Source organism: Nostoc sp. ChiVER01, from assembly GCF_034531155.1.
Taxonomy (GTDB): domain Bacteria; phylum Cyanobacteriota; class Cyanobacteriia; order Cyanobacteriales; family Nostocaceae; genus Nostoc.
Map to the genome: position 1 here is coordinate 304,019 of NZ_JAVRBS010000004.1, position 57,671 is coordinate 361,689.

53 protein-coding genes, 1 tRNA gene and 1 pseudogene (2 of these 55 running past the window's edge) are annotated in these 57,671 nt (G+C 42.3%); 23 read left to right on the forward strand and 32 right to left on the reverse strand.

Annotated features, from left to right (window positions below; all coding sequences use genetic code 11):
* Nucleotides 1-42, forward strand: the 3' portion of a protein-coding gene (locus RMY00_RS08120; RefSeq protein ID WP_322647047.1) for a sulfite oxidase-like oxidoreductase. The gene continues 564 nt to the left of window position 1, outside the view; the window shows 42 of its 606 coding nt (coding positions 565-606); the start codon falls outside the window, past its left edge; it ends in the stop codon at nucleotides 40-42.
* A 46-nt stretch (nucleotides 43-88) separates the two neighbouring features.
* On the opposite strand, the gene RMY00_RS08125 is transcribed toward RMY00_RS08120, so the two are convergent.
* The 8 genes from RMY00_RS08125 to RMY00_RS08160 form a co-directional block, all read right to left on the reverse strand.
* Complete coding sequence (locus tag RMY00_RS08125; RefSeq protein WP_322647048.1) at nucleotides 89-1,471, reverse strand: aldehyde dehydrogenase; 1,383 nt, start codon at nucleotides 1,469-1,471, stop codon at nucleotides 89-91.
* A 190-nt stretch (nucleotides 1,472-1,661) separates the two neighbouring features.
* Nucleotides 1,662-2,807 carry a hybrid sensor histidine kinase/response regulator gene (locus tag RMY00_RS08130; protein WP_322647049.1) on the reverse strand — a complete coding sequence of 382 codons (1,146 nt, stop codon included), beginning with the start codon at nucleotides 2,805-2,807 and terminating at the stop codon, nucleotides 1,662-1,664.
* Between the two features lie 411 nt (nucleotides 2,808-3,218).
* Nucleotides 3,219-4,172, reverse strand: coding sequence for a transposase (locus RMY00_RS08135; RefSeq protein WP_322647050.1), 954 nt, complete (start codon nucleotides 4,170-4,172; stop codon nucleotides 3,219-3,221).
* 3 nt (nucleotides 4,173-4,175) lie between these two features.
* Nucleotides 4,176-5,891, reverse strand: coding sequence for an urease subunit alpha (gene ureC, locus RMY00_RS08140; protein WP_322647051.1), 1,716 nt, complete (start codon nucleotides 5,889-5,891; stop codon nucleotides 4,176-4,178).
* 63 nt (nucleotides 5,892-5,954) lie between these two features.
* Nucleotides 5,955-6,260: an urease subunit beta gene (locus RMY00_RS08145; RefSeq protein WP_322647052.1), complete on the reverse strand. Its 306-nt coding sequence runs from the start codon at nucleotides 6,258-6,260 to the stop codon at nucleotides 5,955-5,957.
* A 14-nt stretch (nucleotides 6,261-6,274) separates the two neighbouring features.
* On the reverse strand, nucleotides 6,275-6,577 hold the full coding sequence (gene ureA / locus RMY00_RS08150; RefSeq protein ID WP_322647053.1) for an urease subunit gamma: 303 nt from the start codon (nucleotides 6,575-6,577) through the stop codon (nucleotides 6,275-6,277).
* Nucleotides 6,578-6,619: 42 nt separating this feature from the next.
* Entirely contained in the window at nucleotides 6,620-7,456 is an 837-nt protein-coding gene (locus RMY00_RS08155; RefSeq protein ID WP_322647054.1) for an urease accessory protein UreD, read from the reverse strand.
* A 16-nt stretch (nucleotides 7,457-7,472) separates the two neighbouring features.
* Nucleotides 7,473-8,252: a class I SAM-dependent methyltransferase gene (locus RMY00_RS08160; RefSeq protein ID WP_322647055.1), complete on the reverse strand. Its 780-nt coding sequence runs from the start codon at nucleotides 8,250-8,252 to the stop codon at nucleotides 7,473-7,475.
* A 118-nt stretch (nucleotides 8,253-8,370) separates the two neighbouring features.
* On the opposite strand from RMY00_RS08160, the gene RMY00_RS08165 reads away from it, so the two are divergent.
* Together RMY00_RS08165 and RMY00_RS08170 are read left to right on the forward strand one after the other, a co-directional pair.
* Nucleotides 8,371-8,601 (forward strand): DUF1902 domain-containing protein, encoded by a 231-nt coding sequence (locus RMY00_RS08165; protein ID WP_322647056.1) that lies wholly within the window; start codon nucleotides 8,371-8,373, stop codon nucleotides 8,599-8,601.
* A 7-nt stretch (nucleotides 8,602-8,608) separates the two neighbouring features.
* Entirely contained in the window at nucleotides 8,609-8,836 is a 228-nt protein-coding gene (locus RMY00_RS08170; RefSeq protein WP_322647057.1) for a type II toxin-antitoxin system HicA family toxin, read from the forward strand.
* A 43-nt stretch (nucleotides 8,837-8,879) separates the two neighbouring features.
* Here RMY00_RS08170 and RMY00_RS08175 read toward each other — a convergent pair.
* The 4 genes and pseudogenes from RMY00_RS08175 to groES form a co-directional block, all read right to left on the reverse strand.
* Nucleotides 8,880-9,188, reverse strand: a pseudogene (locus RMY00_RS08175) (DUF4351 domain-containing protein); the annotation flags it as partial.
* 220 nt (nucleotides 9,189-9,408) lie between these two features.
* Nucleotides 9,409-9,723 carry a hypothetical protein gene (locus RMY00_RS08180; protein ID WP_322647059.1) on the reverse strand — a complete coding sequence of 105 codons (315 nt, stop codon included), beginning with the start codon at nucleotides 9,721-9,723 and terminating at the stop codon, nucleotides 9,409-9,411.
* Between the two features lie 186 nt (nucleotides 9,724-9,909).
* On the reverse strand, nucleotides 9,910-11,544 hold the full coding sequence (groL, locus tag RMY00_RS08185; protein ID WP_322647060.1) for a chaperonin GroEL: 1,635 nt from the start codon (nucleotides 11,542-11,544) through the stop codon (nucleotides 9,910-9,912).
* A gap of 109 nt (nucleotides 11,545-11,653) precedes the next feature.
* Entirely contained in the window at nucleotides 11,654-11,965 is a 312-nt protein-coding gene (gene groES / locus RMY00_RS08190; RefSeq protein ID WP_100898362.1) for a co-chaperone GroES, read from the reverse strand.
* 887 nt (nucleotides 11,966-12,852) lie between these two features.
* Here groES and RMY00_RS08195 point away from each other — a divergent pair.
* Nucleotides 12,853-13,530 carry a response regulator transcription factor gene (locus RMY00_RS08195; protein WP_012407592.1) on the forward strand — a complete coding sequence of 226 codons (678 nt, stop codon included), beginning with the start codon at nucleotides 12,853-12,855 and terminating at the stop codon, nucleotides 13,528-13,530.
* Nucleotides 13,531-13,607: 77 nt separating this feature from the next.
* On the opposite strand, the gene RMY00_RS08200 is transcribed toward RMY00_RS08195, so the two are convergent.
* Entirely contained in the window at nucleotides 13,608-13,916 is a 309-nt protein-coding gene (locus RMY00_RS08200) for an NIL domain-containing protein (protein ID WP_322647061.1), read from the reverse strand.
* 189 nt (nucleotides 13,917-14,105) lie between these two features.
* Here RMY00_RS08200 and RMY00_RS36110 point away from each other — a divergent pair, with 189 nt between their 5' ends.
* The gene (locus tag RMY00_RS36110) at nucleotides 14,106-14,231 is read left to right on the forward strand and encodes a hypothetical protein (protein ID WP_416212051.1); all 126 of its coding nucleotides are present in this window, start codon (nucleotides 14,106-14,108) and stop codon (nucleotides 14,229-14,231) included.
* A gap of 148 nt (nucleotides 14,232-14,379) precedes the next feature.
* Here the strand turns inward: RMY00_RS36110 and RMY00_RS08205 are convergent, their stop codons facing one another.
* Nucleotides 14,380-15,498: an aliphatic sulfonate ABC transporter substrate-binding protein gene (locus tag RMY00_RS08205; RefSeq protein WP_322647062.1), complete on the reverse strand. Its 1,119-nt coding sequence runs from the start codon at nucleotides 15,496-15,498 to the stop codon at nucleotides 14,380-14,382.
* A gap of 357 nt (nucleotides 15,499-15,855) precedes the next feature.
* On the opposite strand from RMY00_RS08205, the gene RMY00_RS08210 reads away from it, so the two are divergent.
* Nucleotides 15,856-16,524, forward strand: coding sequence for a cadmium resistance transporter (locus RMY00_RS08210; protein ID WP_322647063.1), 669 nt, complete (start codon nucleotides 15,856-15,858; stop codon nucleotides 16,522-16,524).
* Between the two features lie 240 nt (nucleotides 16,525-16,764).
* On the opposite strand, the gene asnS is transcribed toward RMY00_RS08210, so the two are convergent.
* Both asnS and RMY00_RS08220 read right to left on the reverse strand, forming a co-directional pair.
* Nucleotides 16,765-18,156, reverse strand: a complete 1,392-nt coding sequence (gene asnS, locus RMY00_RS08215) for an asparagine--tRNA ligase (protein ID WP_322647064.1) — start codon at nucleotides 18,154-18,156, stop codon at nucleotides 16,765-16,767.
* Between the two features lie 87 nt (nucleotides 18,157-18,243).
* Nucleotides 18,244-18,606, reverse strand: coding sequence for a hypothetical protein (locus RMY00_RS08220; RefSeq protein WP_322647065.1), 363 nt, complete (start codon nucleotides 18,604-18,606; stop codon nucleotides 18,244-18,246).
* 44 nt (nucleotides 18,607-18,650) lie between these two features.
* On the opposite strand from RMY00_RS08220, the gene RMY00_RS08225 reads away from it, so the two are divergent.
* Complete coding sequence (locus RMY00_RS08225) at nucleotides 18,651-18,926, forward strand: DUF6439 family protein (RefSeq protein ID WP_041565907.1); 276 nt, start codon at nucleotides 18,651-18,653, stop codon at nucleotides 18,924-18,926.
* Nucleotides 18,927-19,004: 78 nt separating this feature from the next.
* Here RMY00_RS08225 and RMY00_RS08230 read toward each other — a convergent pair whose 3' ends face one another.
* Both RMY00_RS08230 and rlmD read right to left on the reverse strand, forming a co-directional pair.
* Entirely contained in the window at nucleotides 19,005-19,454 is a 450-nt protein-coding gene (locus RMY00_RS08230) for an anti-sigma regulatory factor (protein ID WP_322647066.1), read from the reverse strand.
* Nucleotides 19,455-19,844: 390 nt separating this feature from the next.
* On the reverse strand, nucleotides 19,845-21,251 hold the full coding sequence (gene rlmD, locus RMY00_RS08235) for a 23S rRNA (uracil(1939)-C(5))-methyltransferase RlmD (protein ID WP_322647067.1): 1,407 nt from the start codon (nucleotides 21,249-21,251) through the stop codon (nucleotides 19,845-19,847).
* A gap of 252 nt (nucleotides 21,252-21,503) precedes the next feature.
* On the opposite strand from rlmD, the gene RMY00_RS08240 reads away from it, so the two are divergent.
* The gene (locus tag RMY00_RS08240) at nucleotides 21,504-21,989 is read left to right on the forward strand and encodes an allophycocyanin subunit alpha-B (RefSeq protein WP_322647068.1); all 486 of its coding nucleotides are present in this window, start codon (nucleotides 21,504-21,506) and stop codon (nucleotides 21,987-21,989) included.
* A gap of 554 nt (nucleotides 21,990-22,543) precedes the next feature.
* On the opposite strand, the gene RMY00_RS08245 is transcribed toward RMY00_RS08240, so the two are convergent.
* Nucleotides 22,544-22,681, reverse strand: coding sequence for a hypothetical protein (locus RMY00_RS08245; protein WP_322647069.1), 138 nt, complete (start codon nucleotides 22,679-22,681; stop codon nucleotides 22,544-22,546).
* Between the two features lie 370 nt (nucleotides 22,682-23,051).
* Here RMY00_RS08245 and RMY00_RS08250 point away from each other — a divergent pair, with 370 nt between their 5' ends.
* The gene (locus RMY00_RS08250; RefSeq protein WP_322647070.1) at nucleotides 23,052-23,366 is read left to right on the forward strand and encodes a hypothetical protein; all 315 of its coding nucleotides are present in this window, start codon (nucleotides 23,052-23,054) and stop codon (nucleotides 23,364-23,366) included.
* A gap of 84 nt (nucleotides 23,367-23,450) precedes the next feature.
* Nucleotides 23,451-23,744 carry a type II toxin-antitoxin system death-on-curing family toxin gene (locus RMY00_RS08255; protein WP_322647071.1) on the forward strand — a complete coding sequence of 98 codons (294 nt, stop codon included), beginning with the start codon at nucleotides 23,451-23,453 and terminating at the stop codon, nucleotides 23,742-23,744.
* Between the two features lie 135 nt (nucleotides 23,745-23,879).
* Here RMY00_RS08255 and RMY00_RS08260 read toward each other — a convergent pair whose 3' ends face one another.
* Nucleotides 23,880-25,877 (reverse strand): hypothetical protein, encoded by a 1,998-nt coding sequence (locus RMY00_RS08260; protein WP_322647072.1) that lies wholly within the window; start codon nucleotides 25,875-25,877, stop codon nucleotides 23,880-23,882.
* A 381-nt stretch (nucleotides 25,878-26,258) separates the two neighbouring features.
* Between RMY00_RS08260 and purL the strand changes: the two genes are divergently transcribed.
* The 3 genes from purL to RMY00_RS08275 all read left to right on the forward strand — a co-directional run bounded on the left by purL (nucleotide 26,259) and on the right by RMY00_RS08275 (nucleotide 31,047).
* Nucleotides 26,259-28,628 carry a phosphoribosylformylglycinamidine synthase subunit PurL gene (gene purL, locus RMY00_RS08265; RefSeq protein ID WP_322647073.1) on the forward strand — a complete coding sequence of 790 codons (2,370 nt, stop codon included), beginning with the start codon at nucleotides 26,259-26,261 and terminating at the stop codon, nucleotides 28,626-28,628.
* A 209-nt stretch (nucleotides 28,629-28,837) separates the two neighbouring features.
* Nucleotides 28,838-30,337 (forward strand): amidophosphoribosyltransferase, encoded by a 1,500-nt coding sequence (purF, locus tag RMY00_RS08270; protein WP_322647074.1) that lies wholly within the window; start codon nucleotides 28,838-28,840, stop codon nucleotides 30,335-30,337.
* A 143-nt stretch (nucleotides 30,338-30,480) separates the two neighbouring features.
* On the forward strand, nucleotides 30,481-31,047 hold the full coding sequence (locus tag RMY00_RS08275) for a Uma2 family endonuclease (RefSeq protein WP_322647075.1): 567 nt from the start codon (nucleotides 30,481-30,483) through the stop codon (nucleotides 31,045-31,047).
* A 20-nt stretch (nucleotides 31,048-31,067) separates the two neighbouring features.
* On the opposite strand, the gene RMY00_RS08280 is transcribed toward RMY00_RS08275, so the two are convergent.
* The 3 genes from RMY00_RS08280 to RMY00_RS08290 form a co-directional block, all read right to left on the reverse strand.
* Entirely contained in the window at nucleotides 31,068-31,349 is a 282-nt protein-coding gene (locus RMY00_RS08280; RefSeq protein ID WP_322647076.1) for a hypothetical protein, read from the reverse strand.
* Between the two features lie 72 nt (nucleotides 31,350-31,421).
* A complete protein-coding gene (locus tag RMY00_RS08285) occupies nucleotides 31,422-32,468 on the reverse strand; it encodes an ABC transporter permease (RefSeq protein WP_322647077.1) in 1,047 nt (348 codons plus the stop codon).
* A gap of 66 nt (nucleotides 32,469-32,534) precedes the next feature.
* On the reverse strand, nucleotides 32,535-33,053 hold the full coding sequence (locus RMY00_RS08290; RefSeq protein WP_322647078.1) for an adenine phosphoribosyltransferase: 519 nt from the start codon (nucleotides 33,051-33,053) through the stop codon (nucleotides 32,535-32,537).
* 440 nt (nucleotides 33,054-33,493) lie between these two features.
* On the opposite strand from RMY00_RS08290, the gene RMY00_RS08295 reads away from it, so the two are divergent.
* Together RMY00_RS08295 and RMY00_RS08300 are read left to right on the forward strand one after the other, a co-directional pair.
* On the forward strand, nucleotides 33,494-34,120 hold the full coding sequence (locus RMY00_RS08295; protein ID WP_322647079.1) for a DUF3038 domain-containing protein: 627 nt from the start codon (nucleotides 33,494-33,496) through the stop codon (nucleotides 34,118-34,120).
* Entirely contained in the window at nucleotides 34,117-35,526 is a 1,410-nt protein-coding gene (locus RMY00_RS08300; RefSeq protein ID WP_322647080.1) for a DUF4335 domain-containing protein, read from the forward strand. Before RMY00_RS08295 ends, RMY00_RS08300 begins: the two co-directional genes overlap by 4 nt.
* 41 nt (nucleotides 35,527-35,567) lie before the next feature.
* Here the strand turns inward: RMY00_RS08300 and RMY00_RS08305 are convergent, their stop codons facing one another.
* The gene (locus RMY00_RS08305; protein WP_322647081.1) at nucleotides 35,568-37,838 is read right to left on the reverse strand and encodes a transglycosylase domain-containing protein; all 2,271 of its coding nucleotides are present in this window, start codon (nucleotides 37,836-37,838) and stop codon (nucleotides 35,568-35,570) included.
* Nucleotides 37,839-38,272: 434 nt separating this feature from the next.
* Between RMY00_RS08305 and RMY00_RS08310 the strand changes: the two genes are divergently transcribed.
* On the forward strand, nucleotides 38,273-39,010 hold the full coding sequence (locus RMY00_RS08310) for a hypothetical protein (RefSeq protein ID WP_322647082.1): 738 nt from the start codon (nucleotides 38,273-38,275) through the stop codon (nucleotides 39,008-39,010).
* 189 nt (nucleotides 39,011-39,199) lie between these two features.
* Here the strand turns inward: RMY00_RS08310 and lspA are convergent, their stop codons facing one another.
* Entirely contained in the window at nucleotides 39,200-39,676 is a 477-nt protein-coding gene (lspA, locus tag RMY00_RS08315; protein WP_322647083.1) for a signal peptidase II, read from the reverse strand.
* 92 nt (nucleotides 39,677-39,768) lie between these two features.
* On the reverse strand, nucleotides 39,769-40,356 hold the full coding sequence (locus RMY00_RS08320) for a biotin transporter BioY (RefSeq protein ID WP_322647084.1): 588 nt from the start codon (nucleotides 40,354-40,356) through the stop codon (nucleotides 39,769-39,771).
* 887 nt (nucleotides 40,357-41,243) lie between these two features.
* On the opposite strand from RMY00_RS08320, the gene pstS reads away from it, so the two are divergent.
* The 4 genes from pstS to pstB all read left to right on the forward strand — a co-directional run bounded on the left by pstS (nucleotide 41,244) and on the right by pstB (nucleotide 45,321).
* Nucleotides 41,244-42,425, forward strand: a complete 1,182-nt coding sequence (pstS, locus tag RMY00_RS08325; protein WP_322647085.1) for a phosphate ABC transporter substrate-binding protein PstS — start codon at nucleotides 41,244-41,246, stop codon at nucleotides 42,423-42,425.
* Nucleotides 42,426-42,609: 184 nt separating this feature from the next.
* Nucleotides 42,610-43,560, forward strand: coding sequence for a phosphate ABC transporter permease subunit PstC (pstC, locus tag RMY00_RS08330; protein WP_322647086.1), 951 nt, complete (start codon nucleotides 42,610-42,612; stop codon nucleotides 43,558-43,560).
* A gap of 19 nt (nucleotides 43,561-43,579) precedes the next feature.
* On the forward strand, nucleotides 43,580-44,461 hold the full coding sequence (pstA, locus tag RMY00_RS08335) for a phosphate ABC transporter permease PstA (protein WP_322647087.1): 882 nt from the start codon (nucleotides 43,580-43,582) through the stop codon (nucleotides 44,459-44,461).
* Nucleotides 44,462-44,514: 53 nt separating this feature from the next.
* Complete coding sequence (gene pstB / locus RMY00_RS08340) at nucleotides 44,515-45,321, forward strand: phosphate ABC transporter ATP-binding protein PstB (RefSeq protein WP_322647088.1); 807 nt, start codon at nucleotides 44,515-44,517, stop codon at nucleotides 45,319-45,321.
* Between the two features lie 327 nt (nucleotides 45,322-45,648).
* Here pstB and RMY00_RS08345 read toward each other — a convergent pair.
* From RMY00_RS08345 to RMY00_RS08355, 3 genes are all read right to left on the reverse strand, one after another.
* Nucleotides 45,649-45,719 (reverse strand) — tRNA-Gly (locus tag RMY00_RS08345).
* Between the two features lie 50 nt (nucleotides 45,720-45,769).
* Complete coding sequence (locus RMY00_RS08350) at nucleotides 45,770-47,014, reverse strand: hypothetical protein (RefSeq protein ID WP_322647089.1); 1,245 nt, start codon at nucleotides 47,012-47,014, stop codon at nucleotides 45,770-45,772.
* Between the two features lie 68 nt (nucleotides 47,015-47,082).
* A complete protein-coding gene (locus tag RMY00_RS08355; RefSeq protein WP_322647090.1) occupies nucleotides 47,083-50,607 on the reverse strand; it encodes a response regulator in 3,525 nt (1,174 codons plus the stop codon).
* Nucleotides 50,608-51,907: 1,300 nt separating this feature from the next.
* On the opposite strand from RMY00_RS08355, the gene RMY00_RS08360 reads away from it, so the two are divergent.
* Together RMY00_RS08360 and RMY00_RS08365 are read left to right on the forward strand one after the other, a co-directional pair.
* Nucleotides 51,908-52,540 (forward strand): GNAT family N-acetyltransferase, encoded by a 633-nt coding sequence (locus tag RMY00_RS08360; RefSeq protein ID WP_416212048.1) that lies wholly within the window; start codon nucleotides 51,908-51,910, stop codon nucleotides 52,538-52,540.
* Between the two features lie 841 nt (nucleotides 52,541-53,381).
* Nucleotides 53,382-53,936 carry a hypothetical protein gene (locus RMY00_RS08365; protein WP_229492762.1) on the forward strand — a complete coding sequence of 185 codons (555 nt, stop codon included), beginning with the start codon at nucleotides 53,382-53,384 and terminating at the stop codon, nucleotides 53,934-53,936.
* 8 nt (nucleotides 53,937-53,944) lie between these two features.
* On the opposite strand, the gene RMY00_RS08370 is transcribed toward RMY00_RS08365, so the two are convergent.
* From RMY00_RS08370 to gor, 3 genes are all read right to left on the reverse strand, one after another.
* Nucleotides 53,945-55,090, reverse strand: a complete 1,146-nt coding sequence (locus tag RMY00_RS08370; protein WP_322647091.1) for a histidinol-phosphate transaminase — start codon at nucleotides 55,088-55,090, stop codon at nucleotides 53,945-53,947.
* 113 nt (nucleotides 55,091-55,203) lie between these two features.
* The gene (locus RMY00_RS08375) at nucleotides 55,204-55,839 is read right to left on the reverse strand and encodes a YqiA/YcfP family alpha/beta fold hydrolase (protein WP_322647092.1); all 636 of its coding nucleotides are present in this window, start codon (nucleotides 55,837-55,839) and stop codon (nucleotides 55,204-55,206) included.
* A gap of 94 nt (nucleotides 55,840-55,933) precedes the next feature.
* On the reverse strand, nucleotides 55,934-57,310 hold the full coding sequence (gene gor, locus RMY00_RS08380; protein ID WP_322647093.1) for a glutathione-disulfide reductase: 1,377 nt from the start codon (nucleotides 57,308-57,310) through the stop codon (nucleotides 55,934-55,936).
* 199 nt (nucleotides 57,311-57,509) lie between these two features.
* Here gor and RMY00_RS08385 point away from each other — a divergent pair, with 199 nt between their 5' ends.
* On the forward strand, nucleotides 57,510-57,671 hold the 5' portion of the coding sequence (locus RMY00_RS08385) for a hypothetical protein (RefSeq protein ID WP_322647094.1). It continues 147 nt past the right edge of the window; 162 of the gene's 309 nt are visible here — the first part of the coding sequence; the start codon lies at nucleotides 57,510-57,512; its stop codon lies beyond the right edge, outside the window.

Below are 57,671 nucleotides of genomic sequence, written 5' to 3' on the forward strand. Positions count from 1 at the left end.
CCCTGGGCTGAGGAGCGTTACAGCAACGCTTTTGGGTTTTAATAGTTAGGAGAGACGCGATTAATCGCGTCTGTACAAGTCATAACTTTTAACCCAGAAGTTTTTTGATTAAAGGCAATTTGCCCTGATATGGCGCGTATCGCCATTTTAAATCAAGCCAGAAAGAGTTTTGCAATACACTTTTGTTATGGGAAAAGGTGTCAAAACTTGCTTTGCCGTGATAATTGCCAATACCGCTATCTCCCACCCCACCAAATGGTAAAGACGAGACACCAACCTGCATCACTGTGTCATTAATACAAACTCCACCAGAGGAAGTTTCCTGCAAAACTCGATTTTGTAGATTTTTGTTTTGAGAAAATAAGTATAACGCCAAGGGTTTAGATTTAGAGTTAATCAAGGCGATCGCTTCTGCAATGTCGGTATATTCAATAATGGGTAGAATGGGGCCAAAAATTTCTTCCTGCATTATAGAATCTTCTAACGAGACATTATCAATTACTGTGGGGGCTATATAACACTCTGAAGGTTGAGTTTCTCCACCAACGATAATTTCACCATCTTTGAGAAAGTTAACCAATCTATCAAAGTGTTTTTGACTAATAATCCTGGCATAATCAGGACTGTTTACAGGATTATCACCATAAAATTCCCTTACACATTTTTCCAGCCCATCTATTAAATCTTTTTTGATTTTTTTATTAATTAAAAGATAGTCAGGGGCGACACAAGTTTGTCCAGCATTCATAAATTTGCCCCAAGTAATTCGTCTAACAGTGTGTTCAAGATTAATATCAGTATCTACTATACAAGGGCTTTTACCACCCAATTCTAAAGTAACTGGTGTGAGATGTTTTGCTGCTGCTGCCATAACGATTTTGCCGATGGCTGTACCACCAGTAAAAAAGATATGGTCAAACTTTTCTGCCAGTAGTTTTTGACTTACTTCCACGTCTCCTTCAACTACTGCAATATAAGCAGGATCGAAATGTTTAGCAATAATCTTAGCAATGACATCAGACGTATGAGAAGCAATTTCTGAAGGTTTGATAATTGTACAATTTCCGGCTGCGATCGCACCTATTAACGGTGAGATAATTAACTGAAATGGATAGTTCCAAGGGCCAATAATTAAGACAACCCCTAACGGTTCTGGATAAATTTTCGCCGAGTAAGAAAAAAAATCAAAAGAAACGGATGCTTTTTTGGGCTTACTCCACTTTTGAAGATGTTTGATGGCGTAATCAATATCCTTAATTACGCTAATTTCTGTAAGGTAAGTTTCTACTTCTGGTTTATGTAAATCCGCTTGTAATGCCTCGACTATTGACTTTTCATGCTCGATAATTGCTTGCTTGAGATTTTTAAGTTGTTCAATGCGGAAATTTACATCTTTAGTTTTGCCCGTTTGAAAAAAATCTCGCTGAGTCTGGATAATATTGCCAATGTTAGATAATTCAGTGGTAATCATTGTTTTACCCTATCAAAAACTATTTAATGCTAATGCTATTATTTCAGCATATTTCATTCATCAATTTTTAGCGTTTGATTTTCTAAGTAATTTTTTTACTTTAAATTTTCGGTAGATGGTAGTAAGCTTATAAATCATGAATTACCGGGATTAAAGCTCTACAATTCATAATTTATAATTACTAATTTGTTCATGCTTTGCTAGGTAGAAGCACAATAAATACACTACCTTTGCCCAACTCAGAATTTAGCAAAATTACGCCTTGGTGTGCCTCGACAATTCGGCGAGCAAGGTAGAGTCCTAAGCCACTACCAGAACTCTTGTGGCTACCTTGACGAAATCGTTCAAATATGGTGGCTTGTTCTTCAGCAGGAATACCTGGACCGGTATCCGCTATTTCAATTCTAATGTAGTCAACAGAATTGGATATCTCAGAGAACTGAGATTGACTATTTTTATCAAATTGGCGTTGATAAGTTAAACGAATAGTCACAGACCCAGAGTCGGTAAATTTGATCGCATTCCCTATAAGATTGGTGAATAGACGATGCAGTTCTAAGCGATCGCTCATTACTGTTTTTGTGCTTAATTCCTCAGTAAGGTCTAAATTTAGAGACAGTGTTTTTTCTTGAGCTAAAGGTGCTAATTCTCCAATCACCTCCTCTAACAATTGGGCCAGATTAACTGGTTGAAACGCCAAAGTTTTGCGACCTGCTTCAAAGCGATAAACTTCTAATAAGGTATTAACCATAGAAAGCAGGTTTACATTGCTACGGGCCATGATAGCGATTACTTCCTGCATTTGCGGTGATAATGTTCCTAATGCACCTTGTTGAAATAGCATTAACATGCGATCGGCGGCTACCAAGGGAGTGCGTAAATCGTGGGTGAGGCGGGAGACAAAATCTTCTCGCTGGCGGGCAATTTCATCACGTTCATCCATACTATGCTTCAAACGCAGGAGCGATCGCACTCGTGCCAGCAATTCATCTACTGTTACAGGTTTGCGGATAAAATCATCAGCACCCAAGTCTAATCCGTGGGCGACGTTGGGCGCATCGTGGGCAGTAATTAGCAGTATGGGGATATATTGCGGCAATTTCATCTCTCCACGAATGTGCTTGGTGACTTCGTACCCATCCATATCTGGCATCATCAGATCCAGCAGAACCAAGTCACAAGGAGAAGCTTTCAATTCTGCTAAGGCTGAAATACCATTTTCTGCGGTGCTAATGGTGTAACCTTCTTCCTCCAAAATAGTTTTGATCAAAAATACGTTATCAGGAGAGTCATCAACAACTAGAATTTTGTCAGAGCGAGAAGATTGTGAAGTCATATAGATGCAAGGTATGAGGTAAAAGTAAATTTTTGTAAGACTAGCTGTATTTGTAACAATTTGTCTGCCAAGTTTTTTGTAAACCTCCCTACCTAAGAAGTATTTTTTACTAAGAAAATTAGACAAGAAATTGAGTATAATTTGCTATTAGCAATAAGTAAAATATCAACGGAAAATAACACAGAGATTTCCTAATTTTGCATTTTAAACCTTTATGCATATTTTGTTAATGAAAGGAAATATGCAATAAGTAAAAAATCAATCATTTCTTATCATAAAATAACAGAGGTTTGGGAATAAGCCACTATGCATCTATGCTCATTCTTCATAGACAACATTATCCAACACTTGCTGAAATTCTGCTGTGTAATAAATAGCGATCGCACTTTCACCAGAAAGTAGGTGATTCGCTCATTCTTTAGAAGCGAGATTATCTAAAACTTGCTGGAATTCTGCTGTAGAAGGAATTGCGATCGCACTTTTATGAAGCATTTTTAGCACAGATGGTTCTTCTATCTTATTGATAACTTCGACAATAGAGCTTGGCACTTCTCCAAACCTTATTTCTAGAACTGTAATTATGCTTTCTCTAGCATTTTCGACAATTCCTTCTTCTTTTGCTAGCCTTTCAATACTAGTTACGTACCGCATTCTTTCTGCCTCCTCGTAACTTCTCACTTCTGTTTTAAAACTAAGTGCCAACTGTTTTGGCAAAACCATTATCCAGTCGATAAACCGAAATAGTTCCCGAATATCTTCCCGGCTATATCCCCGTTCATACAGCCGTCTGACTAAGCTTAGTTTCCACTGTAGCCGATTTTCTGGGTTTCGTTGCGTTGCCTTGGTCTTGAGATGCGCCATCACAATTAAACCAAAGGGGTTGGTTGTTTGCTCTAGGGTTTCCCACCCTTGCTCATAGTCCAATAATTTCGCCACAGGAAACTCTAAACTGACGCGACATCCGCCCAGTTGATAGCTGTAGCTGGAAGGTCGCCAATTCGCTTGTTCATCTGCTAAAACTGCTAGACTAATGACTCGCTTTTTATGGCGGTCAAATAAACGGTAATTATATGTGTACATCCGTTCGGCAAATTGGCTGTCATATTGCCCTTGGACTTCCACATGAACTAATACCCAAGCTTCTTCTCCATCTAGTAGCCAAACTTTTGCGACTTTATCGACCAAACGCCGCCCAATTTCTGCATCCGGTTCTAGCTGTTGCAGTTCTGTGTCCAGAAATTCATAAGGTCGCGTCCAGTCGATTTCGGTATGAGCTTGGGTGAAAAAAAATTCCAGAAAGCGGGGAAAATATAGCTCAATGACTTCCTTCCAAGGGCTATCGTAATCAGTAAGTTGCTCGGTCATGAATTAAAACAAAAAGTATCTCTGTGCCATTGGTAAAACTGTCGCCGGTTCGCAAATCAGCAACTCACCATCTGCCCTAACTTGGTATGTTTCTGGATCAACTTCAATGTGAGGTAATGCATCATTCAGCTTCATATCCCGCTTGCTTAATTGGCGTGTCCCAGAAACTGCAACTGCTGACTTTTGTAAACCTAGCTGGCTGGGAATTTCTTTCTCTAAAGCTGCTTGGGAAACAAAAGTTAATGATGTGGCATGACGCGCCCTTGCAAAACTACCAAACATCGGTCGCATATACACTGGTTGCGGTGTGGGAATACTGGCGTTAGCATCGCCCATTTGCGCCCATGCAATCATTCCGCCTTTAATCACTATCTCTGGTTTCACGCCAAAAAATGCCGGACGCCACAAACACAAATCTGCTAATTTTCCCTCTTCTACTGAACCCACATATTCAGCAATTCCGTGAGCGATCGCAGGGTTAATTGTATACTTAGCAACATACCTTCTTGCTCTAAAGTTGTCTGCTTTTTGCTCAGTTCCTTGTAGGTTAAGAGTTCCCCGTTGTACCTTCATTTTGTGAGATGTCTGCCAGGTGCGAATTATCACCTCGCCCACTCTTCCCATCGCCTGGGAGTCGGAAGAAATCATGCTAAATGCGCCTAAGTCGTGCAAAATATCTTCAGCAGCAATGGTTTCCCGACGGATGCGAGATTCGGCAAAAGCGACATCTTCAGCGATCGCTGGGTCAAGGTGATGGCATACCATCAACATATCCAGGTGTTCGTCTAAGGTGTTTATAGTATAAGGACGTGTGGGATTAGTGGAAGATGGCAGGACATTGGCTTGGCTACAAACTTTGATGATATCTGGTGCGTGTCCGCCGCCTGCGCCTTCGGTATGGTACGTGTGGATGACACGATTCTTGAAAGCGGCGATCGTATCTTCGACAAATCCGGCTTCGTTCAGAGTATCAGTATGAATCGCTACTTGCACATCATAAGCATCAGCAACGCTGAGACAAGTATCAATTGCTGCGGGTGTGGTTCCCCAGTCTTCATGAAGTTTTAACCCCATTACACCGGCGGCTACTTGTTCTACAAGTCCTTGGGGTTGACTGGCGTTACCTTTGCCCAAAAATCCTAAGTTGACGGGAAAAGCATCAGCAGCTTGCAGCATTCGGTAAATATTCCAAGGGCCGGGGGTGCAGGTAGTGGCATTTGTACCCGTAGCTGGGCCAGTACCACCGCCGATCATGGTGGTAATACCGGAAGCGATCGCTACTTCAATTTGTTGGGGACAAATAAAATGAATATGGGCATCAATACCGCCAGCAGTGAGAATCATTCCTTCACCAGCTAAGGCTTCGGTTCCAGGGCCGATAATAATATCTACATTATCTTGAATATAAGGATTTCCGGCTTTACCAATTTTGAAAATCTTGCCATCTTTAATGCCGATATCTGCTTTGACAATACCCCACCAATCGAGAATTAAGGCATTAGTAATTACTAAATCTACAGCACCATCGGCGTTAGAAATTGGGGATTGTCCCATTCCGTCTCTGATAACTTTTCCGCCGCCAAATTTCACTTCATCGCCGTAGGTGGTGAAATCTTGTTCAACTTCAATAAATAATTCTGTGTCTGCAAGTCGGATGCGATCGCCTACTGTTGGGCCGTAGGTTTCGGCGTAGGCGCGGCGATCCATTCTGTAAGGCATATAAAATCCTTTTTTTTAACGCAAAGGTACGCGGAGGGAAGCGCAGAGGTACGCAGAGGGTTTTTAGAGGTTTCCGTTAATTTTGGCGTTGAAGCCGTAGACTTGGCGAGTACCAACGAGGGGGATTAGAGTTATTTCTTTTTTGTCGCCTGGTTCAAAGCGGACTGCTGTTCCGGCGGGGATATCGAGGCGCATTCCTCGCGCTTGTTCTCTGTCAAAGTTTAAGGCGGTGTTGACTTCATAAAAGTGATAATGGGAACCGACTTGTATGGGGCGATCGCCTGTATTTGAAACTTGCAATTTTATAGTAGGACGACCAACATTTAGTTCTATTTCACCTGCTGGTGTGATAATTTCCCCAGGAATCATAATAAATTCAAAAATTAACGAATTGGATTATGTACTGTAACTAACTTTGTGCCATCAGGAAAAGTTGCTTCTACCTGTACGTCATGCACCATTTCAGGTATCCCTTCCATGACATCATTTCGCGTCAATAGAGTTGTACCATAACTCATTAATTCAGCCACAGTTTGCCCATCCCTTGCACCTTCTAAAATAGCAGCAGAAATATAAGCGATCGCTTCGGGATAATTCAGTTTTAAACCCCTTGCTTTACGTCTTTCTGCTAATAAAGCAGCAGTAAAAATTAATAGCTTATCTTTTTCCTGCGGCGTAAGTTGCATTCTTGCCTTTTCCTTCGCGTCCTTCGCGCCTTCGTGGTTCGTTTAAAGCTGCCACACTCTTGGTATACAATTACCACGATTCAAAAAAGAAACTCGTAGCAATTGCCAAACATTAATAAACCAGTTTCTCACCTCAGATGTAGAAGCACCGCGATATCGACACAATAATCCATGTTGTAACCGACTAACACCCGCTTCTCCTTCCCCATCCCATAAATTTCGCGTTTTTTCGACAATTTCTGATGAAACTGCACCACCAACCCAAACTAGACTACCTACAATTGGTTTTCCAGCCAAACCGTGGGGACTATGAAAAGTTTCTTCGCTACCCCCTAACCATTGCCGATCAATCCATAAAGGAATACCTTCTTGCCAAATTTCCGTGTGCGATCGCCATTCTCCTTGCAAGAATTTTTCTCCTCTAGCACTGCGACCAAATCGGGTAATTTCCCAACCTAACCAACTGCCCCCGGTTGCTAATTCTACCCGCAAATCTTGCCGATAAATCGCACCGTTAAATAAAATTGTCTCTTGCGGCAACCACTCTAAACAAGCGCCAGCGTCAACTTGCATTTGGATGGTTTGTCTAGCTTGCAAGCCATTACTGCGATATATCTTACTTGCAGCAGCTGTAGTAATTAAGGCTTGGGTTTGGGGTTGGAGGTGGATATTAGAGGATAAGCGATCGCCTCCCACCATTCCCCCAGCCGTGTGTAAAATGACGCTATGACAAATTTCCCCTTCTGGATAAAATGGGCGTTGTACCTTCAGGGGCGCTTGTTGGTGATTGTAAATTAATTGGGTTTTACCCTGGCGATCGGCATAAACTAAATTAAGTTTGCCATGCCAACCTTCTGCTATTTCTGAGTTGCAGATCATTTATAAATTTTTATTTTTAAATTACTTCACCAAGGTGTACGCTAGTACGATAGACCATATAGACAAAACCATTTTTATCACGAAAGCGCTGATATAACTCTTGAAAATTATCAATAAGCTGTTCGTATACCGACCCTTCACGCGGTAAATAAGAAACACTCATTGCTCGTCCAATAAATCCAGTTAAATCTAACTGTTGTCTATAAGTAAAATTATATTCACGGATGTTGATAAAATGAGGAGTTACTAATAGTGGCTCTACCGACTGCATTCGAGATTCTGCTGGATGATTATCAGATGCTTCGCGGACTATTCGGCTATATTCTGTAGTTAAGGCATCTTCTTGATCGCGATTATTCCACACCACAGCCAAGCGTGCTGATGGTTTTAAAATGCGGTGGAATTCCAATAAAGTTGGTTCGGGATTGAACCAGTGGAAAGCTTGAAAACAAGTAACTAAATCAACTGAATTATCAGGTAGTTGGGTAAGTTCTGCTGTTCCATCACGAAACTCTATCAAAGGATGTGCCTGGGCAGCTTCTCGCATCGCCGCGTTTGGTTCTATAGCTATGACATTAACTCCCCGTTCAGCTAACAGTCTTGAAGCAATTCCTGTACCTGCACCAATATCTGCTGCTACGAGTTGTGAATTTTCACCTAATCCTTCCAAGATAATATCAACTGCATTTGCGGGGTAACTTGGTCGATATTTTACATAATCCTCTGCTCTGTCAGAAAATCGGTTGAGTGGGTTTAAGGTATGTAAGGGCGTTGTTTCAGGATTAATTTGGCTCATAGGTCTTTATGGAAAAGTAGAAGTGCTTAGGCGTAGCCCATTGTAGAGATCGCTGTTGTTCAGAAAAGCGATATCATAAAAATTAAAGCGCTCTAAACAGTAACATCTACACACAATAATGGAAAGATTGCTAAACATCCACGTTGAGAAATTACCTGAAGGCGTTTATTTAGCAACATCTGATGAGCTTCAAGGTTTAGTAGCTCAAGGACGGACTGTTTCTGAAACTTTAGAAATTGCTCGTGATGTAGCGCGTAAGTTATTAGAAGCACAATCTCAGGATCAAGAACTAGATTATTTGCAACCAATAGCTGAACAATTTAACTATCCTTTAGTTGTAGGTCAGTAGTCAATTCATGGGACGGCTAGCTGGCTTTAGCTACAGACAGATTATCAAAATCTTAAAAACCTTTGGCTTTGTTTTTCATCGTCAAGCCGCAGGGAGTCATGAAATCTGGTTTAATCCTGAAACTAATCTTTACACTACTATTCCCAATCATTCTGGTGATATGCCAGAAGGAACATTACGTGCGATTTTAAAGCAAGCTGGTATTGAACCTGAAGATTTTATTAACTGCTCTTAATAATAAAGGGCGTTTGTATTCATTTTAATTAAGCTTGTTTTTACTATTCTAACCAAGCTACCAAATCAGCAACTTCCGAAAAATCAAGCAACTCTTCGCCCAACTCCTCTAACTGTTCGGCAGATAGATTCCGAACCTGCTCAACTAACAATCCATCAATCTCACCAAAGCGTCGTTTAAGCTGACGACTAATCAATTTAAACGCTTCTTTTTGAACGATATCTTGATAAATTACAGACTCTTTCATAATATCCTCCCGCAAAAATTGCCGAACTAAATCCTTTTCAAACCGCAAACCCGCCAGAATTTCTACACAACCCGCGATATTTTGTCGCTCCTCCCCATCTGGAAGCGGCTTGTTCAGGCACTTATGGCAGTAAAATTTGTGAAGAGTCACTTCGCGTCTGCTAAAGATAACAGCGTTGGATTAACTAAAAATAGTGTTGAATGTTGCTACCAGACACGAAGCACGCCAAGAAAATTATTTGAGTTTAGAAAAATTACAAAAAGTGGCTAGTTTTTGAGAAAAGTAGCTGCTTTTACGAAATAAAAAATATTAATAGATAAGCTATTTAAACGTATAAAAAATGATTGCACAAAAATAAGGTATTAATATCCAATAATCTTGCCCAATGTTGGATAGATATATCTAACAATCCTATTCTTTTTTCCACTTCGGAATGTATATAAGGACTTATTGACAATTGCTGTCTAAACTTACTTGTAATAGATGTTAATTCACAAGCATCAGCATATCTTAAAAAAACAAGCTGATCTTTTATATCTGGACTTAAGCTTTTATCATTATCAACTGCATCAATAAAATTTTCTAGTCTTTGCTCAATATTTTTCCTGGCATAACTTGCTTGTGTTTCTATATAATTCATGGTTAATGTCATTAAATATTCATATTATAACTGCTATTTTTATACTGTTCATTCATTAGCAGAATATTTGTACTACTATTTTTGCGCCCTTAGCCTCCGGCAACAGCTTCATCAAAGACAGTTCAAACAAAAAAACAGCCGCCTCCATAAAGGAAGCAGCTGTTTTACAAATTATCTAACTACGTATTAGTAATCGAAGTCGCCGCCGCCAGCACCAGCGCCAGCAGGAGCGGCATCTTTAGGCTCAGGCTTGTCAACGATAATACATTCGGTTGTCAACACCATACCAGCGATGGAAGCAGCGTTTTGCAGAGCAGAACGAGTCACTTTAGCAGGGTCAACAATACCAGCAGCTAACAAATCGACGAATTCATTGGTTGCAGCATTGTAGCCAATGTTGAAATCCTTCTCTTTAACGCGTTCAGCAATCACAGCACCATTCTGACCAGCGTTTTCAGCAATCCGCTTCAGAGGTGCGGGTAAGGCGCGAACCACGATCAAAGCACCAATCAACTCTTCATCCTTAAGGTTGCTCTTTGCCCAGTCTTCCAAGTCGGGAGCCAGGTGAGCCAGAGTTGTACCACCACCAGGAACGATACCTTCTTCTACAGCAGCTTTGGTGGCGTTGATAGCGTCTTCTAGGCGCAACTTCTTGTCTTTCATTTCGGTTTCGGTCGCTGCACCCACTTTCACCACAGCAACACCACCGGAGAGTTTAGCAAGACGCTCTTGCAGTTTTTCTTTGTCGTAAGAAGATTCGGTTTCATCGATTTGACGACGAATCTGTTCGACACGAGCTTTAACAGCAGCTTCGTTACCTTCGGCAACAATTGTGGTGTTGTCCTTAGTAATGGTGATCCGGCGAGCTTTACCCAGGCTATCCAGCTTGGTGTTATCTAGCTTCAAACCAGCATCTTCAGTGATTAGTTGACCATCGGTTAAAACGGCGATATCTTCTAGCATAGCTTTGCGGCGATCGCCAAAGCCAGGAGCCTTAACAGCAGCCACGTTGAGTACACCGCGCAAACGGTTTACTACCAAGGTTGCCAAAGCTTCTTTTTCAATATCTTCGGCGATAATCACCAAAGGACGACCAGCACGAGCTACTTGCTCTAATACTGGTACAAGGTCTTGTACCAAAGCGATTTTCTTATCAGTCAACAGTAGGAAAGGTTCATCAAAAACCGCTTCCATCCGTTCAGCATCGGTAGCGAAATAGGGAGAGATGTAGCCTTTATCAAAGCGCATCCCTTCAGTGATTTCCAACTCGGTGAACATAGATTTCCCTTCTTCTAGGGAAATTACGCCTTCCTTGCCCACCTTGTCCATTGCTTGGGCAATCATTTGACCAACTTCTTCGTCATTACCAGCCGAGATGGCACCAACTTGGGCAATGGCTTTGGAATCTTCCACTGGACGGGCGTGTTGAGCAATTTTTTCTACCAAGAAGCTGGCAGCTTTGTCAATACCGCGCTTCAGTGAAATTGCATTAGCACCAGCTGCAACGTTCCGCAATCCTTCTTTGACGATCGCATGAGCTAAAACGGTAGCAGTGGTGGTACCATCACCCGCAGCATCATTGGTCTTAGAAGCAGCTTGACGAATCAGAGCTACACCAGTGTTTTCAATATGGTCTTCTAATTCGATTTCTTTGGCGATCGTTACACCGTCATTAACAATTTGCGGTGCGCCAAATTTCTTTTCTAGGACTACGTTACGACCTTTGGGGCCAAGGGTAACAGCTACAGCCTCAGCCAGTATGTCAATGCCTCGTTCCAAGGCGCGACGGGCGTTTTCGTTGTAGATAATGCGCTTTGCCATAGGTGTCTAAATTCCAGGAGTAAGTCAATTTTTTTGTTGAATTAGGCATTGGGTATTGGGCATTGGGCATCAGGAAAACTCTTTCCTCTTCCCCATTCCCTACTCCCTATTAGATAACGACTGCTAAAATATCTTTTTCAGAAAGCAGTACATATTCTTCGGTACCGAGTTTGATGTCAGTGCCGGCGTACTTCGAGTACAGCACCTTATCGCCGACCTTGATTTCCAATTCCTGACGGTTTCCGTCGTCATTACGCTTGCCAGGGCCAAGAGCCACTACTTCCCCTACTTGGGGCTTTTCCTTGGCGGTATCGGGCAAATACAAACCACCTGCGGTCTTTTCCTCAGAGGCGTTCACTTTTACGAAAACGCGATCGCCTAAAGGTTTAACTGTAGAAACGCTTAGAGATAAAGCTGCCATATTATTTCTTTCCTTTAGTTAGAGATTAGCACTCTCAACTCCTGAGTGCTAATCTACCGAAAAGTAGCGTCCAATGGCAAGAATTCTTTGAGTACGGGTTCCCGAACTAAAGGCTCAGAGATGTACTTAAGTATAAATGCCTAATTGTTTCTACCTTTCGGGTTTTGTTCTGTAAGTTACGAAGAGAGTAGGGAGCGGAGAGTTAGGAATTAGCGCTGACCAGACAATTGTTAGCTGCTGTTCAAAACGAGCTAGTCTGGAATCATGGGAATACTTAAAAAAGCGACTTTAAAGAGTTAAAATTTGATGAGCCGCAACAGAGTCATACTATTTGCGTCTATAGAACTAAAACCCAACTGCTTGCGCGTTTTTTGTTCTGGACTCATAATGGTGGTTTACACTGATGGTGTCTGATATCGCCAAGCAAGCCTGGAAGTTATTGAGCGGATTATCCAAGAACACTTAATAGGCAATAAGGTGGTAGAAGAGTATGCATTTTTAACCCATCCTTTGCCAGAAACTTCCCTAGTTTCTTGTAAACACCTCATAGAGGCTTAACAATCAAAGGATATGGTACAGCAGTAAGCTTTAAGAAAGTGCGCGATGGTTTTGAGGTAGGGTCATCTTTAAGCCAATACTTACTTGTGAGTCAGAAGGATTATTATTTAATCAGTGTTTTTTCGCCTGCCACTTTCAATGCGATATATAATAGCGCATTATAGATACTACTGCTATACGTATCCTTGCTGGACTTTTGCTATCGAGCTACTAGTCTCTTGAAAGTGCTCGGCATTTTTGAGGTTTCGAGACAGCAAAGGCAACTTAAGTAGGAAAAAGGACAACATCTCGAAATAACCCACGATAGAGGATAAATATTCAAGACTTTGATGGACCGAAGCGCGACAAGTGCCACTGCTATGAAAGAACCCAGCATGAAAGATCACAAACGACTTCTATTGATTGATGATGACCCTAACCTCATCTTGCTGGTGAAGGATTACTTAGAATTCCGGGGATACGAAGTCATCACCGCCGAAAATGGACGTGAAGCTCTGGAAATTTTAGAGCAAGATGTTCCAGACATGATTATCTGCGACGTGATGATGCCGGAAATGGACGGATATACTTTTGTAGAACAAGTCCGGCAAAACGAACGCACCAGTTGGATTCCGGTTCTTTTCCTTTCAGCTAAGGGACAAAGTGCAGACCGAGTTAAGGGTCTAAATAAAGGTGCTGATGTTTATATGGTCAAACCCTTTGAACCAGAAGAACTTGTAGCGCAAGTTGAATCCTCGCTGAAACAAACTATCCGTTGGAAAGAACACCAAGCTAAAGGAGGCGAAAACGGTTCCCGCATCCAGGTTCCCTTCGATGTGCAATTAACCCCAACTGAACTGAAAGTAGTCCAGTTCGTCGCTAGGGGTTTAGCTAACCGGGAAATTGCTGAAGAACTAAATGTTAGTCAGCGCACGGTTGAAAGCCATGTGTCCAATATGTTGGGCAAAACCAATCTCCATAACCGTACTGAACTAGCGCGGTGGGCGATTGAAAATCAAATGGCCTAAACAAAGTTAAGAGTTAAAAGTTAGGAGTTACGAATTATGAATTTTTTAACTTCTAACTCCTAACTCCTAACTAAGATTTACCACCCATCTTCTTCAGGGCTGGATTGGTGCAAAACTTCTAAATCTAGTTCATCCAAGTAAGTTAGGGCGCTTTCAATGTGAGAAACAGTACCTCGCAGTTCCAGATCGAAGCAGCTATATTGCGGCACATTTGCGCTTACCTGAGCATCAGCAATAATGACTATAACTCCATAGTGAGAAACCAGCCGTGAAATGACTGGTTCCTCATGTAAGTCTTTAGGAATCCGAACTTGAATACGAGTTTGGGTGCGTCTATTATCTAAAATATCAGTATTAGACTTTACTTGTTTATTTGGAATTGCCATTCTAGCTTCCTATTCGACTTCTGGGATAAAGGTTTTACTTTGCACAATTCTTTTAACACTAGCGTCACTTATCCCACGCAGGCAAGCAAGAAAGTATTTGCCAAGACAAACCATTAATCTAGATGTAATGAATGTGAATAATTGTTCAAACCGCTCCCCATTGCTTGGCTGTCTAGAAAATTATGTACATTGCAGGGGCATACAACGCCAATTGGTTATGTTGCCATGAGTAGCGATCATAACTTCATTGCTAGTCATAGCATTGATAGAACAATTAAAATTTGGGGAGTGCCAAAGTCCCTTAAATATTTGTAAGCTGTTACGTAACTAAATTTAATAAACAGCATTACCTTTATTTTTAATTTTGTGTTCCAATTTAATAATCAGACCACCTTCATTGAGCAATTTATTTAACAATTGATTATCATTATTACTCATGACATAATTTATTTTCTAGAAATCCCTAATAAGTCCAGTTTTGCTTGGTCTGCAAACTATAGGTTCCATCTTTCACATTCACCCGCTCAGGAATCAGATTTAAATCTCTAAATATATTTGCCTGATGCTGTAGAGCATCGAGAGATTGGTCATCAATCGGAATGATGGCGCGTTCGCCGCTATGTTTCTGTAAAATTTCTACGATGGATGGATCAATTTCATGGTGTTTAGCCAATCGTTGAACGGCTTCTAATTCCTGTTTCTTAGCCCAAGTTCCAGCTTCGTTTACCTCTTCTAAAATCACCTTAAGCAAGTCGGGATAGTCGCGTACCAGTTCTGGAATCGCGTAGTAATAAGTGGGAACTTCCACGGAGGTTTTGTCACCAAATATACTCTCTAGGTCTGTAATTGATCGCCCTGGGTAAGCGCTTCGGGCTTGAGTCGCTGTGTAGGGAACCCAAATCACCCAAGCATCGATTTCACCTCGGCAAAATTGGGGCAGCGCCTCCGGTTGTGTCAGATAAACTGGCTCGATGTCACTAAAATCTAGACCGACTTTTGCCAGCGATCGCACAAGTATATAATGTGCGCTTGAGCCTTTGTCAAAAGCGATCTTTTTGCCCTTCAGGTCTGCTAGTGTCTGAATCGGCGAATCTTCTGGCACCAGAATCGCTTGACCTTTGGGAGCGGTATATTTTTCTTTCGCCACCCGCATAAATACATGATCCGCCGCTTGAGAGAAGATGCTGGCTGTGCCACCACCGCCGCAGAAGTCAATTGTCCCGTTGCTAAGTGCTTCTATCAGAGAAGAGGCTGATAAAAAGCTTGTCCAGGTGACAATCAGCCCATAAGGTCGCAAACGTGTTTCTAGCAAGCCTTGAGTCCGGAGAACTTCCAGATTTGTCATCCCCTCTGGATATCCAATTTTGAGTTGCTTTAGCCGCCGCGCTTGCTCTGCTAAAGGCGTGTTGCTAGATTGAGCAGAACGCTGAGAAAACCAGCGATCCAAAATTACACAGAAAATTATCCCCCCCATAAACAGTCCCACAGTTTCCAGTAACTGGATTGTGGATCTTTTGGATAGTTGGAACTGATTACCAGATTCAGAAGTAGCAACAGCATGACCGTCAAATACTAGAGGCAAGACCAAAACCAAGACAAGTCCGATGCAAAATCGAACTGCAAACCTGTAAGCCGATCTACGAGTGGCTGATCTGAGCGACCGTAAGATATTTTGACCTGTGCATCTAGGCAGAAGGTCAATCAAACGGCTAATCATAATGACTCCTTTGATAAATTAGGTGATGCAAATTGCCGGATGAATTGGAGATGGGGGATAAAGTCAAAGCACCGCTTGACATGTATAAACTACCAAACTTGCTCCCTTGTTACACTCAATATGCGATACTCACATTATCATATCGATATTGTGGTAATTCTCTACAAAGGTTGAGCGATCGCTAGTTTTGGTCATCAGATAGGTGTTGAGTGAGGAATGGTGATGGATTGGTTAATTGCAACAATTAAAATTGGGCTAGCTACGGCTGTGGCAACAACATTTGATGACAATATTTATCTGACTGCCTTCTTCAGTGAGGTTAATCGGACTTTTCGACCTCAACATGTTGTAGTTGGTGAGATTCTAGGGTTCACGACATTACTGACAGTAAGTTTGCTTGGGTTCTTAGTGGGTCTAGCAATTCCCTCAACTTGGACTGGTTTATTGGGGATTCTGCCGATACTCATTGGCTTGAACAATTTGCTCAACCTGAATAAGGATGACTCAGCCGAAGATAAATCAGCCAATCTGAAAAGAAACTCTAAATTTCACGGATTTGATTCCAGAAAGCGATCGCTCTGGGACGTAATCCACGATCCCCAGACCTATCGCGTCTCCTCGGTTACAATTGCTAACGGTGGCAACAATCTTGGCATCTATATCCCCCTGTTTGCCACTAGCTCAATCCAAAATCTCACTGTGATCGTACCAGTTTGCTATTTCATTGTTTTTTGCTGGCTGTTTATGTCCTATAATCTGACTCGTTTACCTGGTATCGCTTTGATACTCAGCCGTTATGCTAGCAAGATTTTCCCCTTCGTTCTGATGTGGCTGGGTTTCCGAATTCTGGTAGACAGCGAATCTTATCGTATTTTTCTCCCCAAAACTTGACGGATTTTAAGGTGGTAAATTTTCATGCAAGAAGTATGTAGCTCTACAAAAGTTAATGCAAGAGTTTAAAAGCCCAATCAGCCGATTCAAGTTTTACAAGAGGAGATTCAACATTCTTAATTTTAATTAATCGCTTTATAAAATACGCGCCTATACAAGCAAAACCCGCTAATGCGGGTTTCAAAGTTTTTATAAGTCCGTGCAGACGTGATTTCTAATCGCCTGATTGAAATTCTCCAACTAAAACTCAGCACTTTGTGGTGTACGCGGAAAGGGAATCACATCACGAATATTTCCCATACCAGTCATAAATTGCACGAGTCGTTCAAAACCTAGTCCAAAACCAGCGTGGGGGACAGTACCATAACGCCGCAAATCAAGATACCACCATAAGTCTTCTGGGTTTAATCCTTGCGCTAACACCCGGCGTTCTAATACTTCTAAACGTTCTTCGCGCTGAGAACCGCCAACAATTTCACCAATTTTGGGTGCGAGAATATCCATTGCACGAACGGTTTTTTCATCGTCGTTCAAGCGCATATAAAAAGCTTTGATTTGTGCTGGATAATCTGTAACGATCGCAGGCTTTTTAAATAATTGTTCAGCCAAGTATCGTTCGTGTTCTGATTGTAAATCTAAACCCCAACTCACTGGATATTCAAATTTAACATCAGCTTTTTCTAAAAGTTTGATGGCTTCTGTATAAGTTAACCGTTCAAACTGATTATTAATAATATTTTCGGCTGTCGCTAACACAGATTTATCAATGCGTTCATTGAAAAATTCCATGTCTTCTGGGCAAGTTTCTAATACATATTTAAAAATGTGTTTGAGAAACGCCTCAGCTAAATCCATATCGCCTTCTAAGTCACAAAAAGCCATTTCTGGCTCAACCATCCAAAATTCTGCTAGGTGGCGGGAGGTGTTGGAATTTTCTGCACGGAAGGTAGGGCCAAAGGTGTAGACGTTGCTAAACGCCATCGCCATCACTTCCGCTTCCAACTGGCCGCTAACTGTTAAGTATGTGGGTTTAGCAAAAAAGTCTTGGCTGTAATCTACTGCTTGATTTTCTGTGCGGGGAATATTCTTTAAATCTAAACTGGTAACGCTAAACAGTTCACCCGCGCCTTCGCAATCGCTAGCGGTGATGATGGGTGTGTGTACCCACAAAAAGCCTCTTTGTTGGAAAAATTGGTGAATTGCTGTCGAACAAGCATTTCTAACACGAAAAACTGCACCAAAGGAATTAGTACGCGATCGCAAATGTCCAATGGTTCGCAGAAACTCAAAGGAATGGCGTTTCTTTTGCAGGGGATATGTATCGGGATCAGCTTCACCGAAAACTTTCACTGTCTCGGCTTTCAACTCAATTCGCTGTCCTTTACCCAGAGAAGCCACTAGTACCCCTGTAGCCTCAACAGCAGTACCCGTATTCAATTTTTTCAAGATAGCTTCGTAATCTGGCAAATCCTGATTAATGACGACTTGCAAATTAGCTAGTGATGAGCCGTCATTGACTTCAATAAAAGCAAACCCTTTGGACTCGCGTTTCGTCCGCACCCAGCCTTGAACTAGGAGGGACTCATCAGGTTGACCACTTCGCAATATTTCTGCAATCCGTCGATTTGCCATATTTTATAACTTATATTTCGTCAACGTAGGGAATACAAATATTAAAGAATCTTAACGTGTTAACCCAATCCAAAATCAAAATTGGCATTATCCAGCATAAGACTTTAATATCCAGCCTATGATAACGCCCATTCCACCAAAGCGGACGACTTGCCAGAAAGGTTTTTTGAGGCTACGCCAAGAAAATAACTGGCTTTCTAAGCTTAGTTCTAGCCTTTCCAACTGCTGTTGAATGTGCCGTAACTCTGCTTTGATTTCTGGTGTCTGAGATTTATTGTGCTTTAGTTGATCCCGATGCTGTTGCCATTGTGCCTGTTGTTGGCGATCGCGTTGCACTTGATTGTAACGTTCTTTTAAGGATAGGAGCGATCGCTCTACTTCCTCTAGTTCTTGTTCAAAATCTGGTTCGGGATTTTCTGCTGACGGTTGTGATTGTTTAGGCGGCTTCATTTACAAGTAGTAAAGTAGAAGTAAATGCAAATGTGCCAATAGTTATGTCCCAATCTACCCAGCTGCCGAAAACCAGTCAACTGAATGAACTTAGTACTCTAGAACTTGCTCAAGCCCTCATGGAAAGACTGAGCATTTCTCCTAACGATTGGCATCGCCTCAAGTCTAACCGCAATTCCCGCGCTAATGAACAAGTGGCAGCAGCTATTGTGTATCTTTTAAAGAATCAGCCACAAGAAGCTCAAGCTAGATTAGAACAGGCAATTGGTTGGTTAGATCGCTCCATTTCTGCTCCTCCTTGTCCAACTCACGGGAAGTAGGGAGTAGGCAGTAGGGAGTAAAAAAATCAAAAAAATAAGAACTTTTCCCACTCTCCACTCACCATTTCCCACTCCCCCTTATCGCCGCAGAGATAATCCCCGGCGATTTTCCATTTGTTTACAAAGCCTCAATTCTGTGCCTTTGCGGTTCCACTCTACCTGATCAAAGATTTGATGCAGAAGACACAAACCACGACCATTTTCTGATTCATCTGGTGGCAGGTAGTCTGTTGGTTCTTCTTCATTTGTAGATGAAGGAGTAAAGCCGCTACCCTGGTCTGATATTATCCACCAATATTGATTATCTATTAAGGAAAAACGGACTACGACTGTTTTACTTGGATCGAGATTATTGCCATGTTTAGCTGCGTTTACTAGGGCTTCTTGAAGTCCTAGCCGTAGTTCAGCTTGTAATTTAGCTGGAATTTCTGCCAATAACAAATCTAAGATAGGACAAAGGTAGAGGGTTGAGGCAAAGCTAATAGTGCCCCAATAACGTGCAACTGGACGGAGTGAAATTGTAATCACAAGAGAAACCCCATAGCTTTCAGTTAGCTAGACATCAGTTTGCTATTACAGGCACCCTGATAAAACTTGAGGTGGTCATGCTGCCTTCAAACTTGCGTCTTTAAAACTAAATTTTGAAAATGCTAGGGAGCATTGGCTTTATAGTATGAGTTTGGATTGTTTAGATAGATAACGGCAGTAATAGTTTTGATAATGAATTCAGCAACTTAAAAAGATGCTAGTAATTTGACAGAGTATTGCCATACTCTAGTTAATTGCCGATTCGTCATTTACACAATCCAATTCATATTTCTAAGAACCTATGCAACTTGAATTTATTTAAACAAAATGGATTTTTATTTTTGCCTTAATTCAATTTTAGCATCTTTAGTATGCACTAAACTAAAAATTTCAAATTTCAGTTTTTGCAAAGGAATTACTATCCTTGTCCAAATGTGATAGCACAAGAAAGGCAGCAGCTTCAACATGAGCAGTTTGAGGAAAAAAATCAGCAGGTTGTACCCGTGTGATAGTATATTGCCCATCTTGACAAAGCAATTTCAGGTCGCGGGCGAGGGTGGCTACTTTACAACTGACGTAAACGATCCGAGATGGTTTCAATTGCCGTAAAGTATCGATGACTGCCCGATCGCACCCCTTACGTGGCGGATCGAGTACTACGACTTCTGGTATTGTGCCCATTTTGGGAAGCAATTTCTCTACTGCCCCGACTTGGAATGTCACATTATCAATTCCGTTGCGGTGGGCATTCAAAATAGCTTGTTCCACTGCTGCTGGTTGCACTTCTAATCCTGTAGCCTGACGTACTTTTTTGGCGAGAGGTAAAGTTAAAGTCCCAATACCACAGTAGGCATCAACTAGCAACTCATGACCTTGAAGATTGAGTTCTGATTCAATCACCTGCAATAGTGCCTCTGCTGTTTCTGTATACACTTGGAAAAATGTATCTGGGCGCACTTGAAATTCCAGTCCAGCAAAATTCTCACGCAGGTGTGGGACTCCAGCGATGCAACGGGTTTCTGATCCAAAGATAGCATTTGTGCGATCGCTATTGCGGTTGAGTGACACTCCTACTAACTGCGGATAACGCTTTAACCATTCCTGCGCTTGGGTTTCAATTCCTGATAAATTCCAGTCCTTTACCACCAAAGTCAGCAACATTTCTCCAGTGTGTCGGCCAATGCGTAAACCAAGATGGCGAATTTGTCCTTGATAACGTTGTTCGTCATAGATTCGCCAACCCCGTTGTTCGATATCCTGCTTAACTTCGGCAAGTAAGGGATTCAATCGTGAATCTTGGACTGGACATTGATTTAAATTAATTAATTGGTGACTACCTTTTTGGTAGTAACCAGCTTGTACCTGTCCCGTTGCCGATATACCTAAAGGATATGTAGATTTATTACGGTAGCCTAAAGCAGAAGCGGCGGCGAGTACCGGATCTACCGGTGGCTGGATAAAACCGCCAATACGTTCTAAAGCTTGGATAACTTGGTTTTGCTTGGCTACTAGCTGGTAATCATAATTAATGTGCTGCCACTGGCAACCACCGCACTTATCCGCCACAATACAACTAGGTCTGATCCGGTGGGGAGATGGTTCCAATAGCTCTTGGAGCTTCCCGTGGCCGTATTTTGGTTTAACATGAACCAAGCGGACAATAGCGCGATCGCCTGGTACAGTATCTGGGACAAACACTACACGCTCATCAGCGCGTCCCACACCATCACCTGTATCACTCAGGTTAGCGATCTTTACTTCAATTAATTCACCCTGTTGCCAAATTGTTTTAGTCATTAGTCATTAGTCATTTGTTATTGGGCATGGGGCATTGGGCATGGGGCATTGGGCATGGGGCATTGGGCATGGGGCATGGGTTATTCTCCTTGTCCCCTTGTCCCTTTGTCCCCTTGTCTCCCTCATCCCCCTACTCCCCACTCCCCACTCCCTAAATAGATAAATTCAATACATAACTACCTGCTATCTCTTCACTTGTGTACCTCCAACTCGCTAAACTAACAGATAATATTTCAGGTGATTTCAATAATCATGACTGTAATTAGCCAAGTTATTCTCAAAGCCGACGACGAACTGCGTTATCCCAGCAGTGGCGAACTTAAAAACATCAAAGACTTTTTGGAAACCGGCGTACAACGGACGCGGATTGCGGCTACCTTAGCCGAAAACGAAAAAAAGATAGTTCAAGAAGCAACCAAACAACTTTGGCAGAAGCGTCCTGACTTTATCTCCCCCGGAGGTAATGCTTACGGTGAACGCCAACGCTCTCTTTGTATCCGCGATTTTGGCTGGTACTTACGTCTAATTACTTATGGTGTGCTTGCCGGTGATAAAGAGCCAATTGAAAAAATTGGTTTGATTGGTGTACGGGAAATGTACAATTCATTGGGCGTTCCCGTGCCTGGAATGGTAGAAGCGATCAATTCCCTCAAAACAGCTTCCCTTGGCTTGCTGAGTGCAGAAGACGCTGCTGAAGCAGGGCCCTACTTTGATTACATCATTCAAGCGATGTCTTAATACAAAGTGTGTGCTGGTTCTAGGAGTATACTTCCGGTCTACTAGAGTGAGTGCAATAAGCGCTCGATAGGCATAAGATACCCAATTTGATCATACCTTCCCCACATTTGGTAGTGGCTATGGCTAAATCTCTGTCAAGTTACTAACCAGTTGTGGGGAAATTTATTTAAGTATAACTATGGGGCATTTCTCAAAGGATGAAGGACATACGGACAGAAAAAACCGACAGTCCTTGATAAAGGCTGTCGGATATTAAGTGTGTTCCCTATTAATGACTCGGCTAGAGTTCAGTTGTCATTAATTATGCCTAGCTAGCGATCGCAAAGAGACGATCCTAATCATAGATATGTGTGATTCTCGTCACACGATTGTTACAACTAAACTGCATATACCCGAATAATTTCTGAATACCAGTAGATATCCGCAAATCATAGTGTCAAAAATTGCACACATTTTATTTAGTTAAGTTATCTTTAAATATGCGCTTAAATTTACACAAAAGTAGAACTGCGTAGGTTGCCGCCGTAGGCATCGCGCTTTGCAACATCAATTAATTAGCATCCCAAAATATTTTTAACGCCATTTACCAACACAGCTACTAATTCTAATGATGCGGTGGTTGCACCAATTGTATTAAACAATGCTCTTACTGCTGCTGATATGCCCTCCAGACTAGCTCCTGCTATAAGCATTGTTATTACTGTACTTGCAATAGAAACAATCCCAGTAGCAGCTATACCCGAACCAACTTAGATTGCGCCGACTATAGCAATAATAATAGTGCATTCCAATGGATTAGGACTATGACAAACCGGAATAAAGATTATAGGAAAATAAATTTTCCTACTTCAAGAATGTTGCATTTAGTTAATCTTAATTTTACAAACAAGCCTTTATTTGTAATAATAGTAAAATTACTCAAATTATCAATCTTCAGCTTAATTGGCTAAAAAATTAAGTGTTTTTGCAGTTGCCTTCATTGAGTAAATCACAATAGCGCGATAAGCTAGAGTTAGCAGCAAAACCGATCACCACTGGCAACGAACCTAGCTTGGGGTAACGATGGCAACAGAACAAAAGCACAGCACTTATTTATTAGAAGCCGAAAGCCGTTTGCGTCAACTTTCTATTGAAAAGTTGCGAGTAGCAGTTGCGTTTCTGGCTTATTTGCAAGAAACAGAAGAAAACGAAGTTACTGAAAAAGCATTATTAAATATTCCTGATTTTGCCGAATTTTTCCACGATATTGAACAAAATAAAGACAAGTTAGAAAATACTGCCTCAAATCAGATTGCCTCAGATGAAGAAGTATGGCAAGCTTACTTAGCAGTTGAAAAAAAATGGGAAGAGGTTTTCCGCCGCCTTGCAGACTCCTAAATTTTTGACAATTTCTCAAGTCTTGGATATTCACCAACGGCAAATTCAAAGATTTGGTGGAACATCAGGTGTTAGAGACGAGGTTTGCTAGATTCAGCACTGGCACAACCTCAAGCTACTTTTGGCGGTGAACTTCTCCATCCAACAATTCACGAGCAAGCAGCAGCGTACCTGTACCATTTAACAATGAACCATCCGTTTATTGATGGCAACAAGCGCACTGCTTTCGCTGTTATGCTTACTTTTTTGAACTTAAATGGCTTCACTTTCAACCTATTTCAAGAGCAAGCTTACAATTTGGTAATTCAAGTAGTTCAAAAACAAATATCCAAAGAAGAATTATCTGCATTTTTAGAACTGCATCTACAAAGTAAGTAAATCGATAAAATAATTCTCTATCCCCCAAAATGCATTTTCATGATTGATTATTGCCCTTGAAGTTCAGTAAAATGATTAGCTTTATACTTCAACTTTCTCTAAAAGTTAAAACAGGAAATAGAGGACTTAACAAACCTATGCCCCGTTTGCTAAACTGCTGTAGTAGAAAGAGCTATCTGCAAAGATAAATTTCTCAAAGCCTGTCGTAGACAAGCTAATGGAGTTTCCATTGCTATTGAAAGTGATATTGGCATTAAAAATATTGCCTGAAGTAACCCCAGAGACAAAGAGTTCAGAGCGATTGAAAGCCGTGAGATCGAGGGTGTCAAAACCATCTCCGCCATCAACAGTTGCAGCACCAAATCCTTTTAAGTAGTCATTCCCAGCGCCTAGAGCAATGTTGATTCCGCCACCGATAGTGACTTTCTGTTGAACTCCATCTAGGGTACTGGTGGCGATAATTTGGTCATTGCCGTTGCCAGTCTTGATGATTCCTTCTCCGTAAATACCGTATGCAGTACCACCAATTGTTGCTGTCGCCTGTCCGGTAAGCTTGTCAGAACCATTGCCAGTATCAATTATTCCATCGTTGAAGATGCCATAGGCGGTGGAGTTTGTTCCAGAACTGTTGCCATAACCCGTAATCGTGTCGTTGCCCCACCCTGTAGTGATGGTGCCGTCTTTTGTGTTCTGGATGCCGGTTCCAGCACCGACATCGCCGATCCCAGCAACAGCGATGCCGCCTTTGCCGCCAATGCCAGTACCGATAATTGTGTCTCCTCCGTTTTCGGTATCCAGTTTGCCAGTATTGGCAATCCCAATTCCAGTACCGCCTTTGCCACCGACGTTATCAGTAGAGCCATCGATGCTAGCTCCGCCATTACCACCAGTACCAGTGCCAGTGATAGTGTCGTTTTCGTTACCTGCACTCAGACTACCACTATTAGCGATGCCTGTTCCAGTACCGCCCTTACCGAAAAAAAACTTTTCGCCGCCCATACCGCCAGTACCGATACCAGTAATAGTGTCTTTTCCGTTCCCTCCATTCAAACTACCAGTGTTAACGATGCCGGTTGCAGTACCGCCGTCGCCAGCATTAGGAAAGCCCTCCGCCCCGATGCCGCCAGTACCTGTGCCAGTGATCGTGTCTTCTCCGTCTCCGCTATTTAGACTACCACTGTTAGCAATACCGATTCCAATACCGCCGTCGCCAGAGGAGGGACCGCCGGTGCCGCCGATGTCACCAGCACCTGTACCAACGATCATGTCGTTTCCGTTCCCTGTATTTAGACTGCCACTGTTAGCAATACCGGTTCCATTACTGCCATTAGTACTGCCTAAGCCTCTGCTGCCCTTGCTGCCAGTACTTGTACCGACGATCATGTCTTCTCCGTCCCCGGTGTGCAGTTCGCCGCTGTTGCTAATGCCAGTCCCATCCCCGCTAATGCCGGCTTCGCGGCCATTGCCGGCATTGCCGCCAGTTCCTGTACCTCTGATCGTATCTTTTCCGTTCCCTGTATTAATACTGCCACTGTTAGCGATACCTGTCCCCGTTCCGCCGTTGCCACCCCTCCCAGCTTTACTTACTCCATCTGCGCCGTTACCGCCAGTACTAGTGCCGATAATCGTGTCATTTCCATCTCCTGCATTAATATTGCTAATATTGCTGATACCAGTCCCAGTTCCGCCGTTGCCACCGGAGAAGTCTCCGAAGCCACCGTTGCCGCCAGTTCCTGTACCTTTGATCGTGTCATCTCCGTTCCCTGCATTAATCTTGCTAATATTGCTAATGCCAGTCCCAGTTCCGCCGTTGCCGTTACTGGTGCTAGTGTCGATGTTGCCGTTGCCGCCGTTACCGCCAGTAGCTGTACCTGCGATCGCATCTTCTTCACCGCCTGCATTTAGACTGCCACTATTGGCAATACCTGTCCCAGTACCGCCGTTGCTGCTACCTTCGAGGTCACTTGTGCCTGTAGCGATGCCAGTAATCGTGTCTTTTCCTGAGCGCGTACAAATAAAACCTCCAGTTAAAATATCAATGCCAATTGCCACGGATACATTTAACTGTTCTCCGATTAAAGTGTCGGAACCAGTGGTGCCAATAAAATTTGGTAGAACGGTTAGTCTAGGCATAATCAAAATCCTCTGAATTAGGTTTAAATATTTATATTTATCTATGAGCGTAGGCGTAGTTTGCTACAGGCATCGCATCCTATGAATTGTTTCTGCGTTCAGAATAATGTCTTATCTGACAGGCTGATAGCCATTTCTATAGCCTGAAAATTACCTATGCATATAACAAAAAAATAAAATTTTATTACTTCATACTCAATATAATTACTACTATTTTAAGATGTAATACAATTTATCTTTAAACGTATTACGAATATTTTATTGAGTAAATCTATTTATTTAGTTAATCTTTGGCATTTAGCCATGAACCATCGTAGAACTGCACCTACAGGGCAAGTAAATCGATAGAATAATGCTCTGTACAATTGGTGCATAATTTCCATGACCGCCACATCTCCTGCTTTCTCCCCTCAAGAAATCGCTGCTGAAGGTCTTAAACCAGAAGAATACGCAGAAATTGTCCGTCGGTTAGGGCGTCATCCTAACAAAGCTGAACTAGGAATGTTTGGCGTGATGTGGTCAGAGCATTGCTGTTACAAAAATTCTCGACCTCTACTCAAACAATTTCCCACTGAAGGCCCCCGCATCCTCGTGGGGCCTGGTGAAAATGCTGGTGTTGTAGATTTGGGCGACGGACTTCAACTAGCTTTTAAGATTGAATCCCACAACCACCCATCAGCTGTAGAACCATTTCAAGGTGCAGCAACGGGAGTAGGCGGTATTCTCAGAGATATTTTTACAATGGGTGCGCGTCCTATTGCTCTATTAAATTCCCTGCGCTTCGGTTCCTTAGAAGATGCCAAAACTCAAAGGCTGTTCCAAGGGGTAGTGGCGGGAATTTCACATTATGGTAATTGCGTTGGAGTACCCACCATTGGTGGTGAAGTGTACTTTGACCTGGCTTATTCTGGTAATCCCCTAGTGAACGTTATGGCACTAGGATTAATGGAAACATCAGAAATCGTCAAATCTGGAGCAGCTGGCTTAGGCAACCCCGTGCTTTATGTTGGTTCTACTACTGGGCGCGATGGGATGGGAGGCGCAAGTTTTGCCAGTGCAGAATTGAGCGATCAGTCAATAGACGATCGCCCTGCTGTGCAAGTGGGCGATCCATTTTTGGAAAAGTCGTTAATTGAAGCTTGTCTGGAAGCGTTTAAGACAGGCGCAGTTGTCGCCGCCCAGGATATGGGAGCAGCCGGTATCACCTGTTCTACTTCAGAGATGGCAGCAAAAGGCGGTGTGGGAATTGAACTCGATTTAGATAAAATTCCCGCAAGAGAAAGGGGAATGGTTCCTTATGAATATCTGCTTTCGGAATCTCAAGAACGAATGCTGTTCGTTGCCCACAAGGAGCGTGAGCAGGAATTAATCGACATTTTCCACCGTTGGGGACTTCAAGCCGTTGTAGCTGGTACTGTCATCGCTGAACCCATCGTGCGGATTCTCTTTGAAGGTAAAGTAGCAGCAGAAATTCCCGCCGAGGCTTTGGCAGAGAATACCCCACTATATAATCGGGAGTTGTTGACAGAACCACCAGAATATGCACGTCAAGCTTGGGAATGGACACCTGATTCTTTACCTCCTTGCACAACTGCTGGAATAGAACTCCCAGAAGGCGTGCAAAGTTGGAATGATATTTTGTTAACTTTGCTCGATACACCCACGATCGCATCTAAAAACTGGGTATATCGTCAATATGACCATCAAGTACAAAATAATACAGTAATACTGCCAGGTGGTGCAGATGCGGCTGTTATCCGTTTGCGCCCCCTAGAACAAATCCCCAATCTAAAATCCCAAATCCAAAATCTAAAATTAGGAGTGGCGGCAACAGTAGATTGCAATCCTCGTTATGTTTATCTTGACCCTTACGAGGGAGCTAAGGCAGTGGTGGCAGAAGCTGCACGCAATCTTAGTTGTGTGGGTGCAGAACCTCTGGCGGTAACGGATAACCTAAATTTTGGCTCTCCAGAAAAACCGATTGGTTACTGGCAATTAGCAGAAGCTTGTCGCGGTTTAGCAGAAGGTTGTCGAGAATTAGCAACACCCGTCACAGGCGGAAATGTCTCTTTGTACAATGAAACTCTTGATGCTCAAGGTATTCCACAACCCATTTATCCCACCCCAGTAGTGGGGATGGTGGGCTTGATTCCCGATATTACCAAAATTTGTGGTCAAGGTTGGCAAGCAGTCGGCGATGTGATTTATCTTCTCGGATTGCCTCTGGCATCCAAAATCAGTTTGGGAGCATCGGAGTATTTAGCCACTATCCACGGTACTGTTGCCGGAAAACCACCACAAGTAGATTTTGACTTAGAACGTCGTGTCCAGAAAGTTTGCCGTGGAGGAATTCGTAATGGTTGGGTACGTTCAGCCCATGATTCTGCTGAGGGGGGATTAGCGATCGCAATAGCAGAATGTTGTATTTCTGGCAATCTTGGTGCCGAAATCAATTTAGAAATAGCACCAACCCAGTTAAATCGTCTAGACGAGGTGTTGTTTGCCGAAGGTGGTGCCAGGATTTTTGTTTCTGTGGCATCAGAACAACAAGAAATTTGGGAATCATATTTACAAGAACATCTGGGTCAAGAGTGGCAAAAACTGGGTAAGGTTGTTAATTTCGAGACGGGTTTGGGGGTTTTCACCACTGATAACCAAGCCTTAATCAAAGTTAGGATCGAAGATATGAACGATCGCTATTTCCACGCGATCGCTAGGCGTCTTGCGATCCATACCATTAACCCCACTTAAACAAGTGAGGAGTTAGGAATAAAAACTATAACAGACGCGATTAATCGCGTCTCTACTCCTAACTCCTAACTCCTAACTCTTTTAGTAGCGTCTCTGATCATAATTACGGTACTGTTTTAATAGATGGTTAAAGATTTATTAAGAAAGCTGCAACTATCTATATACATAATCCCAGTGACTTGACCCCCCCCACCAGGAGCAAAGCTAGCATGATTTCTATTCATTCTGTCACTTCGGATGAATACCCCGACCAGACCAACAACCCAATCAATAGTCATGAAAATCAGCCTGACAAGCCAGAAGAAGCTTGTGGTGTTTTTGGCATCTACGCACCAGGAGAAAACGTTGCTAAACTGACCTACTTTGGATTGTATGCCCTCCAGCATCGGGGTCAAGAATCAGCTGGTATTGCCACCTTTGAGGGGACACAAGTACATCTCCACAAAGATATGGGCTTGGTATCTCAAGTTTTCAATGAATCCATCTTGGATCAATTGCCCGGTAGCCTTGCTGTTGGTCACACTCGTTATTCCACCACAGGTTCTAGCCGCAAAGTTAATGCTCAACCCGCAGTCCTAGAAACTCGCTTAGGTTCAATCGCTCTTGCACATAATGGCAATTTAGTCAATACGGTGCAACTACGTCAAGAGTTGCTTGAGAAAAAATGTAACTTAGTTACAACAACAGACTCAGAAATGATTGCTTTTGCGATCGCAGAAGCGATCAACGCTGGTGCAGATTGGCTAGAAGGTTCAATTGAGGCATTTCATCGCTGCCAAGGAGCCTTTAGTTTAGTTATTGGCACTCCTAACGGCGTTATGGGTGTTCGGGACACCAATGGCATTCGCCCTCTAGTAATTGGTACTTTGCCTGGTAATCCAGTCCGTTACGTTTTGGCTTCTGAGACTTGTGGTTTAGACATTATTGGAGCCGAATACCTGCGAGACGTAGAACCAGGTGAATTAGTTTGGATTACTGAAGAAGGTTTAGCTTCCTATCATTGGAGCCAAAAGCCCCAGAGGAAATTGTGTATCTTTGAAATGATTTACTTTGCTCGTCCTGATAGCGTCATGCACAACGAGAGTTTGTACAGCTATCGGATGCGCTTAGGACATCAACTAGCTAAAGAATCTTTTGTAGATGCCGATATTGTCTTTGGTGTTCCTGATTCAGGTATCCCAGCTGCGATCGGGTTTTCTCAAGCTTCTGGTGTAGCTTATGCTGAAGGACTGATTAAAAATCGCTATGTTGGACGAACCTTTATTCAGCCAACACAAACCATGCGTGAGTCAGGTATTCGGATGAAACTCAATCCGCTCAAAGATGTGCTGGCGGGTAAACGAGTAATTATTGTTGATGACTCAATTGTACGGGGTACTACTAGCCGTAAATTGGTTAAGACTTTGCGTGAAGCGGGTGCAGTGGAAGTACACATGCGAATTTCTTCTCCACCAGTAACTCATCCCTGCTTCTATGGCATCGATACCGATTCTCAGGATCAGTTAATTGCTGCTACCAAGTCAGTAGCAGAAATTGCCAAACAACTGGAAGTAGACAGCCTCGCCTATCTCAGTTGGGAAGGAATGCTAGAAGCAACACGAGAAGACACCAATAGTTTCTGCTCTGCCTGCTTTACTGGAGATTATCCCGTAGCGATTCCTGAGCAAGTGAAGCGTTCTAAGCTCAGTTTAGAAAAAGTAGTGGTGTAGGAAGTAGGGAATAGCGAGTGGGGAGTGGGGAGATGAGAGGGAGAATCAAAAATTAACTCTTTCCCCTCTGCTCCCTGTTCCCTGCTCCTCTGCCTCTTCCCCAATCCGTCTAAAATAGGTAAATCCCCTAACAAAGATGGTTTATGAACCAGCCGATATCTGAGAGAGTGCGCTGGACTACCGCCGATTTAGAGTTGTTTCCAGATAACGGAAACCGCTATGAAATTATTGACGGAGAATTGTTTGTGACCAGAGCGCCCCACTGGAATCATCAAAAAAGTTGTGTCAGAATTAGCACTTCTTTGGATAACTGGTCACAGACTACTGGTTTGGGAGAAGCTGTGACTGCTCCAGGAATAATTTTTGGGGATAATGATAATGTGATTCCTGATGTCGTCTGGGCTAGCAATGAGAGATTACCCCTGCTTCTGGACGAGGCGGGGCATTTGACTGGTGCGCCAGAACTGGTAGTAGAGGTTCTGTCTGCTGGTATTGAAAATGAAAAGCGAGATAGAGAACTTAAACTAAAGCTTTACTCAGCAAGAGGTGTCAGAGAATATTGGATTGTGGATTGGCGTAAGCAACAGGTGGAAGTTTATCGACGCGAACAAGCGAGTTTAAAGTTAGTTGGTACGTTGTTCAATGGTGATGAGTTGAACTCACCCATATTGCCTGATTTCAGTTGTGCGATCGCATCCTTATTTACTTAACACAAATCCACATAATTAGCTTAACTGTGCTGTAAAAACTCGACCTTGGGCAATAACGGGTCAGTAACAATACCCACACCGCTAAAACCCCAACGTTTGAGCAAGTTTCCCAACTGTGTACGCGGAATAGATTCCACAGAAAAGCGATTTGCCACTTCTGCTGCGTGGGTGTTGAGATAGCTTAAGGCATCAAAGTTTTCCTGAAACAGCAATAAATAACCTGATGTTTCGCTGTCAGGACGAGCTATGAGATAATTACCGTCAGTTTTTGAGCGCACCAAGTAATAGACTTCGGACAGCATGGAGATGGGGATGGGGAGAGTGGGGTTAAACCAATGACAAATGACAAATGACAAATGACCAATGACAAATGACTAATTGAGATTTTCTAGGCGAATGCGTGGATCGGCGGCTTTTAACATCAAATCGGCAATTAAATTACCAGCAATCAGTAACACTGCACCCATTACCAAGCTTGCCATTAACAAATATAAATCTTGAGCTTGTAAAGCCTGTAGAGTCAACCTCCCTAAACCGGGCCAGTTAAAGAAAAATTCGGCAATGAAGGCACCATTTAATAAACCAGCTAATTCAAAACCCAATAAGGTAATCAAAGGATTTATCGCATTGCGGAGTGCATGAACGTAAATGACGCGATTTTCTGGCAGACCTTTGGCACGAGCCGTTTGGATGTAATCTTGACGCAGCACATCCAATAATTCGCCGCGAGTGATGCGTTGTAAACCAGCAAAACTAGTAATTGAGAGAGCGATTGTGGGTAAAATCATGTGCCAGCCGATATCTAAGATTCTGCCAAACCACGTTAGTTCCGAGTGATCAATGCTAGTCATGCTACCCACTGGGAAGAAGGGTGAGGTGATTTGGGCGAAAACTAGCAGCGCTAAGGCAGTAATGAAACTGGGAAAGCCTTGTCCAGCGTAGCTAATTACCTGTAAAACCCGGTCTGATAGCTTATTTTGGTTAACAGCAGCAAAGATTCCCAAAGGAATGGCGATCGCCCATGTGACAATTAAAGATGCGATCGCTAATAGCAAAGTCGCTGGTACTCGTTCCCACAACAGCGATGCTACTGAACGTTGATAAATAAAACTCGTGCCAAAATCCCCTTTTGTTAAGATTCGCCATAGCCACAGCCCAAATTGTTCTGGCCAAGACTTATCCAAACCAAACTGCCGCTTGAGTTCTTCAATTCTTTCAGGCGATATCTTCGGGTTTTGCCGCAGCGTATCTACGTAATCTCCTGGAGCAAGTTGAATAATGAAAAACGATAACGCTGACGCCAACAACAAAGTTAGTAATGCCTGCAATACTCGCTTTCCCACATAAACAAAAGTTTCACTCGTGACTAGCGTTATTAGCCAATCCCGACCTGTCTCCAATGAAATTCTCGTAGATGTCATTTGTTCTTTGTCCTTTGTCCTTTGTCCTTTGTCATCTGTCTTTTGCTAATGACCAATGACAAATAACTAATATTCAATTAGAGAGATAATTGGCACGTCTGGCAGATATTTACGCCCTTCTAAATCCCGTAGCTCGATAATAAACCCAAATCCTACTAGTTCGCAGCCAATCTTCTGCACTAACTTTGCTGTTGCACTTGCAGTTCCACCTGTGGCAATCAAATCGTCCACAATCAAGATTCGGCTACCTTGGTGTAAACCGTCTTGATGCACTTCTAGGCAGTCCATACCATACTCTAGTTCATATTCAATTGAATGAACGGCTGCTGGTAACTTACCTTTTTTGCGGACGGGAATAAAACCAGTTCCTAATTTATAAGCCAGAGGTGAACCAAAAATAAATCCCCTCGACTCTATACCAATGACATAATCCGCCGTTATCCCAGCTTCATTGCATTTTTGTGCTAGAAAGTCAATAGTGTAGCGCAGTCCCTTTGGATCGCGCAGCAGGGTAGTAATATCCCGAAATAAAATTCCGGGTTTAGGGAAATCTGGGATGTCACGAACAAGAGACTTCAAATCCATAAAATGGGGAGTGGGGAGTGGGGAATGGGGAGCAGAGGAGGCAGGAGAGGCAGGGGAAGATAAGGGAGTGAGGGCGATGAGAAAGATGAGGGAGAACAATTAATAACCGATGCCCAATGCCCAATGCATAATTTCAGATACCTGAAAAATCGTACACTATAATGTCATACGCTGGGGATCGAGGCTGAAGTTTCGCCCTTTATTGACGATAATTAGAATCTAAATCAAGCTATAAAAGGTATTGCACTAAATAAATGAGGTGAATTAAGTTATGTTTTAAAATTTTGATTTCAATATAGGGAAAACTTTGAATAGAAAGAGTTAAGTAATGTATATATCAGGTGGTCATACTACTTCTACAAGTCTAATGTTCAAGTCTTGGCTACCGATCTTAAATTTGTTTTATCTAGTCTGTTGGAGCCGCATAAGGTATTTATAGGATGAATGTGTCAGCAAGTTTAACGCCGTTCAACAGTCCAACTCAAGATTCACTGCCGATGGTTCTGGACACTTTGCCAGATCCTGCGATCGCTTCTAAAACGTGTCCTCGCAGAACCCGGGTGCAAATTGACCTGATTTTACTGGCAATTGAAGCTTTAGAGCTTGGTGGTTCGGAAGCAATCCTGACTTTTGCTCAAGAGTTGGATCTAAAAGGAATTGTTAAAGACAGGGTGAATTTATGGCGGATGCGTAGCTCTAATCCGCTACGGAGAGCGCACATGCGCCGTCCCTTAAGTATCATGGAAGCAAAAGCTCTGGTGGTGATTGCTTGCTATATAGCACGGCGTTTAACTGTTGTGATTCGCCAGTTACTAATGATCTGTCAACAAATGGAAGAAAAGCAGATTCCATTAGAACAGAATTTGCGCCTATCTAATTACCTAGAGAGGTTTAGAGCGCATTTTAAGAGCCGGATGAATGCTCGACGTTCTGGTGTCCTGGCATTAACTTCTGATGCAAAAATAGATGAGCTAGCGATAAATTTGTTAGGACAATTACTATTTTGTACTGGTACAACTGGAATGCAGCGATTCTGGATTAGTCTTTTTGACGGTGAAGTGGAATGAACATTCAACGTAAGTACAGTTTGCCTAATTGTACACTGCTTTTAGAAGGGTTAAGTGATGTCAGTAGGGCTGCACACTTTCAGGAAATGCGCCCAGAATTATCAATATTGGTTAATGCAGAATGTTATTTATCTGGTTACAACCAACCCCTAACCGGAGGGCGGGAATTTTTTGAAAGTTTGGTGAGGGCTGTTAGTGGCTATGCCCAAGAATTTTTAAGTAGTGTCCCTAATCCGCAGGCACACAACCAAGAATCGGAGATAGTAGAGTTTCGCAAAATTGACAGCAACCGACATAGGTTAATTATATATTCAGAAGGCGCTCCAGAGGGGTTCGATCACTCTAACAATTCCAAACGCCCGCCTATCGAAATAGATTTGAATACAGTGCAGTTGTTTGATTTAGTGGAAGCAGTGGATCAGTTTTTTGCTGATACCCAAACTTTACCTGAACTTTCCTTACAACTACAACCTGTTACTAGACGCTATGGCGGTGCTAGTCAGGCTGTAATCAGACAGGCTGTTCCTGCTGCTGTGGGTGTGTCAAGTTTAGCAGTAGCAGCGATCGCCTTTAACTTGATTCCACCTCCCCAAATGCGTCCACCGCAGCCTAAACCAAATGAGCAAACTAGCTCTCCAACCAACAATATCGCTGCTCCAGCCTCAGCTGCTGCAACGCCTACACAAACACCCACAGCTAATACAAAGCCGTCAGTTAAAGATTTAGAAGCACTTTTAAATACAGTTCCAGAAATTACCGATCCATCCCAGTTGCGTGCATTAAATCGTCAAGTTTACAACCAAATTCATCCAGCTTGGACTAATCGCTCAGGATTGCAACAGAATTTGATCTATCGTCTGGGTGTAGCTGCGGATGGAGCGATCATTGGTTATAAAGCAGTGAATAAAGAGGCAAATATAGAAGTAGGGCAAACTCCTTTGCCTAACGTACTTTACAATCCGGCTAGCCGTCCTTCCATTTCTAAAGAACCGATCGCCCAATTTCGAGTAGTATTTAATACAAATGATGTGTTAGAAGTTAGCCCTTGGCGGGGGTATGCTAGGACACCAGGGGTAGTAGGTGCAAAAATTACTGACTCTAATATAGTCAAAGGTTTAAACCAAAAGCTTTATACTACAGTTCGCCAAAGCTGGAGTGGTACCCCCACCTTTACGCGAGATTTAAAATATCGGGTAGCAGTCAACAAAGATGGTGTAATTGCTGACTATGAACCATTAAACCAGGTCGCCTTTGACTATTTCCGCGAAACACCCCTTCCTAAGATGTTCAATGCGGTCTACGGCTCCAATGTAGCAGCTCCTAACAATAAAGAACCTCTTGCCCACTTCCAAGTAATATTTAAGCCTAGTGGCACACTGGAAGTTACTCCTTGGCAAGGATATTAATAATAAATTGGGGAGTGGTAAAATTCCCTACTCCCCATTCTTTACCTCGTAATCCGCCGCATATAATTCCCCCACAACTGAGCTGCTTGAGCGCTGCTACCAGATGTTGGGGAATTATTGTCGTTTCCCAACCAGACACCAGTTACAAGCCGCCGACTGGGGATAAAGCCGATGAACCATAAGTCAACGTTTTTATCCGTCGTGCCTGTTTTCCCAGCTTCTCCTAATCCAATTGCAGCACTACGACCAGTCCCTCTGGCGACTACACCACGCATCAAACTAGTCATCTCATCAGCTACACCTTTTGAGAGAACTCTTTTGTTGGCATCTGGATCTTGGTCGAAGGAGTAGATTACACGGCAGGTTTTGATATCATTGCGATCGCGGCAATCACCACTATCTAAAATTCGGTTAATCGCATGGGGAGGATTGCGTACACCACCATTACCAATAGCGCCAAAAGCACCAGTCATTTCCAAAACATTAACTACACTTTGACCTAGTACTAAGCCAGGAACTGGATCAAGGGTTGACTTGATTCCCAAATTCTGCGCCATTGCCACGACTTTATTTAGCCCGATTTCTCTGGCAACTCGTAGAGCGATAGGATTTTCTGAAAGAGCCAGCCCCGTGGCAATATCTAAAGTAGCACCAGCACCAGCACGACATGGCTTATAAGTAAAGCCTTGCCAAGTTAAAGGAGCGCAAGAATAACTTTTTGATTCTGAAAATCCCTGTTGAATAGCAGCTGTGTAAGCAAAGATTTTGAAGGTGGAACCTGGTTGTCTTTTGGCTTGAACAGCACGATTGAACTGACTTTTTCTGTAATCAGTTCCGCCCACCATTGCCAAGATACTGCCTGTACTAGAGTCAAGAGTGACTATTGCCCCTTGGGAAAAATTAAAATTCCTACCGCCGTTGTTCACTGAATTATTTAACGCCGCTTCTGCTTGGCTTTGTATCGCTGGATCGAGCTTGGTTTCAATGATATAATTACCTTCTCTTGCAGCTCCCTCCCCCAAGATTGATTCAAGTTCGGAGAAGACGTAATTGTAAAAGTAAGGAGCGATCGTCTTAGCTTGCTGTTCGCAGACTTTAGGACTAATTTGGACAGTGGAGCGTCTAGCTCGGTTCGCATCCTCAGGTTTAATTTTGCCCATCTCCAGCAACCGCTTAATCACGCGATTTCGGTATTCAGCTGCTTCTAGCTTATTTGGACTATCCCCACAAAAATCGAAAGCGTTGGGAGCAGGTAAAATTCCTACCAATGTTGCTGCTTCTGCCAAAGTTAATTCTTTAGCGGGCTTCTCAAAATAATACCGGGCTGCATCCTCAAAGCCAGAGGTATCTCCCCCCAAAAAAACCCGATTTAAATACATCAGCAAAATATCATCTTTGCTGTAAAAGGTTTCGAGCTTCAAGGCAACAACTGCTTCTCGCAATTTGCGTCCAAGGGTATCTTGTCTGCCTACATACTCGCGGAACAAACTGCGGGCAACTTGCTGGGTAACAGTGCTGGCTCCTTGTTGCACATCTCCACTACGGCTATTAATCAATACGGCTCGTAAAATTCCTACAGGATCAACCCCAAAGTGCCAGTAATAACGACTATCCTCTGAAGCCACCACCGCAGCAGGTAAATAAGGGCCAAATTCGTCTAATCGCTTCATGTCTACGTGGGAGGTAGTCCGAGGCTCTCTCAGGGGAGTGGCTCCATCACGAGCGTAAACAACTACTGGGGCGCGTGTAGCTGTGGGTAGGGGTTTAACTTGAAATTTTAGCCATTCGACGCCAATCACTAACGCTAACAGGGCACTAGCACCGCCGACACCACAAGCTGTCCAACTTGCAGCTTTCACATACCAGGCCGGAGGATCGACGTACTGCAACCGCACAGAAGCGGCAAGTTCTGGAGGCCCTAAAGTAAGAATATCGCCGTGACGCAGTTCTAGAGAATTGACACGACGCTTGCCACGATAAATGCCATTAGTGGAGTTTTCATCTTTGATGACGAAAACTGGCGTGCGTTGGCTAGAATTCCGCGATAGCGACAAATGAATTTGGCTGACAACAGGGTTACGGATGACGATATCGCTGGATTTGGAGCTACGACCTAGAATATAGCGATCGCCCAACAGTGGATATACCTCTGCTTTATCCGCCCCCGCATCCTGCACCCAGAGTTCCGGTACTTTGGCATTAGGCTTGAGCGCCAATTTAGAAAAATCGACCCTAGCTTGGATAGTATGTACCGCTTGAGTCAGTTGACCAAGTAAAGTTTGTGGCTTTTGAGGGGGTTGGGGAGAACTCATCGGCTATTTACATCACACTTTTTAGTGAAGAATCGGGCGAATTACAATCAATTTTAGATGTTAGTCTTTCATCATTTTACTCATAAGCCAAAGCATAAATTATCTATACGGTATTTTTTGACTTAATTTATACTCTATATTATATTTCTACTAAACTTTGTTTGTAGTTTTTGTTGCCTTTGTATGTAAGTACAAAAAAATATTCATTCTTAAAGGCTTACTCTATCAATGTGGTTTGTTATATAACTACGAACATGGTTTTAAGCTATGTATTTTTATACACAAACCATCAATAGACAACAGATTTAATTTTTACCAATTTTACATATCCACATATTCTGATACAAACTTAAATATATTCATTTAGGAAGATTTTCTAAATCCTATTGTCTGTTTTAATGGGCCGAGTGTTCCGTTGAGGTTAATTACAAGTAATGATGGGAAAATCTCTGACTCTGATTGGTGCAGCTTTATCTTTAGCATTCACAGCTAATATTGCTGTAGCCGAATCTAGTAAATCCTCTATAGCCCAGTCCAGTAGTGGCTCAACTAGTGCACCAGCAGAAATTAAGATGTCGCCAGAAGGAATGAAAATTCTGTGCGAGTATTTTCCGCTCAACTCCCGTTGTCCTGGCGGCACAGCACTCACCCCTACTAGCGCTCCTGGTAGCACTACGGCACCCGCAGAAACCACGCCTAGTGGCACCACCACACCAGATAGCACAACTGCACCAGGTAGCACCACCACACCAGATAGCACAACTGCACCAGGTAGTACAACTGAACCTGGAGCTGGATCTGCCACTCCCGAAACTACTCCAGCACCAGGAGCCGTTACCCCATCTGATCCTAGCGCTCCTAACAAGTTAACTCCAGCACCAGGAAGCGTTACCCCGCCTGATTCTGGCACTCCTGGCAACTTAACTCCACCAGGAAGCGTTACCCCAGTTCAACCTGGCACTCCTGGCACTCCTAGCACTCCTGGCAGCAGTACCGAACCAAGTAGCTCAACTACACCTGAGTCTGGCGCTCCTGGCAGCATTACCGTACCAGGAAACCCAACTACACCTGAGTCTGGTACTACTGATAGCAATCCCGTACCAAGTACTGGTTCTCCCAATAATACTCCAGGCTCTAGTTCACCAAAAACTCCTGGTACAACAGGCAATTAATTAAAAGCTGAGGCATAATCTGAATAATAGTTTGCCATCAGCGATCGCCAGTGCATCTTGACTTATTACACCAGTTTGCATAACTGGTGTAAAATAACAACTCGAAATCGCTCAATCTAATGAGCAAGTTTTCGCATAAAAAAGTGAGCTTAATGGCCTGGGGTGATTAGTCATCCCAGGCTTAATAGTTTAATGCGACCTGTCAGTTGAAGTCGGTGTTTTTTGAAAGGAAGCAATTAATAGGCAAACAATACCGATACTAATAAATGAATCTGCCACATTAAATACAGCAAAGTTAATCAGCCGAAAATCAAGAAAATCAACGACATACCCTAAAACAAAGCGATCAATACCGTTGCCGATAGCTCCACCTAAAATCAAGCCATAGCCCAACTGATCCCATAAATTTAATGTCGGGCCAAACAAGGCCAAGGCTATCAATACTAAACTCACCCCTAAAGATAACCAGCGTAACCATTCTACTTTCCCACTTAACAGACTAAAAGCCGCACCAGTATTAGTGACATAGGTGAAGTGAAATATTCCAGGTAAGAGTGGTAGTGTTTGCCCCAAGCTAAAGGTTTGCACTACCCAGTATTTTGTTATTTGATCTAAGAAAAAAGCTATGAAGGCAGCTATCCAGAAAAGGCGATTTTTTAAACGCATGAAACTAGGGGCTAGGATTAGGGACTAGGGACTAAGGACTAAGGATTAGAAGAATTTGAATTTCTAGCCCCTAGTCTCTAGCCCCTTCATGACTAATAAAACATTAAGTGACGCAATATATATGCTATTACAGTAACGGCACAGACCACATTTAGTTGCCCTGGTAGTGCAAACCAGGAGTATCTAAGGATTGCTTGCATCAAGGGGAGATTTTCTGTGCCTTTCCATTGAAAAATATAGCTAATAATCAAATAAGTAATACCGCATAGGTGGATAGTTAACAAGCCACAAATGCAACTAAAGGCCAGAGTTTCTATTCTAGGTCTAGCTTTAAAAGCGAACAACCCACAAATCCAAGCTCCAGGAATAAAGCCTAATAAATAGCCAAATTGAGATAACTTAACATAACCAATACCGCCTCCATCCGCAAATACAGGTAATAAGGTCAACCCCATGACTAAATAGGCAATTTGTGAGAGCGCACCAGCATTTTTGCCTCCTAAACAACCTACCAACAATACTGCGCCAACTTGAAAAGTGACACCTAATGAAATTGTCTGAATTCCGTGCTTACTCCAATTCCAAGGTAAGGTGATGCCATAAACTTCTAGGAAAGTGCCACCCATTGTTAGGAGTAAGCCAATCATTGACCATAGTAATTGATTGGAAGCAGCAAACATTTATTCAGTCAACCAGGGAAAGGCAAAAGGGAAAACCAACTGCAACTAGTACAACAAGGCGGAAGTCAAAAGTCAAAAGGATTATATTGCAGGCTTTTGTGCAATTGAAATGGTATGTTTATTGTTGCGCCTGTCGCACTAGTATATTCATTACTGTTAAAACGAGATTTGTGTTGACACCTCTAAGAATTAGCATGTTTTTTTTGCCTTTTTGGTATGTAACTTTTCAGTTCTGCAAATTATAGCTTAGGTGTCTATAGCTGTAATTTTATTGGCTGAAGCGGAGTGTAATTATAGTATTTGACCTAATACATGTTAATAATAGTAGTAAATAAAATATAGGATTTATAAATTTTAGATTCAATACCAGCTTTTTCTACAAAGCGTTAAAGATAGTTTATTAATTTACTCTTTTTTAGCGATCGCACTACCTACTCTCATAAAATAGGCAATTTATCGCTTTTCTTCTGTTTTCTCTCAACAATAGTTTCACTTACTGAACTTAAATTGTTTAGTTATGCTTGAAGTCTGCTTAAACTGGTAAACTAAACAAAACAATTTTCATCTTAAACACCCAAATTTATAAAGTTTATATCTTATCATAGGCTGCCATGTTTTTATACATTTTTATGATTTGACCAATAAATTTACACTAGTACTAAAATGTTTGTAAATATTATTTAACTAAATTTCTGTAGTAGTATTTGTAAGGTGTGACTAACTATAGCAGTATAAATTTTATCAATAAAAGTAGAAACGAGTGTTTGTTCTTCATCAAAAAAAACAAGCATTTTTTGCTTTGTTAACCTATCCTTTACCTTAATATTCATCCTTTAGGGGTATCCTGAGAAGCGCTCACCTGAAAAGTTACCCAAACATTGATAGCGATGCCCTCAAATTTTAGTGTAACAAAAATCCATCGCCTCACAGCTTCAATTTCAGTGTTAGCACTGACAATCAGCCTAGCTGCATGTGGCGGACAGCAAAATTCAGATAACACAGCTACCAAGGATGCTCCTTCTAGTACTGCTACAGATACCACAGCTTCTAGCACAACCAAATTAGATTTGGGTGGAAATCTCAAGTTAAGCGGGGCCGGTGCGTCTTTCCCAGCACCACTATATGATACATGGTTTACGGATTTAAATAAAAAATATCCAAATCTGCAAGTTGACTATGCCTCAGTTGGTAGCGGTGCTGGAGTTGAGCAATTTATCAAAGGGACTGTAGACTTTGGTGCTAGCGATGTTGCCATGAAGGATGAAGAAATCAAGAAGGTACCAGCCGATAAGGGCGTTATTTTACTGCCTGTAACTGCTGGTAGCATCGTGCTAGCTTACAACTTGCCAGATGTTGCAGAACTAAAGCTACCACGAGCCGTTTACGCTGATATTCTACTAGGCAAAATCACGTCTTGGGATGATCCCCAAATTGCCAAGGCTAACCCAGGTGCAAAACTTCCTAAAGAAAAAATCACAGTCGTTTATCGTTCAGATGGTAGCGGAACAACAGGTGTGTTTACAAAACACCTCAGCGCTATTAGCCCAGAATGGAAGACTAAAGTTGGTGAAGGCAAAACTGTCAACTGGCCTACGGGAGTTGGTGCGAAAGGGAATGAAGGTGTTACCGCCCAAATTCAACAAACACAAGGCTCTATTGGTTATGTCGAGTACGGCTATGCCAAACAAAATAGTCTTAAGTTTGCTGCTTTAGAAAACAAAGGCGGTAAGTTTATTGTACCTAGTGAGGAGTCAGCCTCCAAAACTTTGGCATCAGCAACTTTACCACCCGATCTTCGTGTTTTCATTTCCGATCCAGAAGGCGCTGATTCTTATCCCATCGTCACTTACACCTGGATTTTGGCTTACAAAAAATATCCCAATGCGGCGAAAGCTAAGGCAGTTGAAGCTGCGATCGAATATGCTTTAAATGATGGTCAAAAGCAGGCTGTTGCACTAGGGTATGTTCCTTTACCCCAAAACGTTATTACAAAAGTGGCTGCTGCTGCCGATCAAATCAGTCCAGATTATAAAATCGCTGTTGGTAGTGGTACTAGTGCTAGCAAATAGCTACAGTCAAGACATGAAGCATTCCTAGACAATAATTTTTAGGCTGCTTACTAAACTATAGGCATTCGTAATTTGGAACTCTGTTTTACCAATGTCTCAGTTTCAAAAGACGATGAGGCAACAAATTTGTTGATATGGTTGCCTCCCATATCTTCCTCTGATTTAATTGTGAAAGTCGGTAGTCATGACTACAAATTCTCAAAACCTTTCATCAGCGACAAAAAATCGCTCTGATGTAGAAAAATCCCTAGATCGGGGTTTTATTTGGCTTACTAAAATTTTCGCTTTTGGGGTTGCTGCCACTTTATTATGGATCGGCTTCCAAGTTGCAGTTGCTTCTGGCCCAGCCATCCAAAAGTTTGGTGCTAGCTTTTTAGCTAACACCACTTGGAACCCAGTTAATGATAGCTACGGAGTGCTACCTCAAATTTATGGAACTCTCTTGAGTTCTTTTATCGGTTTACTGATAGCTGTACCGATTGGAGTTGGTACTGCTGTTGTACTAAGCGAGGATTTTTTACCCGCAAAAGTGAAGTTGGTACTGGTTTTTGCGGTAGAACTACTCGCAGCTATTCCCAGCGTTGTCTACGGCGTGTGGGGTATTTTTGTTTTAGTGCCTATTTTAACTAACTTGGGAAAATGGCTCAATAGTTACTTTGGCTGGATACCATTTTTTAGCACCTCCCCTACAGGGCCAGGAATGTTACCGGCGGGAGTCATATTAGCAATTATGACTTTGCCCATCATCACAGCTCTATCGCGTGATGCTTTGATTTCTATACCCTCCAGTTTGCGCCAAGCCTCCATAGGACTAGGAGCAACCAGATGGGAAACAATTTTACAAGTTCTAATTCCAGCAGCCTTTTCGGGGATAGTTAGTGCTGTGATGTTGGCACTGGGTCGAGCAATGGGAGAAACAATGGCTGTGACAATGTTGATTGGTAATTCCAACAACATTAGTATCTCACTGTTAGCACCAGGCAATACGATTTCTTCTCTACTAGCAAATCAATTTTCAGAAGCTAGTGGTTTGCAAGTTTCGGCTTTAATGTATGCTGCTTTAGTGCTATTCTTCTTGACCTTGGTAGTCAATATCATGGCCGAGTTTATCGTTCTGAGAGTCAAGCGACTGTAGCTTAGTTTTGGGTTGAATTATGACTTCTAGCTTTCCAGAGCGCAGTCTAACTCGCGCTCCTATGTCTCAAAGGACATTGTTTAATACAGTAATGACTGTAATCGCATTTATCTGTGGGGTATTGGCACTTGTGCCATTGCTAGCAGTACTTTCTTACGTCATTATTCAAGGCTTTAGCAGTTTGAGTCCCAACATATTTTTTGAACTGCCACCGAAAGCTTTACAAAAAGGAGGAGGTTTTGGTAATGCAATTTTGGGTACACTATTAATGGTAGGAATTGCTGCCCTAATTAGTATCCCATTTGGTGTTTTGGCGGCGATTTATATCACAGAATTTAGCTCGGCCCGAGTAGCGAGATGGGTACGTTTTGCGGCTAACGTCCTGAGTGGAGTCCCGTCAATTATTGCTGGAGTATTTGCCTATGGCATTGTAGTTTTGACACTCGTAAAGTTAAACTTAGGATCATACTCTGCTCTCGGTGGAGGGTTTGCACTGGCAATTTTGATGTTGCCAATTATTGTCCGAACCACTGATGAAGCCTTGCAGTTAGTATCGCAAGATCTGCGACAAGCATCTGTAGGGTTAGGAGCAACTAACTTTCAAACAGTAAGTCAAGTAGTCTTACCAGCAGCTTTACCTGCAATTGTAACTGGGGCAACGTTAGCGATCGCCAGAGCATCTGGAGAAACCGCACCTTTACTATTTACCGCGCTATTTTCTAATTTTTGGCCTGGTAGCTTATTTGAACCCACAGCTTCCCTTGCTGTTTTGGTTTATAAATACGCAATTTCTCCATTTAAAAATTGGCAATCACTAGCTTGGGCAGCATCTTTGATTTTGGTATTGATGGTTCTAATCACAAGTATCATTGCTCGCTGGGCAACTCGCAAGAAAGTTTAGTCAAATACTACATAGCGGATTTGTATCGCTAAAACTAATACTACATTTAATTTATGGCTAACAACATTAGCACAGTCAACGATACTCAAACCGTTTTACGCACCGAAAACCTCAACGTTTACTACGGCAAATTTTTAGCCTTGAAGGATATCTGGTTAGATATTCCAAAAAATCAGGTTACAGCTTTTATCGGGCCTTCTGGTTGTGGTAAAAGTACTTTGTTGCGATGCTATAACCGCCTCAATGATCTGATTGAATCATTTCGGGCAGATGGTAAAATACTTTTTTATGATAAAAACTTGTATGCATCCGACATTGATCCTGTAGAGGTGCGTCGTCGGATTGGGATGGTGTTTCAAAGACCAAACCCGTTTCCAAAATCGATTTATGACAATATTGCTTTTGGAGCCAAAATCAACGGCTACAAAGGTAATATGGATGAATTGGTAGAACGGAGTTTGCGACAAGCAGCTTTGTGGGATGAAGTCAAAGATAAACTCAGGCAAAGTGGTTCGTCTTTATCTGGTGGACAACAACAGAGATTATGTATTGCTCGTGCGATCGCAGTCCAACCTGAAATTATATTAATGGATGAACCTTGCTCTGCCCTTGATCCTATTTCCACGTTACGGGTTGAAGAATTAATTCACCAACTTAAAGAGCAATATACCATTGTTATCGTTACCCATAATATGCAGCAAGCAGCACGGGTTTCTGATAAAACAGCCTTTTTTAATGTTAAAACTACAGAAAGCGGAGGTCGTAACGGCTACATGGTAGAGTACGACGCCACAGAACTAATTTTCAACAATCCTCAGCAGCAAGATACCAGAGATTACGTTAGCGGCAGATTTGGATAAATAGATAAATATTACACATTGTTAATGTTAAAAAATAGAGGGATACTCGAAAACTAAAGCTGCACGATATTCCTCTAGTTTTTATTTATTTTCCAAGATTAGCGTAGGAGTGGCCCACAGCAGGCATAGTTTGATGAATAATACCTGTTTCTTAGTCAAGAAAAGCAATAATTAAGCTGTTTAATATTAAGATTTAGATTTACTGTGCAGGGTAAGATACCCACTCCAAAATAGTCCAACATATAGTGTAATGCAATTTTGCCCCTTATTTTGAAAATACAAGGTGGATTTATACGGTGCTGCACTAGTGCATTTCATACTTTTCTAAGCGGGCGGCGGGAATCGAACCCGCATTAATAGCTTGGAAGGCTATAGTTTTACCACTAAACTACGCCCGCAAAATTCCAACCCTATAAATTTAACACAGGTCTTGGAAAAATTCAAGCATTTAGTTGGAATTAGCAGGTTGGATATTGATCCTGACATACAGATTGCTCAATTCTGGTTTTGTGCCATCGTTATTGTGAGCAGCAATAAAGTTTTCTGTTTTGAAAACTTCGCTCAGGACTTGCTGGTATGTGCTTTTTTCACTTTGCAGTGTTGCTGGTTCTATTTCTAAAACTACGGCCTGTTGAAAATTGCCATTGTTATCAATTATTAAGCTAGCTAAGAGTTGTGCTGGTTCAAGTCCAGAATTCTGAATAAGAAAACTTGAATCTAATTCTTTTGTGTTGCTTCCCTTATATAAAGCGATAACGTCGGGTAAAGCATCTTGTCGTAATCTTCCTGATTGTATCAAGCTACTGACTTCATCTCTGAGCAAAGGAGCTACTATTGCTACTGATGCTCCTTGGGCGGGGGTACGTGGAGTTTCCTGAGTCGGTGTTGCTGGAGTTTCCTGAGTTGGGACAGGGGCGCGTGGAGTTTCTCCAGTCGGAGTTGCTGGCGTTTCCTGAGTAGAGGTACGTGGAGTTTCTCCAGTCGGAGTTACTGGCGTTTCCTGAGTAGGGGCGCGTGGAGTTTCCTTAGTCGGAGTTACTGGAGTTTTCTGAGTAGAGGTAGGTGGCGTTTTTCTGTTTTCAGCTTCCGAACCTGATGAATTTGATGGAACACCTGTTGGTAGTAGTGTTCCCTTTCCCAGTTTGATTTCTTGACGACGGTTCCAAGGTAAATTACCGACTGGAACTGTAGGTGTTGGTTTCGGTATAGATTTCGGTATCGGTATCGGTGTCGGCGTCGGTGTCGATGTAGATTTCGGCGTCAGTGTCGCCGTAGCAACTCTTTGTTGTCTAAAGGGTTGGCTATTGGGTTGAGAGGCGTAAGTTTGCTTCTTCTGCTGGGGATTATCAGCAGGATTTATTGCGCCAAAATTTTGATCTCTGGGCGTAGTTCGTGCTGTTTGTGGTGAACGTGCTGGTACAGACTTTTGAGTTGCGGATGCTGGCTTTGCCGAAACTGTTTTGGCTGTTGATTTTGATTTGGGAGCAATGTCTATCAATTCAATAGGAACAGCAGATTGACTTTGTTGGGGAAACCAAAGACTAAATGCATTAGATGAGCGCATCAGCCAGAACGCTAGCAAGTGCAGAGAGACTGAACCTATAACGACAGAAATCCACAAAGCTGGTGGATCGCTGTGTCGCCTCCAGACTTTGGTTGGAATTGGAGATTTGTCTGCAACTGATGGTGGCATATTATATAAACTGGATATGATTAGGCACTCTTACTCATTACTAATGCTTTAAAATACCAGTCTAAATTTTAGCGATTAACCATTACCTCTGGTGTAACAGCAAAAGTCAAAACTGTTTCATCTACTCCTTTAAGTTCTAGCGGGCTACCTTTAGTAATTTCTTCTTCCTGCAAATAATCTGCTACGGCAGCAGAAACTAGGATCGTACCGGGAACAGCAGCAGCTTGCAACCTTGCAGCAATATTTACACTTGGGCCAATGGCAGTATAATCAGCCCGTTCAGCACTACCAAACATCCCCACAACGGCAGTACCTTGATGGATACCGCACCGAAACTGGACGCTAGTAAGTCTGTCACCATCAAATACACCTTGGTTTCGCCAGCGCTGATTCAACTCAGCCAGTGAGCGGTGCATTGCTCTTGCTGTATTTATGGCACGACGCACTTGTTCATTGGGGGTTAACTCTTCCGGCGCTCCATATAAAGCTAAAATAGCATCTCCCATAAATTTATCTACAGTGCCGCCATTGCTAAATACAACCTTGGTCATAGCTTCTAAATATTCATTTAGCAACTCTGCGACTCGTCGGGATCTGAGAGTATTTGATAGCTGTGTAAAACCCACGATATCACTAAACAAAACTGTAATTAAGCGTGGTTCTGGGCGCAAATCTAACGTTAAATCTCCGGTTGCAGCTTTTTGTACCAATACAGCCGGTAAAAAGCGCTTTAGCACCGATTCTGTTAGATAAGTATTTAACTCCACAATTCGCCGTTCATTTTCCTTCAATGCCAAAAGATTCCGAACTTCCGCCAAAAGTTCCCGATCATTGAATGGTTTTGCTAAATAAGCATCTGCACCATGTTCTGTACCTTCGATGCGGGTTTCCTCGTCAGCTTTTGCTGTCAGCAGAATGATTGGTATTCCTTTCAACTTCTCCTCTTTGCGGATCATTTGAATCATCTCAAGTCCGCTCACCAAGGGCATCATTAAGTCAGTCACAATCAAGCTGGGTATAATTTCCTGAGCTAGACGGTGCCCTTCAGAACCGTTACGAGCTGTCCGCACATGATAGCCATTACGGCGGAAAATCTCAGATACATAGGTTCGTAAATCCGGGTTATCATCTACAACTAAAATTGAGTGCTGAGTCTTAAGTGCTGAGTCTTGAGTATCAATACTAGGTGAGAGGTTTATTGTAATATTTTCAATATTGTCTGTTGTTGATACAAGTTCTAAATCAGCCAATTCTACACTAGCGCGGCTTGTATTCAGTTCGGTAGGCGTTTCTAGTACTTGTTGTGTGGGTAAATGAGCATTTCCAGTCACAAGCCATAAACTAAAGGTAGTGCCTTGACCATAAACTGATTCCACAGTAACTTGACCACCGTGTAATTCGACCAATTCTTTAACTAAAGCTAAACCTAAACCACTACCTTCATAGGAGCGGTTTGCTGAACCTTCAGCTTGGCGGAAGCGCTCAAAGAGGTGGGGAATTTGTTCTTTAACAATACCAATTCCAGTATCTTGTACTTGCAATATGCAGCGATCGCGCTCAGATTTTAGTCTGACACTAATCGTCCCACCTTCGGGAGTAAACTTCATGGCATTTGACAGGAGGTTATAAACCACCTTGTCAAATTTTTCCATGTCCAAGTACACCGGCAAACATTCGTCTAACTGGGTGACGAGATGCAATCTCTTTTTCTCGCAGTAGGGACGAAAAGATTCCACAATTTGGGTGATAAACTCTGCTAAATCGCAGGGATGGAAACTAGGTTGCATTCTCCCTGCGTTCAGGCGTTGTAAATCTAGGAGTTGATTTACCAGTCGCAGCAGACGGCGAGAGTTACGCAGGGCGATCGCACTTTGGGAGTAAGATAATCCTTCACCAGCCGCCACCGCCGACTCTAAAGGCCCTTGAATCAGGGTGATGGGTGTACGAAACTCATGGGAAATATTTTGGAAAAATTCGGTTTTTTGTTTATCTAATTCCAGTAAGCGTTCAGCTTGTTGGCGAGTTTTTTGATATAAGTATGACTGCTGTACAGCGATCGCTGCTTGAGCTGCTACTGCTTTAGCTAAATCAATATCAGATGAAAGCCATCGGCGTACTTTTTTACCTTCATGTAACGTAATACTACCGATACATTTACCATCAGCCAATAATGGCACAAACATTAGCGATCGCGCTGGCATGTTTAACGGCAAATCAAAACCCTGCACATCTGAGAGAGAATGGCTCACATTACCAATTACCACAGGTTCATGTGTCTGTAGCATTTGTTGGAGGATTGGATTCTCCTGTATAGATGCTTGAGAATAAGGTAATTTCGGAGCAACTAGGTGATTTTGACTACCTTTATTATTGTCTGTAGCTAGCGATGCTTGGGTTGGGCTATCCCTACGCAAATTTTCCGAATGTTGAAAACTGTCATATAAGCCCACACACTGGACAAACTCATCTTCCTCTGTCCACAAAGACAGGACGCAGCCATCAACTTGTAAAGCTTGTCCCAATTGCTGGGTAATCGCCGCAAAAATATCTTGAGGATCTAAACTAGAACGAATCGCGCTAGTAATTGTATTAATTAGGGCTTCTCGCTTGGCAAGGGCACGTACTTGTTCGTAAGCATAAGCTTGAGACAAAGCTAAAGCTGCCTGATCCGCCACCATCAACACTAGCTGCACCTCATCCTCCTCCCACAAGCGAGGCACAGAACACTGATGCAGTGCCAGCACAGCCATCAGTTCTTGTTGGCAGATTAATGGCACAACTAAACTAGAGCAAATGTTAGCGGCAGAAAAAGCTTCCTCACGTTGGCGCAGTTCGGGAGTATTACCATGAATCCGCTCATCATCAGTTACATCGTGAATCACCTGGACTTCACGAGTTTCCCACACCGTTTGAGCCAAAAGAGCCAGAGGGGCAGAGGTTGACGGCACAGCAGAAGAATTATTTGCCTGCACCCCTGCTTCTTCAGAAAGAGGCTTCTGATAAATAAATCCTTTATCCGCTAACTGCTCATCTTGGAAGGGACGCAACAGACAAACATCCACCTCCAACATGTGACCCACTGTATCTACAATTGCCTGCAAAATTTGGCGATAGTCTAAAGCACTGCGAATCGTATTTGTGACAGTATTCAGCAGTGATTCTTGTCGGAGTGTACGGGTAAGCTCGCGCGTACGGGCTTTGAGAACATTGTGAGTATCCAAAGCTTGGCGCACCACTGCTTTGAGTTCCTCAGCTTCCCACGGTTTCGTAACGTATTTAAATACCTTACCAGCGTTAATTGCTTCCACCAGGTCTTCGACATCGGTGTAGCCAGTTAAAATAATCCGAATAATATCTGGATATTGAGTTGCTGTCAGGCTCAAAAATTCTGTACCGCTCATCATCGGCATCCGCTGATCGGAGATGATCACCGCGACCTCCCCCTCTTGAGCCAGCAGATCGAGTGCCGCAGGGCCAGAGTTTGCCCTTAGCACCTTATAGTCGCGATAGAAAGTGCGGTAAAGCAAGTCAAGGTTGTCTGGTTCATCATCGACAACCAAAATTTTAGGCTTACTGTTTGCTTGGGATTTCATGCACCGCTTTCCTGCTGCAACGGCAGTCGGATAAAGAATAATCTGATCAGGTAAGGATTTTTCTGAGTCAGGTAAGAGCAGAGCATTTCGACCAATAAGGCTTTTTGGCTACATGACTGCTGAGTGTAGGTGTAGGAGTGTTTACGCACAGTAATTCGTCTCAATGGCTTATACTTATTACCGTTTGCGTTGGTGCAATGTAATTGTTTTCATAATCAGTTTTATGGTTACAGAGTCGCTGCTTGCTTGCCAAATCTCCCTTCACCTCCTGTGAGTAATGTCTGATACTACATACAGCGCTCATAGCTAGCTGACAAATCCAGATGAAGCTGCATATTAAGTTTGCCCTTTGCAGCAGTTGTACTAACACTTGCAGGTAAATTTTATTTATGGTAGTCATGGTAGAGTCAAAAATATTAAAACATGAACATTTAAAGCCAAAGTATACTATTAGACAAATACCTCCTTCTAATTTAGCAATCAGAACTATCATTAAGACAAGGTAGGGTTAAGAAGTTAGGGATCTTGGATCTTAGAGATTCTTCCCCTATACCTGCAAACCGTCGCTATGAGCTATTACTGCAAAGCAGAATTCAAAAGAAGCCAGTGCGCCCTTGTGGCTCTACCTACTTGTACCCCTCCGGGGAAGCAAGCTACGTGCAGCGTCTCGTTGGCGTAGCCTCTCGAAGAGAAGAGAAGAGAAGCAACTGGCTCTACAAGTGAAAAGTCTATAATTTTGAGCTTTTTGGCTGTAATGAAATGGTGAGGCAGTCCGATCTTGGGGGTTCCCCCCATGAGGAACTGCCGAACCCGAAGGGTAGGTTTATTTACGCCGACCTATACTAGGAGTAAAGTCCTGTTAGTGTAGCGGCAATTGCCTAAGCGAGTTCAGTACTGTAACTAAAGGTGATTTGCAAGCAGAATTTGTTGGTAGTGTACTTACTTAACAATTTTGTAGGTAATGTTTACGGACAGGTTATGCTATTTATCTACCCATTCACCTAAACCTGTTCCACTTTACAAATGTTTTTGTGGTAAACAAACTGATATCCTCCCTACCTAAAGCAAGGGATACACTTGAACCTACTGGACTTAAAATTGTAGCTTGATGAAGCTGTAACTTCTAAGACTTTGACTTTTCCAAAAATACAGACTATAAAACCCCAAACTAAAGTGGAAAACTTTGTATGCTTCACAAGCAAAAGCGAATTAGCAATCTTAGGTTAGTTCAATATCCTGGGCAGATATAAAGTTTTTCTCCAGTTGAAATGGTATTTGAGGAGATTTGAGAAAATTTTCGTTGAATAAAATCAATACTAAACTAGCCTTGAATTATCGGTTTTTTCATCCATGCCAGGAACAACCAATCAATCCAGCTTGCTGCCAATTTCAAATTCGTACAGCAGCACCTGCTGATTTGATCAGTGTTTCTCAAATTATTGCTGAAAGCTTTCACTCCCAACAGGGGATATGGGGATGGGCATTTCCATTGCTACGTCTCGGTATTTACGAAGACTTAAGGCATCGCATGGCATCACCTCCATCGCGTCATGTTTGTTTAGTCGCCTTTGAAGCTACTACAGGTGAGGTTAATAACTTAGTGGGAAGTGTAGAACTGGGTGTACGTTATAGTGATTCGTGGAGCCAGATTGGCATGGGTTTTCCTTACTTATCTAATTTAGCAGTTCACCCACAATACCGTAGACACGGTGTTGCTTCAGGGTTACTCACTAGTTGTGAGAAAGTTTCTCGTGATTGGGGATTTCAAGACTTATATCTCCACGTTTTGGAAAATAACCATCAAGCAAGGCAACTTTATTTCAAGTTGGGGTATCGGGTGCATAAAGTTGAATCGAATTGGAATAAATTTTTCCTAAGACGCTCAAGCCAAATGTTATTACACAAGCATTTGAGTCCCGATTCCACTATTTGAATTTTATTTTGGCAGATAATAATTTAGTTTTGATGTTCTAATTATTTTTGGGAAAATTTTCACTAATATAAATAATTAAAACACAAACTAACTTAATTAAAACTAAGTTACTATTAGCTATAGGATTGATATTTTATTTTTGAAATATATGCAAGGTGTGTCAGACGAGAGTACAGCACTGTCCAAAGACGTTGTTACAGACTCCGTTCTGATGCACCCTACATATACTGATATTTTTGAAAAACTTATGAACCACTACCTCTATGAGAGGCTTCCACCGATGCGTAGCGTGTCGTAAAGAAAGAAGAAAAAAAAGCAAAAAAGCTTACGAATCATTTAGGACTACTATATAGCTTTAAATAATTTTTTAAGTATATTCTGTTTATCGTTTTTATAAAGCTGTTTATTCGTAATATTAAGAAATATATAACTTTGGAAAAATTATCTTAAATGATTAACTTATTAAAGTTTGTCTTTTCTGTTTGCTATTAAACGACAATTATTTTAGAATATTTTATATAGATAAATAAATTAATTATAATGAAAATAGCTGTAGAATTGCCCTGAGAAAACTAGCAATAGCTCATAATAACTTTTTAATTAAGATATTCATCTTTATAAAAACTTTAAGAAAACTCTCTCATAATTAGAAGACAAATGTAGTTATATCTCATAAAATATGATCACTCAATTACTAAACACTGCCTATTTATTAGTATCTTAGGAAAATTGGCACAAAGACTCTTGATAATATAAAGAATTCAAAAAGCTGATTTGACATAAAAGCTAATTTTGTTTTGAAGTGCATACTACTACCAAATTCATTGAAAGTTTAAAAAACATGGATAGCGAACAGCATCGACGCTATCAGACCTCTATGGTATCAACTTATTACCCTGAAGCTAGTTTCCTTGACTCTCTTGTCATGCCAGATGGAACTGAGCAATCGCAAGGCTCGGATATCCTTACACGTTTACACAGTGGGGAAGTTTTCATCGTCAATAGTCGTAGACGAAATGGATTAATCCTCTTTAAACGCTATCACGCAGAGTTTGCTGGGCCTGGGGCTGCTGTAGGTGGGGATTACGATTGTGATTGCCAAAGGGCATTGCCCATAGGGAATTTGTCTTTATTAACTCCCGAATCTAATGAAGAACGCCAGAAGGCTTACTTAATTAGACGACAATGGATTCGATTGATCAAACAAATTACAGAAAACCCGGTGCCTGGGCAACGAGTTCAGAAAATTCTCGATCAATTTGAACAATACTTTCCACCAGATATTGTGGCTCTTCTGCCGGATGTTGCTTTTGCTCTTTTAGTAGGTGTGCTGCCACAAACAGTGGGAATAGTACGCCGTTTGGGCAGTGAGGTAAATAGCCGATTTAATTACTGAGTGAATTGCTAAAATTCCAAATTTGCCAAAACAGCTTGGACTCGATTAATGGTACGGGCGTTTTCCTCAATTGTTCCTACAGTAATTCGCAATCCTCCGCTAATATGTCGCACAACAGTACCAAGTGTTCTAAGTTTCTGGTGAAAGGTTTTTAACGCAGCATCTGGTGACTTAAAGCTATTTGGTTTAAGACGTAGGTAAATAAAGTTAGCAGCGCTTGCAGTAATTTGTAGTTCTGGTTGCTGCGATAAAATTTCGATGAGTTTAGCTCGTTCACTCAGGATTTGGGAAATTGACTCTAATAAGAGTATGCGATTTTGTAAAGCAACTAATGCTGCTGCTATAGAAAAGCTAGGAAGATTGTAGGGTAGGCGAACTTTTTCTAAAATGGCGATCACTTCGGGATGAGCGACGCAATAGCCAACACGGAGAGCTGCCAACCGGAAAGCTTTAGAAAAAGTGCGTAATATTACCCAATTAGGACGCTGTGTTAATTCACCTACTAGGGTAGTTTGACTGAATTCAAAGTAAGCTTCATCAATTACTACCAAAATATGCTCACTCAAACTTCTTAACCATGCCAACTCTGCCGCAGTTAAGCTATTGGCTGTCGGTGAATTGGGATGCACTACAAAAACTACGCGAATCGGAGGATTTTGAGTATTTTTGATCGCAGCCTGTGCTGCTTTTAAGTCAATTTCAAAATTTGTTTCATTTCTACCCACTGCGACTACAGGAATACCCAAAGTTTGCGCCAAAATTCCGTACATGGAGAAAGTGGGATTGGCAACTAGAACTGAACCTTCTCCTCCTAAACAGGTGGCAATTAATAAAGAACGGATTAGTTCATCGGAACCATTTCCAACAGAAATATTGGCAGCAGTATTAGATAGCGAGATGGCGGCTGATTCATTGACATATTGGGCGATCGCATCCTTAAGTGTCTCATGTCCGCCATCAGGATAACGATTTGTTTCAATTACTTGCTGATATGTCCAAGCCAGCTTCTCTTTTAACTCAGGTGGTAAATCATAAGGGCTTTCATTTGTATCTAGCCGATCAAATTGCATGGGGACAGATTCGGCTGTATCGCTGCTGGGGTGAGGTTTGTACGCGGTAAATTTGGCTAAATCTGACCGGATAAAGGGAAGCATAATTTTAGTAATTAATCATTGGTCATTGGTCATTTGTCATTTGTCATTAGTAACTAAAGAAAGGACAAATGACTAAGGACATTATTTATGTAAGAGTTTAATATTTTACAGCTTCAAGGTAATTGGCAAAAGAGGCGAATTGCCTGCCAAATTTCTTCCATAACATTACCCAAGGCGTGATCGCTGTCGAGTTCGACTAACTCCACCCAAGGACGCGAACGCCCAAAGTTACGACTGGCTTCGATGGGGATGACTTCATCGTTTTTTCCATGCAAAATCAGGGTGGGAATAGGACGTTGCAAAAACTTCTCTTGGTATTGGGTAGCATCTGTAACAAAATCGTAACTTAAGGGAAGCTTTCGCTGCTCCCTATAGTGGTAGACCATGATATATTTTTCTTGCTGCCAACGCTGTACTTCTTCATTGCCTAGCTTGGGTAACCAATGGGATAAAAACTCAAAAGCTGGTGCTAGCAGCACGAGACGTTGTACTTGTAAATATTGCTGTCCCAAGTGGGCAGAGGTCAAGCCGCCTAAACTTGAGCCAATGAGCGTTACTGGCGTGGAATTATTAGTGAATTCTGCGCCAACTTGAGTAATTTGACGAGTGATTGTCAAGTGCGAAAAATCGCCAGCATTTAGATCGGGAATTTTTAGCTTTGTATGAATTTGAGCAAAGCGATCGCCTATATCCTGCGCTTTGGCAGAATTAGGACTGGAAGCGAAACCGTGAAGATATATATATTGCAAAGTTGTAGATAGTTGGGAGTGAGAAGTTAAGAGTTTTAAGTTTTAAGTTTCTTTCTTCAACTCATAACTCTTAACTCCTAACTTCTAAATCTTATTACCGCATTGTGACAAATTCTTCCGCTACTGAGGGATGAATACCAATGGTGGCGTCAAAGTCTTTTTTAGTTGCGCCCATCTTCACAGCAATTGCTACACCTTGAATGATCTCAGCAGCATGTTCACCCACCATGTGTGCGCCTAACACTTTGTCAGTGTTGCTGTCAACCACCAACTTCATCATTGTTTTCTCTTGCTTACCAGTCAAACTATAGTACATGGCGCGAAAGCGAGTGTGAAAAATTTTGACGGCATCACCGAGTTTTTCCCGTGCTGCGGCTTCTGTCCAGCCGACAGTAGCGGCTTCTGGGGTAGAAAATATGGCAGTGGGAACAGTTTCGTGACTGAATTCGCGGCGGTTATTTCCGAATTCACTATCTGCAAAGGCTCGTCCCTCGCCAATGGCGACGGGAGTTAAATTGATTCGGTCTGTAACATCGCCAACGGCAAAGATATTTGGTTGATTAGTTTGACTATATTCATTGACTGCGATCGCATTTGTGGTACTGTATCCAGGCCCTTCTATAGAACTATCAACAACATCAACTCCAGCGTTTTCTAAACCTAATCCATCTACATTGGGAGTTCGACCAGTTGCTACTAAAAACACGTCGGCAATAACTGGTTCTTGGTCTTTGTCTGATAAAGTCAGTTTAAAACCTTCCGACACACGTTCAACTGTTTTTACCACATTATTCTTAATCAACCGAATTCCGTGGTTTGTCATCCCCTCTTCAATTTCTGTACGGATGTCCTCATCAAACCCCTTCAAAATTTTTTCACCTCTGGTAATTTGTGTAACTTCAGAACCTAAACCACGCATGATACAGGCAAATTCTGTGCCAATATAACCAGCGCCAAGAATGACGATGTGTTTTGGTTGTTCTTTTAGATGAAAGATTTCGTTGGAGGTAATGCCATATTCCATGCCTGGTAAATCTGGTTTAATGGGACGCCCACCAACAGCAATTAAAATTTTATCTGCTGTAACTTTGCGTCCATCAACTTCTACTGTATGGAGGTCTAGCAATGTGGCGCGACCAGAAATTAGTTCTACTCCCGCTTTTTCTAAAAAGCTAATATGTAGTTGCGACAGTCGCCGAACTTCCTTATCTATAGATGTAATGAAATGTTCCCAGTCTAACTCGGCATTACCTACTTTCCAGCCATAGCCTGAAGCTTCACTGAATAGTGCGGGAAAGTGAGAGCCATAGACCATGAATTTTTTAGGAACACAACCGCGAATCACACAAGTGCCACCAACTAAATCATATTCAGCGATCGCCACTTTTGCCCCATAGCTAGCTGCCCGTTTGGAAGCCGCTAAACCTCCAGAACCCGCACCAATTACAAACAGGTCGTAATCAAAAGTCATAAATTTATGTTCTCTTTAGCAATAAATCAGTTCCTGGTAACTTACACAGAAAACGTCATTGAACTATATAAGGATATCCGGTGAACCCTGTGTAAGTCCTTTCCTTGATTTAATCTAGCGTTAGCAGATGTTCTCTCGTCGTAGGGAATATCACTTTTTGCCTTGGTTGCTGTAAAGGCAGTAACTAAAATTGTTTGTCATGGTTCTGTCTCTGGTTTTGGGCATAAGTTTGTGCTACTGCCTTGGAGCAGCTAAGTCCCACAGTAATTACGCAAAATTAAAATTATCACAAAACCAACCGCCTTCGGCATTTGCAGAACATTTTGTACCCCCATTAGCAGTTTTTATGTGCTTGGAAGCT

Excerpts from the sequence above, each read along its gene's own strand:
- rlmD (WP_322647067.1), bottom strand. The coding sequence starts at position 21,251 with ATGACTAAAACAATTTGGCAACAGGGTGAATTAATTGAAGTAAAGATC.
- ureC (WP_322647051.1), bottom strand. The coding sequence starts at position 5,891 with ATGCCTTACAGAATGGATCGCCGCGCCTACGCCGAAACCTACGGCCCA.
- RMY00_RS08130 (WP_322647049.1), bottom strand. The coding sequence starts at position 2,807 with ATGACTTCACAATCTTCTCGCTCTGACAAAATTCTAGTTGTTGATGAC.
- RMY00_RS08160 (WP_322647055.1), bottom strand. The coding sequence starts at position 8,252 with ATGAGCCAAATTAATCCTGAAACAACGCCCTTACATACCTTAAACCCA.
- RMY00_RS08350 (WP_322647089.1), bottom strand. The coding sequence starts at position 47,014 with ATGCCACCATCAGTTGCAGACAAATCTCCAATTCCAACCAAAGTCTGG.
- RMY00_RS08170 (WP_322647057.1), top strand. The coding sequence starts at position 8,609 with ATGGGACGGCTAGCTGGCTTTAGCTACAGACAGATTATCAAAATCTTA.
- RMY00_RS08250 (WP_322647070.1), top strand. The coding sequence starts at position 23,052 with ATGGCAACAGAACAAAAGCACAGCACTTATTTATTAGAAGCCGAAAGC.
- RMY00_RS08210 (WP_322647063.1), top strand. The coding sequence starts at position 15,856 with ATGGATTGGTTAATTGCAACAATTAAAATTGGGCTAGCTACGGCTGTG.
- RMY00_RS08355 (WP_322647090.1), bottom strand. The coding sequence starts at position 50,607 with ATGAAATCCCAAGCAAACAGTAAGCCTAAAATTTTGGTTGTCGATGAT.
- pstA (WP_322647087.1), top strand. The coding sequence starts at position 43,580 with ATGACTTCTAGCTTTCCAGAGCGCAGTCTAACTCGCGCTCCTATGTCT.
- RMY00_RS08295 (WP_322647079.1), top strand. The coding sequence starts at position 33,494 with ATGAATGTGTCAGCAAGTTTAACGCCGTTCAACAGTCCAACTCAAGAT.
- RMY00_RS08245 (WP_322647069.1), bottom strand. The coding sequence starts at position 22,681 with ATGCTTATAGCAGGAGCTAGTCTGGAGGGCATATCAGCAGCAGTAAGA.
- RMY00_RS08365 (WP_229492762.1), top strand. The coding sequence starts at position 53,382 with ATGGATAGCGAACAGCATCGACGCTATCAGACCTCTATGGTATCAACT.
- RMY00_RS08305 (WP_322647081.1), bottom strand. The coding sequence starts at position 37,838 with ATGAGTTCTCCCCAACCCCCTCAAAAGCCACAAACTTTACTTGGTCAA.
- RMY00_RS08220 (WP_322647065.1), bottom strand. The coding sequence starts at position 18,606 with ATGAAGCCGCCTAAACAATCACAACCGTCAGCAGAAAATCCCGAACCA.
- RMY00_RS08320 (WP_322647084.1), bottom strand. The coding sequence starts at position 40,356 with ATGTTTGCTGCTTCCAATCAATTACTATGGTCAATGATTGGCTTACTC.
- RMY00_RS08125 (WP_322647048.1), bottom strand. The coding sequence starts at position 1,471 with ATGATTACCACTGAATTATCTAACATTGGCAATATTATCCAGACTCAG.
- ureA (WP_322647053.1), bottom strand. The coding sequence starts at position 6,577 with ATGCAACTTACGCCGCAGGAAAAAGATAAGCTATTAATTTTTACTGCT.
- RMY00_RS08200 (WP_322647061.1), bottom strand. The coding sequence starts at position 13,916 with ATGGCAATTCCAAATAAACAAGTAAAGTCTAATACTGATATTTTAGAT.
- RMY00_RS08145 (WP_322647052.1), bottom strand. The coding sequence starts at position 6,260 with ATGATTCCTGGGGAAATTATCACACCAGCAGGTGAAATAGAACTAAAT.
- asnS (WP_322647064.1), bottom strand. The coding sequence starts at position 18,156 with ATGGCAAATCGACGGATTGCAGAAATATTGCGAAGTGGTCAACCTGAT.
- groL (WP_322647060.1), bottom strand. The coding sequence starts at position 11,544 with ATGGCAAAGCGCATTATCTACAACGAAAACGCCCGTCGCGCCTTGGAA.
- RMY00_RS08370 (WP_322647091.1), bottom strand. The coding sequence starts at position 55,090 with ATGCTTCCCTTTATCCGGTCAGATTTAGCCAAATTTACCGCGTACAAA.
- gor (WP_322647093.1), bottom strand. The coding sequence starts at position 57,310 with ATGACTTTTGATTACGACCTGTTTGTAATTGGTGCGGGTTCTGGAGGT.
- RMY00_RS08275 (WP_322647075.1), top strand. The coding sequence starts at position 30,481 with ATGAACCAGCCGATATCTGAGAGAGTGCGCTGGACTACCGCCGATTTA.
- RMY00_RS08135 (WP_322647050.1), bottom strand. The coding sequence starts at position 4,172 with ATGACCGAGCAACTTACTGATTACGATAGCCCTTGGAAGGAAGTCATT.
- RMY00_RS08310 (WP_322647082.1), top strand. The coding sequence starts at position 38,273 with ATGATGGGAAAATCTCTGACTCTGATTGGTGCAGCTTTATCTTTAGCA.
- pstC (WP_322647086.1), top strand. The coding sequence starts at position 42,610 with ATGACTACAAATTCTCAAAACCTTTCATCAGCGACAAAAAATCGCTCT.
- pstS (WP_322647085.1), top strand. The coding sequence starts at position 41,244 with ATGCCCTCAAATTTTAGTGTAACAAAAATCCATCGCCTCACAGCTTCA.
- RMY00_RS08280 (WP_322647076.1), bottom strand. The coding sequence starts at position 31,349 with ATGCTGTCCGAAGTCTATTACTTGGTGCGCTCAAAAACTGACGGTAAT.
- RMY00_RS08155 (WP_322647054.1), bottom strand. The coding sequence starts at position 7,456 with ATGATCTGCAACTCAGAAATAGCAGAAGGTTGGCATGGCAAACTTAAT.
- RMY00_RS08290 (WP_322647078.1), bottom strand. The coding sequence starts at position 33,053 with ATGGATTTGAAGTCTCTTGTTCGTGACATCCCAGATTTCCCTAAACCC.
- purF (WP_322647074.1), top strand. The coding sequence starts at position 28,838 with ATGATTTCTATTCATTCTGTCACTTCGGATGAATACCCCGACCAGACC.
- RMY00_RS08180 (WP_322647059.1), bottom strand. The coding sequence starts at position 9,723 with ATGAATTATATAGAAACACAAGCAAGTTATGCCAGGAAAAATATTGAG.
- groES (WP_100898362.1), bottom strand. The coding sequence starts at position 11,965 with ATGGCAGCTTTATCTCTAAGCGTTTCTACAGTTAAACCTTTAGGCGAT.
- pstB (WP_322647088.1), top strand. The coding sequence starts at position 44,515 with ATGGCTAACAACATTAGCACAGTCAACGATACTCAAACCGTTTTACGC.
- RMY00_RS08240 (WP_322647068.1), top strand. The coding sequence starts at position 21,504 with ATGACTGTAATTAGCCAAGTTATTCTCAAAGCCGACGACGAACTGCGT.
- RMY00_RS08165 (WP_322647056.1), top strand. The coding sequence starts at position 8,371 with ATGGAAAGATTGCTAAACATCCACGTTGAGAAATTACCTGAAGGCGTT.
- RMY00_RS08225 (WP_041565907.1), top strand. The coding sequence starts at position 18,651 with ATGTCCCAATCTACCCAGCTGCCGAAAACCAGTCAACTGAATGAACTT.
- lspA (WP_322647083.1), bottom strand. The coding sequence starts at position 39,676 with ATGCGTTTAAAAAATCGCCTTTTCTGGATAGCTGCCTTCATAGCTTTT.
- purL (WP_322647073.1), top strand. The coding sequence starts at position 26,259 with ATGACCGCCACATCTCCTGCTTTCTCCCCTCAAGAAATCGCTGCTGAA.
- RMY00_RS08260 (WP_322647072.1), bottom strand. The coding sequence starts at position 25,877 with ATGCCTAGACTAACCGTTCTACCAAATTTTATTGGCACCACTGGTTCC.
- RMY00_RS08285 (WP_322647077.1), bottom strand. The coding sequence starts at position 32,468 with ATGACATCTACGAGAATTTCATTGGAGACAGGTCGGGATTGGCTAATA.
- RMY00_RS08195 (WP_012407592.1), top strand. The coding sequence starts at position 12,853 with ATGGACCGAAGCGCGACAAGTGCCACTGCTATGAAAGAACCCAGCATG.
- RMY00_RS08300 (WP_322647080.1), top strand. The coding sequence starts at position 34,117 with ATGAACATTCAACGTAAGTACAGTTTGCCTAATTGTACACTGCTTTTA.